At 63.4% G+C, this 51735-nt stretch carries 47 protein-coding genes and 1 pseudogene; 25 read left to right on the top strand and 23 right to left on the bottom strand.

Features of this window, described 5'->3' with window-relative positions; all coding sequences use genetic code 11:
• Both ACIPZF_RS14915 and ACIPZF_RS14910 read left to right on the top strand, forming a co-directional pair.
• Window positions 1–370, top strand: a pseudogene (locus ACIPZF_RS14915) (hypothetical protein); the annotation flags it as partial.
• Window positions 371–477: 107 nt separating this feature from the next.
• On the top strand, window positions 478–1374 hold the full coding sequence (locus tag ACIPZF_RS14910) for a formate/nitrite transporter family protein (RefSeq protein WP_400800576.1): 897 nt from the start codon (window positions 478–480) through the stop codon (window positions 1372–1374).
• A gap of 3 nt (window positions 1375–1377) precedes the next feature.
• Here the strand turns inward: ACIPZF_RS14910 and ACIPZF_RS14905 are convergent, their stop codons facing one another.
• Window positions 1378–2472, bottom strand: a complete 1095-nt coding sequence (locus ACIPZF_RS14905; RefSeq protein ID WP_400800573.1) for an MBL fold metallo-hydrolase — start codon at window positions 2470–2472, stop codon at window positions 1378–1380.
• 129 nt (window positions 2473–2601) lie between these two features.
• On the opposite strand from ACIPZF_RS14905, the gene ACIPZF_RS14900 reads away from it, so the two are divergent.
• Both ACIPZF_RS14900 and ACIPZF_RS14895 read left to right on the top strand, forming a co-directional pair.
• Window positions 2602–3675: a diguanylate cyclase gene (locus tag ACIPZF_RS14900; RefSeq protein ID WP_400800603.1), complete on the top strand. Its 1074-nt coding sequence runs from the start codon at window positions 2602–2604 to the stop codon at window positions 3673–3675.
• 56 nt (window positions 3676–3731) lie between these two features.
• On the top strand, window positions 3732–6317 hold the full coding sequence (locus ACIPZF_RS14895; protein ID WP_400800570.1) for an EAL domain-containing protein: 2586 nt from the start codon (window positions 3732–3734) through the stop codon (window positions 6315–6317).
• Between the two features lie 21 nt (window positions 6318–6338).
• Here ACIPZF_RS14895 and ACIPZF_RS14890 read toward each other — a convergent pair whose 3' ends face one another.
• Window positions 6339–6659 carry a DUF2025 family protein gene (locus tag ACIPZF_RS14890; RefSeq protein WP_400800567.1) on the bottom strand — a complete coding sequence of 107 codons (321 nt, stop codon included), beginning with the start codon at window positions 6657–6659 and terminating at the stop codon, window positions 6339–6341.
• 114 nt (window positions 6660–6773) lie between these two features.
• Window positions 6774–7676: a LysR substrate-binding domain-containing protein gene (locus ACIPZF_RS14885; protein ID WP_400800565.1), complete on the bottom strand. Its 903-nt coding sequence runs from the start codon at window positions 7674–7676 to the stop codon at window positions 6774–6776.
• Window positions 7677–7788: 112 nt separating this feature from the next.
• Here ACIPZF_RS14885 and ACIPZF_RS14880 point away from each other — a divergent pair, with 112 nt between their 5' ends.
• On the top strand, window positions 7789–8547 hold the full coding sequence (locus ACIPZF_RS14880) for an SDR family NAD(P)-dependent oxidoreductase (RefSeq protein ID WP_400800562.1): 759 nt from the start codon (window positions 7789–7791) through the stop codon (window positions 8545–8547).
• Window positions 8548–8565: 18 nt separating this feature from the next.
• On the opposite strand, the gene ACIPZF_RS14875 is transcribed toward ACIPZF_RS14880, so the two are convergent.
• The 7 genes from ACIPZF_RS14875 to ACIPZF_RS14845 form a co-directional block, all read right to left on the bottom strand.
• Window positions 8566–9435 carry an efflux RND transporter periplasmic adaptor subunit gene (locus tag ACIPZF_RS14875; RefSeq protein ID WP_400800560.1) on the bottom strand — a complete coding sequence of 290 codons (870 nt, stop codon included), beginning with the start codon at window positions 9433–9435 and terminating at the stop codon, window positions 8566–8568.
• An 11-nt stretch (window positions 9436–9446) separates the two neighbouring features.
• Window positions 9447–9653, bottom strand: a complete 207-nt coding sequence (locus ACIPZF_RS14870) for a DUF1656 domain-containing protein (protein ID WP_400800557.1) — start codon at window positions 9651–9653, stop codon at window positions 9447–9449.
• Window positions 9640–11628: an FUSC family protein gene (locus tag ACIPZF_RS14865; protein ID WP_400800554.1), complete on the bottom strand. Its 1989-nt coding sequence runs from the start codon at window positions 11626–11628 to the stop codon at window positions 9640–9642. The genes ACIPZF_RS14870 and ACIPZF_RS14865 overlap by 14 nt, the downstream gene beginning before the upstream one ends.
• Before the next feature lie 199 nt (window positions 11629–11827).
• On the bottom strand, window positions 11828–11944 hold the full coding sequence (ccoM, locus tag ACIPZF_RS14860) for a cytochrome c oxidase subunit CcoM (RefSeq protein ID WP_008097462.1): 117 nt from the start codon (window positions 11942–11944) through the stop codon (window positions 11828–11830).
• Between the two features lie 135 nt (window positions 11945–12079).
• Window positions 12080–12241 (bottom strand): hypothetical protein, encoded by a 162-nt coding sequence (locus ACIPZF_RS14855; RefSeq protein ID WP_012313081.1) that lies wholly within the window; start codon window positions 12239–12241, stop codon window positions 12080–12082.
• A 67-nt stretch (window positions 12242–12308) separates the two neighbouring features.
• Window positions 12309–12641: an aspartate-semialdehyde dehydrogenase gene (locus ACIPZF_RS14850; RefSeq protein ID WP_400800551.1), complete on the bottom strand. Its 333-nt coding sequence runs from the start codon at window positions 12639–12641 to the stop codon at window positions 12309–12311.
• 107 nt (window positions 12642–12748) lie between these two features.
• A complete protein-coding gene (locus ACIPZF_RS14845) occupies window positions 12749–13444 on the bottom strand; it encodes a M949_RS01915 family surface polysaccharide biosynthesis protein (RefSeq protein WP_400800549.1) in 696 nt (231 codons plus the stop codon).
• Window positions 13445–13576: 132 nt separating this feature from the next.
• On the opposite strand from ACIPZF_RS14845, the gene rapA reads away from it, so the two are divergent.
• Window positions 13577–16423: an RNA polymerase-associated protein RapA gene (gene rapA / locus ACIPZF_RS14840; protein ID WP_400800546.1), complete on the top strand. Its 2847-nt coding sequence runs from the start codon at window positions 13577–13579 to the stop codon at window positions 16421–16423.
• 193 nt (window positions 16424–16616) lie between these two features.
• A complete protein-coding gene (locus tag ACIPZF_RS14835; RefSeq protein ID WP_400800544.1) occupies window positions 16617–18881 on the top strand; it encodes a putative bifunctional diguanylate cyclase/phosphodiesterase in 2265 nt (754 codons plus the stop codon).
• Here the strand turns inward: ACIPZF_RS14835 and ACIPZF_RS14830 are convergent.
• Complete coding sequence (locus tag ACIPZF_RS14830; RefSeq protein ID WP_400800541.1) at window positions 18781–19668, bottom strand: NAD(P)-dependent oxidoreductase; 888 nt, start codon at window positions 19666–19668, stop codon at window positions 18781–18783. The genes ACIPZF_RS14835 and ACIPZF_RS14830 overlap by 101 nt on opposite strands.
• Before the next feature lie 166 nt (window positions 19669–19834).
• The gene (locus ACIPZF_RS14825; protein WP_400800538.1) at window positions 19835–20146 is read right to left on the bottom strand and encodes a DUF2288 domain-containing protein; all 312 of its coding nucleotides are present in this window, start codon (window positions 20144–20146) and stop codon (window positions 19835–19837) included.
• 358 nt (window positions 20147–20504) lie between these two features.
• On the opposite strand from ACIPZF_RS14825, the gene ACIPZF_RS14820 reads away from it, so the two are divergent.
• The 7 genes from ACIPZF_RS14820 to ACIPZF_RS14790 all read left to right on the top strand — a co-directional run bounded on the left by ACIPZF_RS14820 (window position 20505) and on the right by ACIPZF_RS14790 (window position 28054).
• Window positions 20505–21620 (top strand): branched-chain amino acid ABC transporter substrate-binding protein, encoded by a 1116-nt coding sequence (locus ACIPZF_RS14820; RefSeq protein ID WP_400800535.1) that lies wholly within the window; start codon window positions 20505–20507, stop codon window positions 21618–21620.
• A gap of 186 nt (window positions 21621–21806) precedes the next feature.
• On the top strand, window positions 21807–22730 hold the full coding sequence (livH, locus tag ACIPZF_RS14815; RefSeq protein WP_003254876.1) for a high-affinity branched-chain amino acid ABC transporter permease LivH: 924 nt from the start codon (window positions 21807–21809) through the stop codon (window positions 22728–22730).
• Window positions 22727–23983: a high-affinity branched-chain amino acid ABC transporter permease LivM gene (locus ACIPZF_RS14810; protein WP_400800532.1), complete on the top strand. Its 1257-nt coding sequence runs from the start codon at window positions 22727–22729 to the stop codon at window positions 23981–23983. Before livH ends, ACIPZF_RS14810 begins: the two co-directional genes overlap by 4 nt.
• Entirely contained in the window at window positions 23980–24747 is a 768-nt protein-coding gene (gene livG, locus ACIPZF_RS14805) for a high-affinity branched-chain amino acid ABC transporter ATP-binding protein LivG (protein WP_003254878.1), read from the top strand. Before ACIPZF_RS14810 ends, livG begins: the two co-directional genes overlap by 4 nt.
• Window positions 24748–25449: an ABC transporter ATP-binding protein gene (locus tag ACIPZF_RS14800; protein ID WP_012313071.1), complete on the top strand. Its 702-nt coding sequence runs from the start codon at window positions 24748–24750 to the stop codon at window positions 25447–25449.
• Window positions 25450–25668: 219 nt separating this feature from the next.
• A complete protein-coding gene (locus tag ACIPZF_RS14795; RefSeq protein WP_400800530.1) occupies window positions 25669–26343 on the top strand; it encodes a COG3650 family protein in 675 nt (224 codons plus the stop codon).
• Between the two features lie 103 nt (window positions 26344–26446).
• Window positions 26447–28054, top strand: coding sequence for an NAD(P)/FAD-dependent oxidoreductase (locus ACIPZF_RS14790; protein ID WP_400800527.1), 1608 nt, complete (start codon window positions 26447–26449; stop codon window positions 28052–28054).
• Window positions 28055–28118: 64 nt separating this feature from the next.
• Here ACIPZF_RS14790 and ACIPZF_RS14785 read toward each other — a convergent pair whose 3' ends face one another.
• From ACIPZF_RS14785 to dinG, 6 genes are all read right to left on the bottom strand, one after another.
• Entirely contained in the window at window positions 28119–28583 is a 465-nt protein-coding gene (locus ACIPZF_RS14785) for a glycine zipper 2TM domain-containing protein (RefSeq protein WP_400800525.1), read from the bottom strand.
• Between the two features lie 195 nt (window positions 28584–28778).
• Window positions 28779–29426 carry a pyridoxamine 5'-phosphate oxidase gene (pdxH, locus tag ACIPZF_RS14780; protein ID WP_400800523.1) on the bottom strand — a complete coding sequence of 216 codons (648 nt, stop codon included), beginning with the start codon at window positions 29424–29426 and terminating at the stop codon, window positions 28779–28781.
• A 19-nt stretch (window positions 29427–29445) separates the two neighbouring features.
• Complete coding sequence (locus ACIPZF_RS14775) at window positions 29446–30435, bottom strand: OmpA family protein (RefSeq protein ID WP_400800521.1); 990 nt, start codon at window positions 30433–30435, stop codon at window positions 29446–29448.
• A gap of 99 nt (window positions 30436–30534) precedes the next feature.
• Window positions 30535–31680 (bottom strand): serine hydrolase domain-containing protein, encoded by a 1146-nt coding sequence (locus ACIPZF_RS14770; RefSeq protein ID WP_400800519.1) that lies wholly within the window; start codon window positions 31678–31680, stop codon window positions 30535–30537.
• 100 nt (window positions 31681–31780) lie between these two features.
• Window positions 31781–34054 (bottom strand): beta-galactosidase, encoded by a 2274-nt coding sequence (locus ACIPZF_RS14765; protein WP_400800517.1) that lies wholly within the window; start codon window positions 34052–34054, stop codon window positions 31781–31783.
• An 81-nt stretch (window positions 34055–34135) separates the two neighbouring features.
• Window positions 34136–36280, bottom strand: a complete 2145-nt coding sequence (gene dinG / locus ACIPZF_RS14760) for an ATP-dependent DNA helicase DinG (protein WP_400800514.1) — start codon at window positions 36278–36280, stop codon at window positions 34136–34138.
• A 98-nt stretch (window positions 36281–36378) separates the two neighbouring features.
• Here dinG and ACIPZF_RS14755 point away from each other — a divergent pair, with 98 nt between their 5' ends.
• Window positions 36379–36843: a CopD family protein gene (locus tag ACIPZF_RS14755; RefSeq protein ID WP_400800511.1), complete on the top strand. Its 465-nt coding sequence runs from the start codon at window positions 36379–36381 to the stop codon at window positions 36841–36843.
• Between the two features lie 16 nt (window positions 36844–36859).
• Here the strand turns inward: ACIPZF_RS14755 and ACIPZF_RS14750 are convergent, their stop codons facing one another.
• The 3 genes from ACIPZF_RS14750 to ACIPZF_RS14740 form a co-directional block, all read right to left on the bottom strand.
• On the bottom strand, window positions 36860–37135 hold the full coding sequence (locus tag ACIPZF_RS14750) for a DUF1145 domain-containing protein (RefSeq protein ID WP_400800509.1): 276 nt from the start codon (window positions 37133–37135) through the stop codon (window positions 36860–36862).
• A gap of 19 nt (window positions 37136–37154) precedes the next feature.
• Window positions 37155–37874: an OmpA family protein gene (locus ACIPZF_RS14745; protein ID WP_400800508.1), complete on the bottom strand. Its 720-nt coding sequence runs from the start codon at window positions 37872–37874 to the stop codon at window positions 37155–37157.
• 87 nt (window positions 37875–37961) lie between these two features.
• The gene (locus ACIPZF_RS14740; RefSeq protein ID WP_400800505.1) at window positions 37962–38654 is read right to left on the bottom strand and encodes an OmpA family protein; all 693 of its coding nucleotides are present in this window, start codon (window positions 38652–38654) and stop codon (window positions 37962–37964) included.
• 158 nt (window positions 38655–38812) lie between these two features.
• Between ACIPZF_RS14740 and ACIPZF_RS14735 the strand changes: the two genes are divergently transcribed.
• From ACIPZF_RS14735 to pdeM, 10 genes are all read left to right on the top strand, one after another.
• Complete coding sequence (locus ACIPZF_RS14735; RefSeq protein ID WP_400800503.1) at window positions 38813–39307, top strand: DUF6231 family protein; 495 nt, start codon at window positions 38813–38815, stop codon at window positions 39305–39307.
• A 2-nt stretch (window positions 39308–39309) separates the two neighbouring features.
• On the top strand, window positions 39310–39786 hold the full coding sequence (locus ACIPZF_RS14730) for a YchJ family protein (protein ID WP_400800500.1): 477 nt from the start codon (window positions 39310–39312) through the stop codon (window positions 39784–39786).
• A 2-nt stretch (window positions 39787–39788) separates the two neighbouring features.
• A complete protein-coding gene (locus tag ACIPZF_RS14725; RefSeq protein WP_400800498.1) occupies window positions 39789–40265 on the top strand; it encodes an LEA type 2 family protein in 477 nt (158 codons plus the stop codon).
• Between the two features lie 7 nt (window positions 40266–40272).
• Entirely contained in the window at window positions 40273–40470 is a 198-nt protein-coding gene (locus tag ACIPZF_RS14720; protein ID WP_400800495.1) for an SEC-C metal-binding domain-containing protein, read from the top strand.
• Window positions 40471–40694: 224 nt separating this feature from the next.
• Window positions 40695–43136, top strand: a complete 2442-nt coding sequence (locus tag ACIPZF_RS14715; protein WP_400800493.1) for a penicillin acylase family protein — start codon at window positions 40695–40697, stop codon at window positions 43134–43136.
• 413 nt (window positions 43137–43549) lie between these two features.
• Entirely contained in the window at window positions 43550–44566 is a 1017-nt protein-coding gene (locus tag ACIPZF_RS14710) for a ligase-associated DNA damage response exonuclease (protein ID WP_400800490.1), read from the top strand.
• Window positions 44563–46221 (top strand): ATP-dependent DNA ligase, encoded by a 1659-nt coding sequence (locus ACIPZF_RS14705; protein WP_400800487.1) that lies wholly within the window; start codon window positions 44563–44565, stop codon window positions 46219–46221. Before ACIPZF_RS14710 ends, ACIPZF_RS14705 begins: the two co-directional genes overlap by 4 nt.
• A gap of 95 nt (window positions 46222–46316) precedes the next feature.
• Window positions 46317–47432, top strand: coding sequence for a succinylglutamate desuccinylase/aspartoacylase family protein (locus tag ACIPZF_RS14700; RefSeq protein WP_400800484.1), 1116 nt, complete (start codon window positions 46317–46319; stop codon window positions 47430–47432).
• 68 nt (window positions 47433–47500) lie between these two features.
• On the top strand, window positions 47501–49951 hold the full coding sequence (locus ACIPZF_RS14695; RefSeq protein ID WP_400800482.1) for a ligase-associated DNA damage response DEXH box helicase: 2451 nt from the start codon (window positions 47501–47503) through the stop codon (window positions 49949–49951).
• Entirely contained in the window at window positions 49948–50607 is a 660-nt protein-coding gene (gene pdeM, locus ACIPZF_RS14690) for a ligase-associated DNA damage response endonuclease PdeM (protein WP_400800479.1), read from the top strand. Before ACIPZF_RS14695 ends, pdeM begins: the two co-directional genes overlap by 4 nt.
• Here the strand turns inward: pdeM and ACIPZF_RS14685 are convergent, their stop codons facing one another.
• Both ACIPZF_RS14685 and dcd read right to left on the bottom strand, forming a co-directional pair.
• Window positions 50608–50835, bottom strand: a complete 228-nt coding sequence (locus tag ACIPZF_RS14685) for a hypothetical protein (RefSeq protein WP_400800476.1) — start codon at window positions 50833–50835, stop codon at window positions 50608–50610.
• Between the two features lie 98 nt (window positions 50836–50933).
• A complete protein-coding gene (gene dcd / locus ACIPZF_RS14680; RefSeq protein ID WP_012313046.1) occupies window positions 50934–51500 on the bottom strand; it encodes a dCTP deaminase in 567 nt (188 codons plus the stop codon).
• Window positions 51501–51735 lie beyond the last annotated feature (235 nt).

Below are 51735 nucleotides of genomic sequence, written 5' to 3'. Positions count from 1 at the left end.
CATGATCAAACTCTTCAGTTCAATACTGCTTGGGTTTTTAAGAAACCCTAAACTTGGCTCAGCAATCTCAAATGACTATGTGATTTCTCGCATGGTCACTTGTGATGCTGATAATCTTTTTGACTATCAGTCCATACTCACAAGCACCCACACGAATTGCTTGATTCAATTTGTTAAAGAGCGTTTGGTTAAGAGCTTTTCGTCTCAACCGAGGCGCGCATTCTACGCTTTCCTCAGAGCCTGTCAAGCGTTTATTTTGAAGTTTTTTGAACCAGCTTTCTTTCAAAAGCCTTTAACCTCAAACACTTACCGACTGTCTCGTCGCGTTCAACGCTGCGAGGAGGCGAATAATACGCGCTTTGAAATTTGAGTCAACACCTTGATCTAAAAAACTTTCAACCTGGATTTTGCAGCCGCTCGGCAACTAAATGCATGAACTGTCGCTCTGTAAAGAAACGAACCGTGGAGGCACCGGTCATGAGCGATGCACAGAGCGAGAAGACCCCCGGCCTGTCGGCGGATGAGGAAAAGGAAGTCAGCCATAACCAGCCACCGCGCGCGGCAGTATTGCATGAGATCATCCGCTACCAGGGCGATCAGGAGCTGGAGCGCACCCTTGCGGCACTGTGGTGGTCAGCTTTGGCAGCAGGCCTCACCATGGGCCTTTCATTAATGGCCATGGGGCTCTTCTATGCCCGCCTGCCTGAAGGCGACAGTGCCCAGGTGGTTGCCAGTATCGGCTACAGCGCGGGTTTCCTTGCCGTGATCCTGGCGCGCCAGCAACTGTTCACCGAGAACACGCTGACGGCCGTGCTACCCGTCATGACCACACCCACTCTGGCCAACCTGGGGCGCCTGTTGCGCCTGTGGAGCGTGGTGCTGCTGGGTAATTTGGCCGGCACCTTGCTGGTGGCCTGGGTCATGCTCGAACTGCCGATCTTCGACAGCAAGACCGATGTCGCCTTTCTCGAGGTCGGCCGCAAGGTGATGAAAAACGACATCAGCCAGATGTTCGCCAAAGGTATCGTCTCGGGCTGGATGATCGCCACCATGGTGTGGATGATCCCCTCCATGGAGCACGCCAAGATCTGGATCATCCTGATGATCACCTACCTGATGGCCCTCGGCGACTTCACTCATATAGTCGTCGGTTCGGTAGAGGTTTCCTACCTGGTCTGGGCCGGCGACGAAACCTGGCGCAGCTTCTGGCTGGAGTTCGCCCTGCCTACTCTGGCCGGCAACATCATCGGCGGCAGCTTCATCTTCGCCTTGATCAGCCATGCCCAAGTGCGCAGCGACAGCGGCAAGCCACCTTCGCAGCTATTAAAGGAAGACAAACAGCCCTCCCCTCGCCCACGAGATGAAAAGCGCTGAAGGTCAGCGCGCCGCCACCGCACGCTCAGTCGCGCTACCCCGCCCACGGGCTGGACGTGGCTGCCACCAGTTCTGCCCCTCATGGGGCGAATCGAGGCTGACCCGCTCGCCCATCTGCGGTGTGCTGAGCCGAACTTGCGCGGCAGCCGCCAAAGCCACGATGCGCTCAAACGGTTCTTGCCAACCGTGGATGGACAGGTCGAAGGTGCCATTATGAATCGGCAGCATCCAGCGCCCTCGCAAATCGAGGTGCGCTTGCAGACTCTGCTCAGGCTGCATGTGCACGTTGGGCCAGGCCAGGTTGTAGGCACCGGTTTCGATCAAGGTCAGATCGAACGGCCCATAACGCTCACCGATCTGACGAAAGCCATCGAAGTAGCCTGTGTCTCCGCTGAAGAACACCCGCAGCTGCTCATCCATGATCACCCACGAAGCCCATAACGTGCGGTTGCTGTCGAACAACCCGCGCCCGGAAAAGTGCTGGGCCGGCGTGGCCACGAAACGCACACCGTCGACTTGGCTCTCCTGCCACCAGTCCAGTTGGGTGACCTTATCCGCTGGCACCCCCCACTCGATCAGCAGGTCGCCCACCCCAAGCGGTGCCAGAAAACGCTCCGTGCGCGACGCCAGGTAGCGGATGGCGTGTTCGTCGAGGTGGTCGAAGTGATCGTGCGAGAGGATGACCGCGGCCAGCGGGGGCAACTCATCCAGCGCCAGCGGCGGCGCATGGAAGCGCTGCGGCCCGGCCCATTGCACTGGCGAGGCGCGCTCGGAAAACACCGGGTCGGTAATGAAGAAGCGCCCGCGCAGTTTGAGCAGTACCGTGGAGTGGCCGAGGCGCCAGAGGCTGTGGTCGGGGGCATCGAGGACCTGCTGGCGTGTCATCGGCTGCAGGCTGATGGCCGCAGCTGGCCGTGTTTCGGGGGGTTTGCGCAAAAACAGATATTTCAGGCCGATGCGCAGCTTTTTGAGCACGCCATCCTGGGGCAAGCTGGCCTGGTTGTGAAAACGTCCGTCCCGCTGTGGCGCCGGCTCGCCGGCGGGGTTAGCCATGGGCATCATGAGCAGCAGCACTCCAAGCAAGAGGAAAGCCTTCATGTTACCCCACAGTGATCGCGCCAACCGTGAATTGGCTTGTAAGGTCATTTTTCGTCGATGACAGTCTGTTGAACAATATTCACGTTATTTATGCGATAAACGGCGCACCAGCAGAAGACGACGACCATGATGGACAACCGCAGCGGCAAGGGACTTTCTTTCGTCAAACGCATCTACCTGCCGCGCATCATCGGCTTAGGGATTGGCCTTTTGAGCGTAGCCGCAGCCGTCGCACCGCTGTCGCCACCTATCTGGATCTGGTGTGCACTGCTGTTCAACGGCCTGCTCTGGCCGCATCTGGCTTACCAGTGGGCGAAGCGTTCGACGGCGCCCTTTCAGGCGGAGCAACGCAACCTGCTGCTGGATTCGCTGATGGGCGGTTTCTGGACCGCGGCCATGCACTTCAACCCCCTCCCCACCGTCACCGTGCTGTCGATGATGACCATGAACAACGTGGCCGCCGGGGGCAGGCGGATGGTCGCCCAAGGGCTGGTGGCGCAACTGGTCGGTATGCTGCTGGCCAGCCTGTTGCTGGGCACCGGCTTGCAATTGGATGCCACGCCGCTGCAGATCTACGCCTGCCTGCCAATGCTGACCCTGTATCCCCTGGCCCTGGGCTGGGTGTGCTACCGCCTGGCAATCAAGCTTGCCGAGCACAAGCGCCGCCTCAGCGCCCTGAGCCAGACCGACAGCCTGACTGGCCTGCTCAACCACGGGGCCTGGAAGGACATGCTGTTGCTGAAGTTCCAGGCATGCCTGCAGCAACAGGCGCCGGCGGTGATTGCCCTGATCGATATCGACCATTTCAAGACCATCAATGACACCTTTGGCCATGTGGTCGGCGACTGCGTACTTCGCCAGTTGAGCGCCGAGCTCCAACGCAATTTGCGAGAAGGCGACCAAGCGGGCCGCTACGGCGGCGACGAGTTCTGCGTGATCCTGCCAGGCACCAGCGAGGAACAGGCGTGCCAGGCCATGGAGCGCCTGCGCGAGCGCGTTGCCAGCTACCGCAACCCGCAGCTGCCACACCTGCGGATCAGCCTGAGTATCGGCTTGTCCGCCTTCCACCCGGGCCTGGAGTCCCCCGAACACTGGCTGGACCAGGCCGACAAGGCGCTCTACAGCGCCAAGCGGCAGGGTCGCGATCAGATCAATTTCGCCCATGGCGAGGTCACGGCGCTCAAGCTGGCCTATCCTGACTGAATCTCCTCGCTGATTGTCCGGCGGGGGGCGGCAGCTCATGAAGGAGTCGCTTGTGTATGGCCAGGAACGCCAGCCTAACGCCCGCCAGCCCCACCCCTCGCTTACCCATCCGGCCGTTGATCAGCGGTTTTTGTGCCGTGTTCGGCCTGGCTTGCCTGGTTACCTTGGGTGCGCTGTTCAATATTGCCGCTTCGCTGGATCAACAGGAACGGCAGCGCAGCGCCTTCCATGCCAACCAGGCGCTGCAGCAACGCTTGCAGGCTGCGCGCCAGTTCCTCTCCAGCTACGCGGTGTGGGACGCGGCCTATGAGCACCTGGCAGGCAAGGTCGACTGGCAATGGGCCTACCAGGAAAAGAATGTCGGCGAGTCGCTGTACAGCGCCAGTGGCTACGAAGGCGTATTCGTCGTCGACGACCAGCGCACCACCTATGCCTTGTTCAAGGGCAACCCCACCGAATCTGATGCCGGCAGTTTCATCGACGCCCCCTTACCGACGATCATCGCCCAAGCCCGAGGCGCTGCCAGCGCACGCGAACAGGTCACACGCTTCGTTCTGTTCAACGGCTGGCCGGCCGTACTCAGCGCCGCCGCCGTGCGCCCCGACCGGGATGTAACCGCCGGGGAGGTCAGCCAGGCGCCGGTCATGCTGTTCGTCGATCAACTTACCGAAGACAAACTTGCCCATCTTGGCGCAGGAGCCGGCCTTGCGCAGATGCACATTGAAAAGGACGCGGTGGGCGAGCACGGGCAAGAGCAGATCGCCCTGGGCGACACCGGTTATCACCTGGCATGGAGCAGCCCGCTCCCAGGCCGGCAACTGCTATGGGCCGTGCTGCCGCCCTTGCTCTGCGCGCTGCTGGTACTGGGCCTGGTGATGCTGTACTTGATTCGTCATGCCCTGCGCAGTTCCCGCGCCATCGACCTGAGCCTGCAACACCTGCAGCAGAGCAACCATGCCCTGGAGGCCAGTGAACAACGCTTTCGCGCCGTGGCCGAGGCAGCCTCCGACTGGATCTGGGAAACCGACCGCCAACAGCGGCTGACCTACCTTTCGCAACGTTTCGTCCGGGTCACCGGCGATCAGGTCGAAGACTGGCTTGGGCAACCGATCAACCAGCTCCTCAGTTGCGACACCACGCCCCTTTCACCCTGGCTGGATGCTCAGGCCGAGGCTGATTCGGAACAACCGGCCAACCTGCGCTGTGCCTACCGTGATCACAACGGCCAGAACCGCTATTGCAGGGTTTCGGCACGAGCGATTGTCTTTGACGGCAAGCTCGCCGGTTTTCGCGGCACCGCCAGCGACATCACCGATGAGGTCGCCGCCCATGCGCGCATCCAGCACCTGTCACTGCACGACCCCCTGACCGGGCTTGCCAACCGCAACAAACTCGCCCGCCACCTGGAGCAAGCCCTGCTACGCGGCAGTGACTCGCCGCCATTGACGTTGCTGTTGCTCGACCTGGACAACTTCAAGCCGATCAACGACTCCCTTGGCCACGCCGCTGGCGATGCCGTGCTGCAGGAGGTCGCCGCGCGCCTGCGCGATACCACCCGCGACGGTGATCTGGTGGCCCGACTGGGCGGCGATGAATTCGTCCTGGTGCTTGAAGGCATGGACAACCGCAGCGAAATCGACCGCTTGAGCAAGCGTCTGATCGAACTGCTGCAGCAGCCCATCCTTTTCGAAGACCAGCCGCTGCATGTGGGTGCGAGCCTGGGTATCGCCCAGACTCGCACTCAGGGCTTCGATGCCGGCGAGCTGATCCGCTGCGCCGATATCGCCCTTTATCAAGCCAAGGCCGACGGCAAGAACACCTGGCGTTACTTCGCCGCCGAGATGAATCAGCAGATCCAGTATCGCCGCCAACTGGAGAACGACCTTCGCCGAGCGCTGAGGAACAATGAGTTCGTGCTGTATTACCAGCCCCGCTATCGCATGGACGATTTGCGCATCGTCTCGGTAGAAGCGCTGGTGCGTTGGCAACACCCACAGGAAGGCCTGCTCGGCCCGGACACCTTCATCCCCCTGGCCGAACAGAGCGACCTGATCGTTACGCTGGGCCGCTGGGTGCTGCGCGAAGTCTGCCGCAGCGCCCTGGGCTGGCCTGAGCAGTTGCTGGTATCGGTGAACCTGTCACCGGCTCAGTTCCTGCGCAGCGATGTGGTGGCCGATGTAGGTGAAATCCTGTTGGAAAGCGGCTTCCCTGCCCAGCGCCTGGAACTGGAGATTACCGAAAACGTCATGCTCAACGACATCGAAGGCGCCCTGGGCACAATGCAAGCGCTCAAGGAGCTGGGCGTGCGCCTTAACATGGATGATTTCGGCACCGGCTATTCATCGCTGGGTTACCTGCGCACCTATCCGTTCGACAGTATCAAGATCGACAAACGCTTCATCGCCGGGCTCGGCAACCCCAGCAGCAGTGACCGCGCGGTGGTGCAGGCGATCATCAACCTGGGCGAGGCCATGGGGCTGACCGTGACGGCGGAAGGGGTCGAGACCGAGCAACAGCTCAAGACGCTGGAGGTCGACAATTGCCATGAAGTCCAGGGCTATTTCCTGAGTCGCCCGTTGGACAAACAGGCCTTCGAACAACTATTGCAGGACAGGCCAGATCGCTCTGCCGATGCGCTCTAAGCCTGTCGCGTGGCCCTGGGTTCAGCGCAAAGACCGCTCGGCAACGATCTCCGGCAAATCACCACGCCGCAGGTAGATGCGTAAAGCCTCGGCAATATTCAGCCGATCATCCACATGCTGCTCCAGCAGCAGCGCCAGGCGCTCACGGCACAAAGCCATGTGCGCGCCCTGATCGGGCCGCCAGACGAATTCGCTGCACGGGGTGATGCTTTCGTCAGCCACGTCCATGCCGAACGCGTCCTCGGAAAACCGCACGATGTGGACCCCGCGCTTGCCATGAAAACCGACGAACCCTTTGAGCTGATCGGCGGCGTTGCAGATGTCCTGTGATGTGATGGCCATGACGTAACCTCGCAAATGAATGGAAGTGACGCACGCCAGGCGGGCAACGGTCGCCTCTGGTGGGCAACGCGTCGGGCCAGGGTAGCGTAAATGCCCTTCGATTTGCCACCAACCCTAAGCGTCGACCTGCGACGCGAGCACGCCGCTCAGCCAGTTCATGAATGCCTGGACCCGGCGTGGCACATGACGTTGGCGGGCGTACAGCAAGGACACCGGCATCGCCGCAGCGGGCCAGCTCGGTAGTACCTCCACCAGCTCGCCCCGCTCCAGGTGCTCGGCCACACCGACTGCTGGCACTTGAATCAACCCCAGGCCCGCCAGGCAGGCGGCTGAGTAGGCCTCGGCGTTATTCACCGTCACAGCGCCTTCCATGGCCTGGAAGCACAGCTGCCCATCGCGATGATATTCAAACCCCGCGCTGCGTGCGCCCAGGTTGCGCACATAATGGACCAAACGGTGCCTGGCCAGGTCTTCGAGGGTTTGCGGCACGCCGTAGCGGGCCAGGTAAGCGGGGCTGGCGCAATTGCGCATGCTCAATTGCCCAACCGGCCGGGCCACCACGTCCAAGTCGCTGAGTGCGCCGATGCGCATCACGCAGTCGAAACCTTCACGCAACAACTCGACCTGGCGGTCAGTACAGCTGATCTCCACCTCCAGCTTGGGGAAGCGCTGAAGAAACTCCGGCAAGGCCGGGATGATCACGCGCCGGGCCATCATCGTCGGCATATCCACGCGCAGGCAACCGGCCAACTCGGCATCGTCGGCGCGGAACAAGCTCTCGATTTCGTCCATGCCCGACAGCAAATCCTTGCTGCGTTCGTACAGCAAAGTGCCGTCCTGGGTCGCGTGCACGCGCCGCGTGGTGCGGTTGAACAGGCGCGTGCCAAGCAGCTGCTCCAATGCCCTTACCTGCTCCGACACGGTCGAACGCGGCAAGCCAAGGCTGTCGGCGGCAATCGTGAAGCTACTGACCTCACTCACCCGAACGAAGGTGCGCAGCAGTTCCAGCTTGTTCATCCCTTACCCCCGACTGTTCGGCTCAAGCGAACAGTATTTCCATTTTTGCTGGATTTAACAGCATTACGACGATCAATAACCTGTGCCCATCACCACCCATGAGGGATTCAACATGACTCGCAAAATTGCCTTGATCACTGGCGCCAGCCGCGGCTTGGGCCGTAACGCCGCCGAACACCTGGCCGCCCGCGGTATCGACGTTATTGGCACTTACCACTCCAAAGCCGACGAAGCACAGGCCGTGGCCGAAAGCCTGGAACGAGCTGGCGCCAAAGCCGCCATGCTGCAGCTGGACGTCAGCGACAGCAGCAGTTTTGCCAGCTTTGCCGAGCGCCTGAGCGAAACCCTGCGGCAACACTTCGGCAGGGAGCGTTTCGATTTCCTGGTGAACAATGCCGGCATCGGCCTCAACGTGCCCTTCAGCGAAACCAGCGAAGCGCAGTTCGACCAGCTGATGAATATTCAACTCAAGGGTCCGTTCTTCCTGACCCAGCGGATGCTGCCGCTGCTGGTCGATGGCGGGCGCATCGTCAATATCTCTTCCGGGCTGGCGCGTTTCGCCCTGCCCGGGTATGCCGCCTATGCAGCCATGAAAGGCGCGATGGAGGTGCTGACCCGCTATCAGGCCAAGGAACTCGGTGCACGCGGCATTCGGGTGAATATCCTGGCACCGGGGGCGATCGAGACTGATTTCGGTGGCGGCGTTGTTCGCGACAACCAGCAGGTCAATGACTTCATTGCTGGCAACACGGCCTTGGGCCGGGTGGGGTTGCCGGATGATATCGGCGCGGCGATTGCCCTGCTGCTGGAGGACGGCAATGGCTGGATTACCGGTCAGCGTCTGGAAGTGTCCGGCGGGATGTTCCTCTGAAATCCAGCGGCCGCGGCTTCACTGTTCAGGTGCATCCTCATGCACCTGAACACTGGCTGTCATTCCCGCACTCAGGTTCATGCCCTCTGGCACGTGGTCCAGCCGAATCCGCACGGGTATCCGTTGCGCCAGGCGCACCCAGTTGAAGGTAGGTTCGACCACAGGCAACAGCTGGCTGTCCGGGTTGCTGTTGCTGTCGGTGATGCCCCGGCTGATGCTTTCCACATGGCCTTGCATCGCCTCCCCCGCCCCCATCAGCCAGACCGTCACCGAATCGCCCACGCGGATGCGCGGCAGCTTGGTCTCCTCGAAGTAGGCCTGGATATAGAACGTCGAATCATCCACCAGGGCCATCACCGATTCGCCAGCGTTCACATAGTTGCCCTGGGCCAGGCGCAAGTTGGTGATATGCCCGCTACGCGGCGCGCGCACTTCGCTGCGTGCCAGATTGATCTTCGCCACCTGCAACTGGGCTTGAGCTTCATGCAACTCACCCCGGGCGACAGCGGCATTGATCTGGGCGTTTTCGCGCAGCTCGGCACTGATCGCCTCGGGCCCCAATGCCGTGCGCCGCGCCGCTTCCCGCTCGCGCAAGTGCAACTGCTGGGTACGTGTTTCGGCCACGGCACTGGCTTGATCGAACGCCGCCTGGAAGCGTTCGCGATCGATGCTCATCAGCAGGTCGCCGGCCTTGACCTGCTGGTTGTCCTGCACCTTGAGTTCGCGCACCCAGCCCGCCACGTCAGGCGCGATCACCACCACATCGGCACGCACCCGTGCATCACGCGTCCAAGGCGTGAGCATGTAGTACTGCCAGAGTTTGTAGCCGGCCAGAACGGCAATGGCGACGACGCACAGGGTCACCAGGGTACGCACGACTGCACGCATTCAATCACTCCTTACAAAGGCCCCAGCAGGCGGACTACCAGGTACAGCACACAAACGAACAACGCCGCGTCGAACAAGGCTTCGTGCCAGATCCAGCGCCCCAACGGCGTGGCCTGGACCACGAAGCGCAACAGGCCGGTGAGCACCAGCGCCATCAACACGTAGATCAGAAAAGGGCTGAGCAGCACGCCGCCCAATGCCCACTCACGCAACCCCATGGGCTTCCTCCTGCCAGCGGCACCACCTGTTCCAGCTCTTCTGCAACTGCAGCACCGCCCCTTGGGCCAGGCGCAGTGGATCACTCGGCGGCTGGCGCTGGAGGGCGGCGATGAATTGCTCGCTGGCGGCATCCAGGTGTTGTCCACGCCCGGCCGCCGGCCCCTTGGCCAAAACCGATTCCACTTGCTGCAGGTATTCACGTTCGGCAGCGGCCAATGGCGCCTGGGCGACGGCCAGGCACATGCGCAAATGCACCAGTTCATCACCGATATCCAGCCCGTGCAGGCCATCGTCCCAACGTTTACGCTCCGCCTCGGGCAGCTCGCTGGCCTGTCGCGCCAGTTGCATCAGACGGTCGGCCATGCGCCCGCCAAACCAGCTGTCGGCACCGCGCAGATCGCGCCGGGTCAGGCGTACCAGGTCGCTCTGGGTCGCGGCCCGCAGGCGCCGGCCGAGCCAGCGCGGGTGGCGGAACACCAACAGGCGGAACGCCATGACCGCGGCGCCCACGCCCACCAGCATGGCCAGGGCACTGTTGAGCATCGTCGCCACACCGAACTGCATGGCATTGAGCGGTGACACCAGGACGATGAAATGCAGGCAATAGGAGGTGGCCGTGGCCCCTGTGCGCGGGTGAGCCATGCCCAGAGCGCCGAAGAACAGGGGCACGCCCATGCCCAGGCAGAGCATGGCAAAACTGCTCCACTGCGGCAGGAGGATCTGCCCGACCAGCAAGGCCACGGGGATCGCCAGGCAGATACCGCGCAAAAAGCTCAGGCCGATCTGCGCGCCATTTTCACGGCTGGCGAACAGGCTGCAGACCACACAGGTCAAGACCAGGCCACCGGGTGCGGACGGCCAGGCGGTGGCCAGCCAGAAGCCACTCATCACCAAAAACGCCAATGCGCTGCGCGAGCCGAACAGCAACGCCAGCGACCAGTCGCGGTGGGCTGCCAGGCCTTGTCCGCCATCCTTGGGCGCCCTGCCCGCCTCCACATCATCCAGCGCCTGGGTGGCAGCCATGGCGTAATCCAGCAGCAAGGCCATGCGGGCCAGGCAGAAGTGTTCGTCCGAGCTGATCTGCTCATCTTGCGCGGCGCCCCAGATGCGCTGGCGCAACAGCAGCAGGCTCGGCTGATCGGGCTTGGCCAACTGGGCGCGAACTTCTTCCAGCCAAGGGGCAAGGCGCAAGGCCTCACGCTCATCGAGCTGCTGCCATTGACGGCGCACCGAGCGCGAAATGCGCAACAGCACCATCAGCTTCTGGCTCAGGCCGCGAATGGCCCTGGCCCGTTGCCGCCCGCGCGCCCCCTCGAACCAGGCGTGTTCACGCTGGGTATCGATGGCGACGATGCGCCCGAGGATCTCCAACAGGCCTTTACGGGCTTCGTCCTCGCCGCCGAGCATGGCACTGGCCGCCTGCAAGCCGTTCTGCCAGGCCTGACGCGCCTGGCCGGCGAGTTGCTGCTCGACCCGCATCGGCCAGAGCAAGGCGCTGGTGGCGGTGGCGCAGAAGATCCCCAGGCAGATTTCGGTGCAGCGCGCCACCGCCTGGTCGAATACCTGCAGCGGGTGGGCGATGGCGGGCAAGGCGATGATGGCTGCGGTATATCCGGCCAGCACGAAGGCATAGGCCCAGGCACTGCGCAGTTGCGTCGAGGCCGCCGTGCACAGGGCCAGCCACAACGCCAGGGTGATGAGGAACAGCCAGGGGGTTTGAGCGAACAGGCCGATGAACAGCACCGACATGCAGGTCCCGACCAGTGTTCCGGCCAGCCGCGCGAGCCCCTTTTGCACCACCATGCCCGACAGCGGCTGGGCGACGATGAACGCGGTCATCAATGCCCAGGCGGGCTGCTCCAGCCCCCAGCGCATGGCCAGCCACAACGCCAACCCACCACCTAGCAGGGTCTTGATGGCGAATTTCAGGGCGAGGCTGCTGGGCGCGAACAGGGCCTGGAGGGTGATCGGCACGAATCGGACCTTGCGGGGGATGGTCAGTTAAACGATAGACAATGGACGGCAGGATAATGCGTCAATGAATAATTAGCTAGCTAATCATCTTTATTGTTCGGCCTCTTCGCAGGCGGGCCAGCCAACACAAAACCATCAGACAAAAAAATGGGCGACCGAAGTCGCCCTAAATGCCTTGCGTGCCCATGAACCTGGAAGGTCAGCGCGGCTTGCGCTTGTTCGAGTCCTTCCAGATGAAAATGCCCAGACCGGCAAAGAATGCGAACATCAATCCGACCGTTACCACGCCAGCGATAACTACATTGTCGAAGAACATGTTGGCCTCCCGTTTCGTTTGCCGTTGTCCGATGGATGCAAGGTAACGAAGTCGAGGGCGGGGGAAATTGATCGAGGTCAATGGTGCCCGAGGCCGGGCACGCGGGGCGGGCGCAGGGTTGACCTGCGTCAAGTTTCAGCGCTTCTTGGGTTTGCTCTTGGGCTTCTTTTTCTTTGCCTTGCCCAGCGGCATGGCTTGCTCGAACGCCTGGCGCACTTCGTTCAGGCGCTTTTCCTTGAGGTCGTGGACGCGCTTGGCGCGTTCGGCATCGAAGTCGATGAGGTTGTCTTGGCTCATGGGTGGGCTCGACGGTCAACGGAGACCTGCATGATGAAGCCATGCGCCAGCGCTGACCAGCCCTGCCTCACACTTCGATATCGACCAGCAGGCCCTGGCGCGGGTGCTCGCCCATCAACGGCGCCACCGGCACGGTGTTGTCGGCGTTCACTTCATCACCGGGCACGGCGCTGTAGCGCTCTTCATCGCCCTTGTTGTTGCGCCGTTGCTGCTGGCGGCGCTGCTCATCACGCAGCAGCAGGGCCTGCTCCTGCGGATCGCGCTGCTGCTTGAGGTCGATGGCGCTTTCATTTGAAGACGGCTGCGCAGAGACCACCGGTTTGATGTCGGGCGTCGGTTTGACCGGGTCCTGCTGCGAGGTCACGGGGGCGGCACTGAGCGGAATGATCGGCGGCAACATGGAAATTCTCCTGTGCCCACTGTATCGGCCGTCCTTTAGCCAGCTTGAGCGTCGAAGGCAAGAATGCGCGGCCACCCCTGGCCGCGCCTTGCCAGTATAGACAGCGGCTATTCGGCTTCGTCGTCCGGGTCGTCATTACTCGGCGTGCTGGCCTCGCTCCAGGGGCGCTTGTAAACCTGCTGCCACACCGCATCCAGATGCTCGCGCAGCACCGGCGGCGCGTTCTTCAGCGAGGCGCTGTCTTCACGTTCGCCACCGATCGGCTCTTCGCCGGCCGGAGTTATCAGCGATTGGCCGGTAATGGTGTAGCTGGCCTGGCCCTCGCGCAGCTCGATGGCGATGTCGTGCGGGTCGATACCGCCGCCACAGAAGGCATGGCTGGCCACCGTCACTTCGGCGATTCCGTCCTTGTTCAGGTCGCCGACATCGCTGACATCGGTATAGAAGTCGACATCCAGGTCCAGGCCCGGGCAGGTGGTCTCCTGCTCGATCTGCCAGCGCGGCTTGAAGCCGTCACGCTCGTTCGCACGCCCATAGAGCGTGGCCTTGAGCACCACCTTGTCGACTTCCTGCTCGGACTCGGCATCCACCGCCTGGCCATCGCTGCGGCTGAGCACCAGCAAGCCTTCGCCGTCGCGGTCACGAAAGTGCACGCTCTTGATCGGTGTCTGCACGCCCAATACCTCGAGCTGCTCGACCGGAATCGGCGGAAGGTTTTCAAAGTTTTTCTGTTCACAGGCGGCCAGCAGCACGAGGCTGCTCGCGGCCAGGGAGGCATTCAACCAGCGGTGCTTGAGCGGCATGGCGTCCGTAGCCCTCGTCGGCAAGACGGTGATCTGCGATGAAACAGCTAGACTCTTTGGACTTCTTCTCTATGGTCTGCCCGGCCTATCCGTTAACATAGCCGGCTTTTTCATCGCGGGAGTTCAGGCAGTATGGCGCAGCAGTATCAACCGGGGCAACGCTGGATCAGTGACAGCGAAGCGGAGCTCGGCCTGGGAACCATCCTGGCCCAGGATGGCCGCTTGCTGACCGTGCTCTACCCGGCCACTGGCGACACCCGCCAGTATTCCCTGCGCAATGCGCCGCTGACCCGCGTGCGCTTCGCCCCAGGTGACCAGATCACCCACTTCGAAGGCTGGAAGCTGACGGTCCGCGAGGTCGAAGACGTCGACGGGCTGATGGTCTATCACGGCCTGGATGGCCAGAACCAGCCGCGCACCCTGCCTGAAACCCAGCTGTCGAACTTCATCCAGTTCCGCCTGGCCAGCGACCGCCTGTTCGCCGGCCAGATCGACCCGCTGGCCTGGTTCAGCCTGCGCTACAACACCCTGCAGCACACCAGCAAGCAGGTCCAGTCGTCGTTGTGGGGCCTGGGTGGCTGCCGCGCGCAACCCATCGCCCACCAGCTGCACATTGCCCGCGAAGTGGCCGACCGCAGCGCACCGCGGGTACTGCTGGCCGACGAAGTGGGCCTGGGCAAGACCATCGAAGCGGGCCTTGTCATCCACCGCCAGTTGCTGACCGGGCGCGCCAACCGCGTGCTGATCCTGGTCCCGGAAAACCTCCAGCACCAGTGGCTGGTGGAAATGCGCCGGCGCTTCAACCTGCAGGTAGCGCTGTTCGACGCCGAACGCTTCATCGAAAGCGATGCCAGCAACCCGTTCGAGGATGCCCAGTTGGCGCTGGTCGCCCTGGAGTGGCTGGTGGATGATGAAAAGGCCCAGGACGCGCTGTTCGCCGCCGGCTGGGACCTGATGGTGGTCGACGAGGCGCATCACCTGGTCTGGCACGAAGACCAGGTCAGCGCCGAATACGGCCTGGTCGAGCAACTGGCCCAGGTCATCCCAGGTGTGCTGCTGCTCACCGCCACCCCCGAGCAGCTTGGCCAGGACAGCCACTTCGCCCGCCTGCGTTTGCTCGACCCCAATCGTTTCCACGACCTGGCCGCCTTCCGCGCCGAGAGCGAAAACTATCGCCCGGTGGCCGAAGCGGTGCAGGAACTGCTCGACGAAGGTCGTCTGTCGCCCGAAGCCCACGCCACCATACAGGGCTTCCTGGGTGCCGAAGGCGAGGCCCTGCTGGCTGCGGTCAGCGACGGTGACACCCAGGCCAGCGCGCGCCTGATCCGTGAACTGCTCGACCGCCACGGCACCGGCCGCGTGCTGTTCCGTAACACCCGCGCGGCGATCCAGGGCTTCCCCGAGCGCCAGCTGCATCCTTACCCGCTGGCCTTGCCGGAACAGTACCGCGAGCTGCCGGCTGGCGAACATGCCGAGCTGTACCCTGAAGTCGCCTTCCAGGCGCAAGGCGAGGTCAGCGACGATGAGCGCTGGTGGCGCTTCGACCCACGGGTCGACTGGCTGATCGATACCCTGAAGATGCTCAAGCGCACGAAGGTCCTGGTGATCTGCGCCCACGCCGAAACCGCCATGGACCTGGAAGACGCCCTGCGCGTGCGCTCGGGCATCCCTGCGTCGGTGTTCCATGAAGGCATGAGCATCCTCGAGCGCGACCGCGCAGCCGCCTACTTCGCCGACGAAGAGTTCGGCGCCCAGGTGCTGATCTGCTCCGAGATCGGCAGCGAAGGCCGTAACTTCCAGTTTGCCCATCACCTGGTGATGTTCGACCTGCCGGCTCACCCTGATCTGCTGGAACAGCGCATCGGCCGCCTTGACCGGATCGGTCAGAAGCACATTATTCAGCTGCACATCCCGTACCTGCAGGACGGCCCGCAAGAGCGCCTGTTCCAGTGGTACCACGAAGGCCTCAACGCCTTCCTCAATACCTGCCCGACCGGCAACGCCCTGCAGCATCAGTTCGGCCCACGCCTGCTGCCGATGCTCGAAGGCGGTGACAGCAAGGCCTGGGACGCATTGGTCGACGAGGCCAAAGGCGAGCGCGAGCGCCTCGAGGCCGAGCTGCACAGCGGTCGCGACCGCCTGCTGGAGCTCAATTCCGGTGGTGCCGGCGAGGGCCAGGCGCTGGTCGAGGCCATTCTCGAACAGGACGACCAGTTCGCCCTGCCGATCTACATGGAAACCCTGTTCGACGCCTTTGGCATCGACAGCGAAGACCATTCGGAAAACGCCCTGATCCTCAAGCCGAGCGAGAAGATGCTCGACGCCAGCTTCCCGCTGGGCGACGACGAAGGCGTGACCATCACCTACGACCGTGCCCAGGCGCTGTCGCGCGAGGACATGCAGTTCCTCACCTGGGAACACCCGATGGTGCAGGGCGGCATGGACCTGGTGCTGTCCGGCTCGATGGGCAACACCGCTGTCGCGCTGATCAAGAACAAGGCCCTCAAGCCTGGCACCGTGTTGCTCGAACTGCTGTTCGTCAGCGAAGTCGTGGCGCCACGCAGCCTGCAACTGGGCCGTTACCTGCCGCCAGCGGCGCTGCGTTGCCTGCTCGATACCAACGGCAACGACCTGGCTTCGCGCGTGGCGTTCGAGACGCTCAACGACCAGCTCGAAAGCGTGCCGCGTGCCAGCGCCAACAAGTTCGTCCAGGCCCAGCGTGACGTGCTGGCCCAGCGCATCAGTGGCGGTGAGGCGAAAATCATGCCGGCCCACGTCGAGCGTGTGGCCGAGGCGCAGCGTCGCCTCGCCGCCGAGGCCGACGAAGAACTGGCACGCCTGACTGCGCTCAAGGCCGTCAACCCGAGCGTGCGTGACAGCGAAATCGACGCCCTGCGCAAGCAGCGTGAAGATGGCCTGGCGATGCTTGAAAAAGCAGCCCTGCGCCTGGAGGCGATCCGCGTACTGGTTGCGGGCTGACGTTCGTGCAGTGATCGAGGGAGGCCACCGGCCTCCCTTTTTTATGCCTCACCGCTATTGATGAGATAACCAAATCGTTGCAATCAAAGCGCCATTATTCAGGAAGGTTTAAACACCCGTTTCTATACTGCTTTCTGAACAGTCTCCTGGGGATCGATCGGAGACCGGTGCCTACTCGACCATGGGGCAAGCAATGGAATGGCTGGGACTGCAACTGTTCTCCGAATTGCCGGCCAGCGGGCAGATCATCATCGATTGCCGGCATGAGCCGCTATTGATTCTGATCGCGTTCGCCGTGGCCAGCGCCGCCTGCTTCGCCACCCTCGACATGGCCGAACGTCAATCCCATAGCGAACACCCCGCCGCGCGCCGGCAGTGGCGCATGCTCGGTGCCTGCTGCCTGGCGGGCGGCATCTGGGCCATGCACTTCATCAGCATGCTGGCATTCCAGGCACCGGTCGAGATGCACTACGACGTCTCGCTGACCGGCCTGTCACTGCTGATTGCCCTGTTCGTGGCGTGGATGGCGATGAGCAGCCTCGATCGCGAGCAGATGGGCCCGCAGCATTACCTGCAGAGCGCCCTGCTGATCGGCCTGGGTATCGTGATGATGCACTTCGTCGGCATGGCGGCGCTGAAGACGGGCGCCCAGCAGTACTACCAGACCGGCCTGCTGCTGGCGAGCGCCGCCATCGCCCTGCTGGCCAGCCTGGCCGCGCTGCTGTTGGCGCGCTACTTCCGCAACGGCAGCGGCCGGCTGCACCAGGCCATGAAATACGGCGCAAGCCTGTTGATGGCCAGCGGCATCGTCGCCACGCATTTCACCGCCATGGCCGCCATGACCTTGGTGATCCCGGCCGATACGGCACTGAGCCTGCCTTCAGGCGACAACAGCCTGCAACTGGGGCTGACCGTCGCCTTCATCACCTTGCTGGTCAGCGGCAGCAGCATCAGCGCCGCGTTGGCCGACAAGAAGCTGCAAAGCAAGGAAGACGACCTGCGCCGCTATGGCGTATTGCTGAGCCAACTCGACCAGGCGCGTGCCTCGCTGCAGCAGGCGGCCCACTACGACGCGCTGACCAACCTGGTCAACCGTCGCGGCTTCAACCAGGTGTTCGCCGAACGCCTGGCTGAGCTGGACCCCGCCGAGCATCGGTTGGCGGTGATGTTCCTCGATATCGACCACTTCAAGCGCATCAACGACAGCCTCGGGCATGACGCCGGCGACCAACTGCTCAAGGTCATCGCCAGCCATATCAAGGCGGCCACGCGCAGCCAGGACCTGGTGGCGCGCTTTGGCGGCGACGAGTTCTGCGTGGTCACCAGCCTGCAAGGCCCGGACGAGGCGCGCCATTTGGCCCAGCGGATCATGCAGCGCATGAAGGACCCGATCGACCTCAATGGCCGGCGTATGGTCATGACCACCAGCATCGGCATCAGCATCTACCCCGACGATGGCCTGAACGCCGAAGAACTGCTCAAGCACGCCGACCTTGCGCTCTACCAATCCAAGGGCAGTGGGCGCAACAGCCTGCATTTCTTCAGCAGTGGCCTGAAAAGCCGCGCCACCCTCGAACTGCAGCTGGAAGAAGAACTGCGCATCGCCTTGCTCGAAGAACGGGGCTTGCGCGTGCACTACCAGCCGATTTTCGACCTGCACAGTGGCCAGGTGGCCAAACTCGAGGCGCTGGTGCGCTGGCAGCATCCGCAGCATGGCCTGCTAAGCCCGGACCGCTTCATCGGCATCGCCGAGGCTAACGGCCTGATCGTCGATCTCGACCTGTGGGTTCTGCGCCATGCCTGCGAGGACCTGGCACAACTGCATCGCCATGGGTTTGCCAGCCTCAAGCTCACGGTCAATTGCTCAGCGGTGACCCTGGGCCATGAAGCACTGCCCACCGAAGTGGAAATGGCCTTGGCACAGGCGGGCCTTGCGCCAAGGCATCTGGAACTGGAAGTGACCGAGAACGCCCTGATGGGCGACATTCAGCGCACCGTCAGCCTGCTCAAACGCATTCGCAGCCAGGGCGTCAGCCTGTCGATCGATGACTTCGGCACCGGGTATTCATCGCTGGCCTATCTCAAACGCCTGCCGCTCGATGTGCTGAAGATCGACCGCAGTTTTCTGCAGGACGTGCCAGGCAGCCTGAAGGACCGCGAGATCGTTCAGGCCATCATCGCCATGGCCCATACCCTGCACCTGCAAGTGGTCAGCGAAGGCGTGGAAACCGTCGAGCAACACGAATTCCTGGCCGCCCATGGCTGCGACTACCTGCAGGGTTATCTGCTCAGCCGCCCGGTGCCGCTGGCGGAGCTGCGGCCGATCCTGGATCGGCTCGACCGCCAGGAAGCCGCGTTCAGCGCTTGTTACGATACAGCTCTACCAGGGTCGCCGGATCTTTTTGCAGATAGCCCTGGCTACCGTGCAAGCGCATCAGTTGCGCGGCGAGGCCACTGAGCGGCGTCGCCGTGCCCTGTTCGCGGGAGAACTTGACCGCCCCGTCGAGGTCCTTGAGCAGCGTACGCACGTGCCACTTGATCGGTTCGAAACGGCTCTCGGCCATCTGCGGCGCGAGGATCTGCAACGGCTTGGAGTCGGCAAAACCACCGGCCAGGGCTTCGGCGATCAGTGTCGCATCCACCCCTGATTGTTCGGCCAGCGCCACGACTTCGGCGATCACCAGCGCATTACAGGCAACGATCATCTGGTTGCAGGCCTTGGTCACCTGCCCCGCTCCCACCCCGCCCATGTGCGTGACCCGCTGGCCCAGGGTGAGCAGGACCGGGCGCGCACGCTGCAGGTTGGCCGCCTCGCCGCCGACCATGATCGCCAAGGTGCCGGCCTCGGCGCCCGGTGTGCCGCCGGACACCGGCGCATCCAGCCAGGCCATGCCACACAGCGCGGCCAGCTCGGCGGCCATTTCGCGGGTAGCGGTCGGTTCCAGGCTGGAGAAGTCGATCAGCAACTGGCCGCTGCGCCCACCCTGGGCGATACCTTGCTCACCGAACACCACTTCGCGCACCACGGCCGTGTCGGCCAGGCACAGCAGCACCATTTCGCTGCCGCGGCACAACTCGGCTGGGCTAGCGGCCAGCCGTGCGCCAGCGGCGACCAGGTCAGCGCACTTTTCCGGGCTGCGGTTCCACACCGTCAGCGGGTAACCCGCGGCCAGCAGGCGCCGGCACATCGGCAGGCCCATCAGGCCAATGCCGGCGAATCCAAGCGAAGGTAGTGCAGTGCTCATCAACGACTCCAGGTTAACTCGATCTTTGATAAAGAGCCGCTCTGCGGCCCCATTACGCATCCCGTAAACTGTTACCGCCACGCCGAATTGTTACCTACCTCCACCCACCTGAACGTCTTCGAGCACCAGAATGGGGCGGCTGCGCATTTTTGCGCACCAAAATCAATCAGGCCTGCTTGTCACTTTTCACCTGAATCACGATGAACGGTGAAACCACCACCGCCCAGATCTCTGGATCGCGGGTTTGCAGGTCGAGCGCTTGCTCTGTGGTAACTGCGCCGACGGTGCCATCACTGCGCCACTTGGCGAAGATCTCGCTACGATTCTCGGCCATTGCAGCCGCTACCTCGATCAGGTCCAGGCTGGGGTCGACCCAAATCAGGTCACCCTTGGCCCAGAAACGCTCCAACGCTTTCCATTCGATAGTTGCCGTCTCGCCGAGCAATTTGGCATAGAGGGTGCTTGTTTGATCAGTCATGGGTTTTTACCCGCAAAAATCCGCTATTCAAAAGCCCGGTATTTTTGCAGAAAAACCTGGTTTCAAATAAGTAATTTGATCGATCGGCCCAGAATGCGTGGGGTGGGGCCGAGATGCAGGCGAATTGATGGCGCTTTTCTGTATCTTTGTGTCGATCATGCGACAACCCTGGAAATAGACACTTTTCGCCCGCTTTTCAAGCGCTCGGACAGCGCTCTACACTGTACCGGTACAGTTCCGGGACATGTTCCGGGGGAAGGTGGGCATGCAGCATGGCATGGCCGTGCCGCATATCCCGCCCGGTCTGTAGCCCTGGCCGCCAGGACTATAAGAATTACAACAGAATGAGTGGAGCACTATGATCAAGATTTCCAAGCTGTTCGCCGCAATGGTTCTGGCCGGGGTAGCCAGCCATTCGTTTGCCGCCGATACCATCAAGATCGGCATCGCCGGTCCGAAGACGGGTCCTGTGACCCAGTACGGCGACATGCAGTTCATCGGCGCCAAACAGGCCATCAAGGACATCAACGCCAAGGGCGGCGTCGATGGCAAAATGCTTGAAGCCAAGGAATACGACGACGCCTGCGACCCTAAACAGGCCGTGGCAGTCGCCAACAAAGTGGTCAACGACGGCGTCAAATACGTCATCGGCCACCTGTGCTCCAGCTCTACCCAGCCTGCGTCCGACATCTACGAAGACGAAGGCGTGATCATGATCACCCCGGCTGCCACCAGCCCGGAAATCACCGCCCGTGGCTACAAGCTGATCTTCCGCACCATCGGCCTGGACAGCGCTCAAGGCCCAGCCGCCGGCAATTACATCGCCGACCACGTCAAGCCGAAGGTCGTTGCCGTTCTGCACGACAAGCAGCAGTACGGTGAAGGCATCGCCACTGCGGTCAAGCAGACCCTGGAAGGCAAAGGCACCAAGGTTGCCGTGTTCGAAGGCCTGAACGCCGGTGACAAGGACTTCTCCTCGATCATCCAGAAGCTCAAGCAGAACAACGTCGACTTCGTCTACTACGGCGGCTACCACCCGGAGCTGGGCCTGATCCTGCGCCAGGCTCAGGAAAAAGGCCTGAAGGCCAAGTTCATGGGCCCGGAAGGCGTGGGTAACGACTCCATTTCGCAGATCGCCCAGAACGCCTCCGAAGGCCTGCTGGTCACCCTGCCGAAATCGTTCGACGCCGACCCTGCGAACAAGGCCATCGTCGACGCCATCAAAGCTGACGGCAAAGACCCAAGCGGCCCATTCGTGTTCCCGGCCTACTCGGCCGTCCAGCTGATTGCTGAAGGCATCAAGGCTGCCAAGTCCGAAGACACTGAAAAAGTGGCGGCCGAGCTTCACAAAGGCACCTTCAAGACCCCGACCGGCGACCTGTCCTACGACGAGAAGGGCGACCTGAAAGACTTCAAGTTCGTGGTCTACGAATGGCACTTCGGCAAGCCGAAGACCGAAGTCTCCCCTCAGTAACTGCGTGACTAAATAGCTGACCGTAGAAGCCCACTGTGCGAGCAGTGGGCTTTGTTTTACGAGGTTCACGGACCTGACTCCCGCGATCCGGGGGCCAGTCCACCTGAAAATCTTAAAACCGTCACCCGCGGTTTCCTGGCCTACCCCCGCCAGCGAAATGCAAATCAGGTTTTTAGGAGCGCTGTAATGCCTGAGATCTACCATTTCTTCCAACAACTGGTTAATGGATTGACCATCGGCAGCACCTACGCATTGATCGCCATCGGTTACACGATGGTGTACGGCATCATTGGCATGATCAACTTCGCCCACGGCGAGGTGTACATGATCGGCTCCTACGTGGCCTTCATCGCCCTCGCGGGCCTGGCCATGATGGGTATCCATTCGCTGCCGATCCTGATGACCGTTGCCTTCGTCGCGACGATCTTCGTCACCAGCGCCTATGGCTACAGCATTGAACGGGTTGCCTACCGCCCATTGCGCAACAGCAACCGTCTGATCCCGCTGATTTCCGCCATCGGCATGTCGATTTTCCTGCAGAACACCGTGCTGCTGTCACAGGATTCCAAGGACAAATCCATCCCCAACCTGATCCCCGGGAGCTTCTCCTTCGGGCCAGGCGGTGCCGAGGAAGTTCTGATCAGCTACATGCAGGTTCTGGTGTTCGTGGTCACCCTGGTGGCCATGACCCTGCTCACCCTGTTCATCTCCCGTTCCCGCCTGGGGCGCGCCTGCCGCGCCTGCGCCGAGGACATCAAGATGGCCAACCTGCTGGGCATCAACACCAACAACATCATCGCCCTGACCTTCGTCATCGGCGCCGCGCTGGCGGCGGTGGCGGCTGTGCTGCTGAGCATGCAGTACGGCGTGATCAACCCCAACGCCGGTTTTCTGGTGGGCTTGAAGGCCTTCACCGCGGCGGTACTGGGCGGCATCGGCAGCATCCCGGGCGCCATGCTCGGCGGGCTGGTGCTGGGCGTGGCCGAAGCCTTCGGCGCCGACATCTTCGGCGACCAGTACAAGGACGTGGTGGCATTCGGCTTGTTGGTTCTTGTCCTGCTGTTCCGGCCGACCGGCATCCTTGGCCGCCCGGAGGTTGAAAAAGTATGAACAGAAATCTCAAACAGGCGTTCTTCAGCGCCTTGCTGGTCTGGGCCGTGGCCTTCCCGGTACTGGGCCTGAAACTGAGCATCGATGGCATCAGCCTGATCGTGCACAGCCAGGGCTCGTTCACCATCAGCATCATCGCCGTGTGCTCGCTGCTGATGTTCCTGCGCGTGCTGTTCGACAAGCAGTGGAGCTCGGTGATGGGCCGCCGCTCTGACCGCAAGCTGATTTCGCCGGCGGTGAGCAACTTCCTGACCCTGCCCAAGACCCAGCGCTGGATCATCATTGGGCTGATCGTGGCGGCGCTGATCTGGCCGTTCTTCGGCTCGCGCGGGGCGGTCGACATCGCCACGCTGATCCTGATCTACGTGCTGCTGGGCCTGGGCCTGAACATCGTGGTCGGTCTGGCGGGCCTGCTCGACCTGGGTTACGTGGGCTTCTATGCCGTGGGCGCGTACAGCTACGCCATGCTCTCGCACTACCTGGGCTGGAGTTTCTGGGTGTGCCTGCCGATCGCCGGCCTGATGGCCGCCACCTTCGGCTTCCTGCTCGGCTTCCCGGTGCTGCGCCTGCGCGGTGACTACCTGGCGATCGTGACCCTGGGCTTTGGCGAGATCATCCGCCTGTTCCTGCGCAACCTCACCGACTGGACCGGCGGCCCCAACGGCATCAGCAACATTCCCAAGCCAGAGTTCTTCGGCCTGACCTTCGAGCGCCGCGCAGCCGAGGGGATGCAGACCTTCCATGAGTTCTTCGGGCTGCAATACAACTCGATCAACAAGGTCATCTTCCTCTACCTGGTGGCCCTGCTGCTGGCGCTGCTGGCGCTGTTCGTCATCAACCGCCTGCTGCGCATGCCGATCGGGCGTGCCTGGGAAGCGCTGCGTGAAGACGAGATCGCCTGCCGTGCGCTGGGCCTGAACCCTACCGTGATCAAGCTTTCGGCGTTCACCCTGGGTGCCTGCTTCGCCGGTTTCGCCGGCAGCTTCTTCGCCGCACGCCAGGGCCTGGTCACGCCTGAGTCGTTCACCTTCATCGAGTCGGCGATCATCCTCGCCATCGTCGTGCTCGGCGGCATGGGCTCACAACTGGGCGTGATTCTTGCGGCCATCGTGATGATCCTGCTGCCCGAGCTGATGCGTGAGTTCAGCGAATACCGGATGCTGATGTTCGGTGCGCTGATGGTGTTGATGATGATCTGGCGTCCGCAAGGCCTGCTGCCTATGCAACGTCCACACATGGAGCTGCATCGATGAGCCGTGAAATTCTGCAAGTCAGCGGCCTGAGCATGCGCTTCGGCGGCTTGTTGGCGGTCAACGGCGTGGCCCTGACCGTCAAGGAAAAACAAGTGGTGGCATTGATTGGCCCGAACGGCGCCGGCAAGACCACGGTGTTCAACTGCCTGACCGGCTTCTACAAGCCCAGCGGCGGCACCATCCTGCTCGACGGCCAGCCGATCCAGGGCCTGGCCGGCCACCAGATCGCCCGCAAGGGCGTGGTGCGGACCTTCCAGAACGTGCGCCTGTTTAAAGAGATGACCGCGCTGGAAAACCTGCTGATTGCCCAGCACCGTCACCTCAACACCAACTTCTTCGCCGGCCTGTTCAAGACCCCGAGCTTCCGCCGCAGCGAGAAGGAGGCCATGGAGCGCGCTCAGTACTGGCTGGAAAAGGTCAACCTGACCGAATTCGCCAACCGCACCGCCGGCACCCTCGCCTACGGCCAGCAACGGCGTCTGGAAATCGCCCGCTGCATGATGACCCAGCCACGCATCATCATGCTCGACGAGCCGGCAGCCGGCCTGAACCCCAAGGAAACCGAAGACCTCAAGGCGCTGATCGCCTACCTGCGCGAGTCGCACAACGTCACCGTGCTGCTGATCGAACACGACATGAAGCTGGTGATGAGCATTTCCGACCACATCGTCGTGATCAACCAGGGCACGCCCCTGGCCCACGGCACACCGGAGGAAATCCGCGACAACCCTGACGTGATCAAAGCCTACCTGGGGGAAGCGTAAATGCTGAAGTTTGAAAACGTTTCCACGTTCTACGGCAAGATCCAGGCGCTGCACAGCGTCAACGTCGAGATCAACCAGGGCGAGATCGTCACCCTGATCGGCGCCAACGGTGCCGGCAAGTCGACCTTGCTGATGACCCTGTGCGGCTCGCCACAGGCGCACAGCGGCAGCATCAAGTACCTGGGTGAAGAACTGGTCGGCCAGCCGTCCTCGCACATCATGCGCAAGAGCATCGCCGTGGTCCCCGAAGGCCGCCGCGTGTTCGCCCGCCTGACCGTCGAGGAAAACCTGGCCATGGGCGGTTTCTTCACCGACAAGGGCGACTACCAGGAGCAACTGGACAAGGTCCTGCAGCTGTTCCCGCGGCTGAAAGAGCGTTACGTTCAGCGCGGCGGCACCATGTCCGGCGGCGAGCAGCAGATGCTGGCCATCGGCCGGGCGCTGATGAGCAAGCCCAAGCTGCTGCTGCTCGACGAGCCGTCGCTGGGTTTGGCGCCGATCATCATCCAGCAGATCTTCGACATCATCGAACAGCTGCGCCGCGATGGCGTGACGGTGTTCCTGGTGGAGCAGAACGCCAACCAGGCGCTTAAGGTCGCTGACCGGGCTTATGTGCTGGAGAATGGCCGGGTGGTGATGCAGGGGACGGGTGAGGCTTTGCTCACCGACCCAAAAGTGCGGGACGCCTATTTGGGTGGTTGATGGATCAAGGGGCTTCGGCCCCTTTTTCTTGCCTCATGTGATGGTGTTTCCCTTGCGGGCCACTCGCGGCTAAAGCCACTCCTACAGGACACGACGTCCCTCTGTGGGAGCGGCTTTAGCCGCGAGTGGCCCGCACTGGCAACACATCAAGCCTTGTTAACCTCGCTCAGCCTAAGTACCGTTGCCCGTTATTTGAAAAAGATTCCCGGAGCCCGCCCCATGCGTCTCACCCCTTCCCTGCTGCTCACTGCCCTGCTGCCCCTGTTCACTGGCTGCCAGATGCTGGCAGATGCCCCCCGTGACCCGAACATCGGCACCACGCGCATGCAGGGCGAACTGAGCGCCAACGGCGGACGCCTGTTGTTCAAGCCCTGCAGCGAAGCACGTCGTTTCGTGATCAACGACGTCGCTGGCACCGGTATCCTGCAGGAGTCCGCCAGCCTGGCCAAGGACGCCAACGCCAAGTTGTTCGCCGACGTGCGCGGCCGCCTCACCGGCGCCAAGCAAGCCGACAATGACGGCCAGCTGGAGGTCAGCCGCCTGTACCGCCTCGAGCCTTCCACCCGCGCTTGCGACGACCCCAACTTCAAGCAGCTGACCCTGCGCGCCAATGGCCATGAACCGGACTGGGACATCAAGGCCAGCGGCAAAGGCATGGTGCTCAACCGCGTCGGCAAAGACCCGCTGCCCCTGCCGTTCCTCGAAGAAGAAGTACCCGGCGGCGGCCTGACCCTGACCAGCGAAGCCAACGGTCAGCACGTTGAACTGTGGGTCGCCCCGCAACGCTGCGTCGATGGCGCCACTGGCGCGGTGCGCCACCTGCGCGCCGAACTGCGCATCGACGGCCAGACCCTGCGCGGCTGCGGTTACTACGGTGGCGCACGCGACAACTGATCGCCGGGCGCTTTTATCCTGCCAGTCGGGGCGGCTAACAGCTTATACTTGGCGGTTTGTGTAAAGCCGCCGGCCGCCCATGGCCGGGATACTGGACCCTGCCATGCTACGAATCACCGAACTGAAGCTGCCCCTGGACCATCCCGACGAAGCGCTGCGTGAAGCCATCGTCCAGCGCCTGGGCATCCGCGACGAGCAACTGCTCAGCTTCAACCTGTTCAAACGCAGCTACGACGCACGCAAGAAAAACAGCGAGCTGTTGTTCATCTACACCATCGACCTCGAAGCCAGCAACGAAGCGGAACTGCTGAGCAAGTTCGCCGACGATCACAACGTCACTGTCGCGCCGGACGTCACCTACAAGTACGTCGGCCACGCCCCGGCCGACCTGCAGGCGCGGCCGATCGTGGTCGGCTTTGGCCCTTGCGGCATCTTCGCCGGCCTGTTGCTGGCGCAAATGGGCTTCAAGCCGATCATCCTCGAGCGTGGCAAGGAAGTGCGCCAGCGCACCAAGGATACCTGGGGCCTGTGGCGCAAGAGCGTGCTCAACCCCGAGTCCAACGTGCAGTTCGGCGAAGGCGGCGCCGGCACGTTCTCCGACGGCAAGCTGTACAGCCAGATCAAGGACCCGCAACACCACGGCCGCAAGGTGCTGGAAGAGTTCGTCAAGGCCGGTGCGCCGGACGAAATCCTCTACATCAACAAGCCACACATCGGTACCTTCCGCCTGACCGGCATGGTCGAGCAGATGCGCCAGGACATGATCGCCCTCGGTGCCGAAGTACGCTTCCAGGAGAAGGTGACCGACCTGCTGATCGAAGACGGCCAGCTGAGCGGCGTCATACTGGAAAGCGGGGAGCAACTGCACTCGCGCCATGTGGTCCTGGCTCTGGGACACAGCGCCCGTGACACCTTCCGCATGCTGCACGGCAAGGGCGTATTCATGGAGGCCAAGCCGTTTTCCGTCGGTTTCCGCATCGAGCACCCGCAAACGCTGATCGACAAGGCGCGCCTGGGCAAGTACGCCGGCCACCCGAAACTCGGCGCCGCCGACTACAAACTGGTGTACCACGCCAAGAACGGCCGTTCGGTGTACAGCTTCTGCATGTGCCCGGGCGGTACCGTGGTCGCCGCCACCAGCGAGCCTGGCCGCGTCGTCACCAACGGCATGAGCCAGTACTCGCGTAACGAGCGCAATGCCAATTCCGGCATCGTGGTCGGCATCGACCCTGAGCGCGATTACCCAGGCGGCCCGCTGGCGGGCATCGAGTTGCAGGAGCGCCTCGAAGCGCACGCGTACGTGATGGGCGGCAGCAATTATCAAGCGCCGGCGCAACTGGTCGGCGATTTCGTGGCGGGTAAACCGTCTACGGCGCTGGGCAGTGTCGAACCGTCGTACAAGCCGGGCGTCACCCTGGGTGACCTGGCACCGAGCCTGCCAGACTTCGCCATCGAAGCGATCCGCGAGGCGCTGCCGGCGTTCGACCGCCAGATCAAAGGCTACAACCTGCATGACGCGGTTTTGACCGGCATTGAGACGCGTACTTCTTCGCCGCTGCGCATTACCCGCGGCGCGGATTACCAGAGCCTGAATGTGAAGGGGCTATTCCCTGCAGGCGAAGGTGCCGGATATGCCGGTGGCATCCTGTCGGCCGGTGTCGATGGCATTCGCATCGCCGAAGCCGTGGCGCGGGATATGCTCGGGCTGTAAGCCGCGACAGATAAACAAAACCCCGAACTGGCGAGGCCAGTTCGGGGTTTTGTTTATGCAGCAATCAGTGCGAAACGCGGCTGGTGCCGTCAACGGTCATGATGCGAACACGCTCACCCACGCGGAAGATTTCGTTTTCCTGCACAGCCTGCACGTAAGCGCGCATGCTGCCATCGTCTTCACGCACAGTAATCTCGACACCTTGAGTGCGGGTGATGCCTTCCTCAGCTGCCGAGCCTGCCAGGCCACCGGCCACGGCACCGATCACGGCTGCGACGATGCTGCCGCGGCCACCCCCGATGGCGCTGCCGGCCACACCACCAACGATTGCGCCGGCACCACCGCCGATTGGGGTCTTGGTGCCTTCGATCTTGACCGGGCGCAGGGATTCGATGGTCCCCATGCGCACGGTCTGCACGCGACGGGCTTCATCACGGGAGTAGCTGTCGCCGGTCAGGCTGGAGGCACAGCCGCCCAGCAACAACGACAGGGTGGTAAAGGTCGCCACCAGCAAAGCGGATTTACGCATGGGTAAAGTCTCCATAAGTCAGATGTCCATTAGACGCTGCACCTCGACGGCTGTCACGGTGATCAAGTAATAAAATTATTACCGTTCAGCTACGGTACAGCCTCCGAGCCGGGCTTGGAAAATTAGACATAGGATAGTCACAGATTGCTGCATCGGCGTGCAGACTGGGTAGGGGCTGGGGACAGCCCCTGAAATTCAAGGCGCCAGGCGCTCGCGTGCCCAATGCCCATCGACCAGCCGATAGTTCAGCCGATCATGCAGTCGGCTTGCCCGACCTTGCCAGAACTCGATGCGCTCGGGCAGCAGGCGATAACCACCCCAATGCTCCGGGCAGTGCGGCTGAGTGTCGGAGAAACGAGCCTCGGTAGCCTTTACCAAACCTTCCAATTCCTCGCGGCCGGCAATCACCCGGCTTTGCGGTGAGGCCCAGGCGCCCAGGCGACTGCCCAGCGGACGCACCTGGTAATAATCATCGGACTCCTTGGCCGTAACCTTTTCCACCCGTCCCTCGATCCGTACCTGGCGCTCCAGGGCAGGCCAGAAGAAGGTCATGGCAGCGAAAGGATTGGCCTGAAGTTGCTGGCCCTTGGCGCTGTCGTAATTGGTGAAGAAGGTGAAGCCGCGCGCGTCGAGCCCCTTGAGCAGCAGCACGCGGCAATGCGGGCGGCCCTCGCCGTCGACCGTGGCAACGGTCATGGCATTGGCCTCCACCGGTGGCTGCTCGGTCTTCACCGCATCGGCGAACCACTGGTGGAACAGAGCGAACGGCTCGCCCGGGGCCTGGGCTTCAGCCAGGCCATCACGGGTGTAGTCGCGGCGCATATCGGCCAGGGATTGGGTCATGGCTGCGTTTCCTTGACGATCAGTTGGTCTTCGCAGGGCTGTTGGCGGCTACTTTCTTGTCAGCGGTAGCTTTCTTGGCCGCAGGCTTGGCCGGCGCGGCTTTCTTCTTGGCAGCGGTCTTGGCCGGTGCCTTGGCTTTGGCGACAGGCTTCTTGGCAGCCGGTTTGGCAGCGGCCTTCGCGGCTGGCTTGCTTTCGGCAGCCTTGGCAGCAGGCGCCTTGGCATCCTGGACGGCGACCATAGAAGCCGGGGCGGATGGCGGCACGGCCTTCTGGTACTTGGCCATCAGCGCCAGCATGGTGTTCTGCGGAGTCAGCAGCATTTCTACGCGACGGTTAAGGGAACGGCCTTCGGCGCTGTCGTTGGCGGCGCGCGGCATTTCCGAGCCCATGCCTTTGAGCGACAGGCGGTCACGCTGCAGGCCGCTCAGGCGGAAGATCGCCGATACCGAAGCCGCGCGCTCCGTGCTCAGCTTCTGGTTGGTGGCGGCAGCACCACTGGTGTCGGCATGGCCCAGCACCAGCACGGCAGTCTTGGGGTCGCCTTCGACGGCCTTGGCCACGCGGGTGATCGGGCCGAGGGTCATCGGCAGCAGCATGTTTGGACGGTCCGGATTATAGGAGCTGTCCGCCGGGATGGTCACGACCAAGACGTTGTCACGGCGCTCCAGCTCAAGCTTGCTGTCCTTGATGGCTTGACGCAGCTTCGGCTCATATTGGTCGAGCCAGGCCTGGGTAGCTTTTTCATCGATCTTTGGCACGACTGGGCCCTTGGCCTGCTTGTCATCGCCGCCGAATGGCCACCACCAGCGGCTGGCGCTCTCGGACTTGGCGTCGGCCTTGGCGACGTTCTCGGTGACGGCCTGCTTCACTTCCTGCTCGGCGACCTTGTCCGAACCAAAGGGCCACCAGCTGCTGCTGCCCTCCTTCGAAGCATCCTGAGGATGGCTGGCGCAGCCGGTCACGGCGGTCAGGCACAGGGCCAGAGCTAAGGTTTTATGTGAAGACATCAGCGATACACCATGAAATTGAAAGAGATTTTGCCAACACATGTGAGGCGTTGGCATTGAGGATAGTCAAAGGGGTCGCGCAATACCCGCATTACCCGATCAAAGGCACGTGCCAAGCACGCGCACCAGCTGTTGAGCCCTTGGGTCCATCAGCACGTAAGGGCCAAGGGTGTTGACCACGAAACCGAAAGCCACATCGTGCTCGGGGTCGGCGAAGCCGACAGAGCCGCCCGCGCCAGGGTGCCCGAAGGCTCGGGCGCCAAGGCCGAAGGTGGCGTTGGCCACGGTGGGTTGGTCGAGCATGCAACCCAGGCCGAAACGGGTCTGAGTCAGCAAGGTACGGTCCTGACCGACGCTGTGTTCGCGCGTCAGTTCATCGAGCAGTTCGGATTCGAGCAGGCTGCCGTCGAGCAAGCCGGCGTAGAAGCCCGCCAGGCTGCGGGCGTTGCCGTGGCCGTTGGCCGCCGGCTGCTGCATGCGCCGCCACTCCGGCTTGTTTGTGCTGGTGAGGATCGCCGGCGGATTGGTGAACGCGCGGGTCGACAATGCCTCGGGTTCACGCATGGTTACCTGCAGCAGTCGCTGAGCCGCGGCATCGCCGGCGTTGCCCTTGCCGCGGGCGATATGCGCCACGCGGTGGAATTCTTCGTCGGCCAGGCCGATATGGAAGTCCAGCCCCAACGGCCGCGCGGTGCGGGCCACGATCGACTCGCCAGGGCCACGGCCATCGGCGCGGCGGATCAATTCGCCCAGCAGCCATCCATAGGTGATGGCGGCGTAGCCGTGTTCGCTGCCAGGGGTCCACCAAGGCGCTTCGGCGGCCAGGGCATCGACCATGGTCTGCCAGTCATACAAGGCTTCAGCGGGCAACAGCTCGCGGATGGCCGGCAAACCGGCGCGGTGGCTGAGCAGCTGGCGCAGGGTGACGCTCTCTTTGCCTGCCTGGGCGAACTCTGGCCAGTAGCGCGCGACCGGGGCATCCAGGGCCAGCTTGCCCTCACCCACCAGCTGCAGCGCGGTAACTGCGGTGAAGGTCTTGGTACAGGAGAACAGGTTGGCGATGGTGTCGCTGTGCCAGGCTTCTTGACCGTCCTTGTCGGCGCTGCCCGCCCACAGGTCGATCACAGTCTCGCCGCCCACCTGGATGCACAGCGCCGCACCACGTTCCTGGGTATCATCGAACAATGCGGCGAACGCTTCGCGAACCGCCTCGAACTTCAGCTCATAGTGACCCTGGATCTGCACCCACTGTTCTCCGTACGACCATGCTGACAAAGGCGTGCATTGTTTCAGTAGTTGGCGGTTTTGCCTACAGGCCAAGGCCGGATGGTCGTAGGAAAATGCTCTATTTTTTAGCTCTCTCTTCCGCCGTAGAGCCCGGTTTAGATACCTCTTCGGGTAACGGGCTGCTCAACTGACCAATGGCCTGCAGGTTACTCTTACGCACGGCTTCGACAAACCCCGGATACGCAACATCCGTAATGGCCACCAGCCCCAAGTGCCCATTCTCGCCATCGAGCAAACGACCGCTGGCGGGCTGGTCGAGGTACTGGAACCAATGCGCACCTACGATCATCGGTTGCGCCAGCGCTGCCTTGAGGAAGTTGCCATAGGCCGGCCCGCGGTCTTCTTCTCGCGCCACTTCCACAGGCCCTGGCCAGAACGGGCCACGGTCGCGGGAGCCGAACTGGAATTCAGACACCAGCACCGGCTTGTCCAGCTCGGCCAGGCGGGCGAAGTCGTAGCCATCCTCAGGTTTCAGGGTATAGAAGTTGAAACTCAACACATCGCAGAACTCAGCGCATGCCTTGACCGCTTCGGGCGTGCTCGCCGCATAGCGACCGCCCAGCAGCAGGTGGTTGGGCGCATGCCACTTCAGCGAATCGGCGATGGTCTTGAAATAGGTTTCGGCGAACACCTGTTGGAAATACTGGTAATCGCGCTCGATCTCCGGGTGTTCAGGGTTTGGCAGTGGCGCCTCGAAACCTGGGTCTTCCATCAACTCCCAAGCTTGCAGGTCAATGCCCCAAGCTTTGGACAGGCCCTGCTGGTTTCGATACTTGTCACGCAGTTGCTTGAGGAACGCGCGCTTGGCGGGTACATCGGTGGTCAGGCGCAAAGTGCCGTAGGCCAAGCCATAACGGGCCTTGGGGTCGTTACCAGGCGCTGCCCAGGCCAGTTCGTTGTCTGCAAAATAACCGATCAGCCACGGGTCATCACGATGATCGCGTGCAGCGATGGCCACCGCGCGTTCGGTGGCCATGGCGAATCGTGGGTCGAACGGGTCGGGCATGCGCCCCCACCAGTCCATGCCGGTGCTGATGCTGGCGTAATCGCCAACAATGGACAGCGGCAATGTATAAGGCATGCGCTTGGCCTCGGCCAGGGCCGGGTCGCTCCAGTTACCCAGCGTGTTGAAGCCCCAGGCCTGCAAACGATCGAGCGTGTGCCCCTGCCAACGCGCGGTATCCAACATCAGCGGCGGGCACGCAGGCGCAGGCTGGCCTTCAGCGGCGGGCGGACAGGCTTTGCCATGGCCGCGCTGAATGTTGGCCGCATAGAAATCGAACCAACGCCCCTGCTTGAAGTTGCGCCCTTGCGAGGAGGCATTGCCATCGTCGTTGTTGCCTTCGCCATAGAAGGCCGCCATCGCGTCACCCTGGCCAGGTAGTGCAGTGAACATGCCTTCGCGGCCGGCGACATAGGTACGCCCGCCATCAGCGGCCACGGCATTGACGCCCAATGAATAGAACGGATGACCTTCCGGGGTTACCAGGTACCAGCGACCATCGCGCTTCTCGGTACGAAAAAAGCCCTTGGCCTCGAACGCCGGTCCTGCCAGTGAGCCTCCGTAACTGTCCAGCTGCAGCTTCGCGCGCTCAGCCAGCCAGGCCCTGAGCTGTTGCTGTTCGCGGTTGTCGGCGGCCTTGAGCTGCTCGTCGCTGACGATCTTCTCTGGCCAGCGGCCACGGGCCGACTGGCCGTAGCCGTCGATCAGCTGGTGATAGGCGGCCTGGTAGGCGAGGTCGTCATCCTGAATACCGACTTTTTCAATCAGCAGGTTCTGCGCCACCTTGGGACTCGGAATGGTCAGGCTGAGCGAAACCACCTGCTTGAGGTCGACCTCGCCGACGCTACTGGTCAACAGCACGCGCTGCCCTTCGTACATCCACGGCATCGGTGGGCCGGCGCGCATGCCCTGGCTCAGTGGCGAGCTGGCTTTGAGCGGCACCATCACCGTCTGCGCAGGCCCTGCCGGCAGATCTATGCGGCTGGTCAGGGTGCGACCATCATTGCCCTGCACCGTGATATCGACGGTCAGAGCCCAATCCATGGCACTTTGCAGGCGCAGGGTGAGGAACCGCCCGGCGGACCAGTCCCAGGCACCACTTTGCGGGCTCAGGCGCAAAGTCGGCCGCTCGACCGGATTGAACACTACCCGCCTCAATACCTCGCCTTCAGTGGTCTGTTCGGCGTTGTACTGCGGCATGCCGCTGCCTTCGGTCGCTACATTGACGACCGAGGCAGGGCGCACGAAGCTGAACAGCGTCTGCTGCCCGGCCATGAGCGGGGTGCTCAACAACAGGGTGAGAACAGCGGGCAAGGTGCGGCGGATCATAGGGCTCAGGCTCTCCTTCCAGGCCCTCATGAGCCCGCGACAGAGTGATGGACAACGGGCCGGCGCGTCATGCTCCGGCCGTCAGGAAATCTCCCGCCGGAAGGGCGGCAGCGCATTGAGAATAGCCTTGCCGTAGCGTTGGGTGACCAGACGCCGATCCAGCAAGGTGATGACGCCGCGATCCTGCTCGGTGCGCAGCAGGCGACCGCAGGCCTGGATCAACTTCAGCGATGCATCGGGCACGGCGATTTCCATGAATGGGTTACCCCCGCGAGCTTCGATCCACTCGGCCAGGGCCGCCTCGACCGGGTCGTCCGGCACCGAGAAGGGAATCTTGGCGATGACCACGTGCTCGCAATAGGCACCCGGCAAGTCGACACCCTCGGCGAAACTGGCCAGGCCGAACAGGACGCTGTGCTGGCCGTCGTCGACCCGCGCCTTGTGCTTGTTGAGGGTTTCCTGCTTGGACAGGTTGCCCTGGATCAGCACCAGCTTGCGCCAATCGCGGTCCAGGCCGTCGAACACTTCCTGCATCTGCTTGCGCGAAGAGAACAGCACCAGCGCTCCGCGCGCGTCTTCGACGATGTTCGGCAGCTCACGGATGATCGCCGCAGTATGCGCTGCCGCATCGCGCGGGTCGGCCTTGAGATCCGGGACCCGCAACAGGCCCGCATCGCCATGCACGAACGGGCTGGGCACAACGCACGTCACCGCGTCACGGGGCAGGCCCGAGCGCATGCGGAAGCGGTCGAACTTGCCCAGCGCAGTCAGCGTCGCCGACGTCACCAGGGCGCCATGGGCCACGCTCCACAGGCTGCGGCGCAGCATCTCGGCAGCCAGGATCGGGCTGGCATTGACCTCGATATCGAACAGCGCGCCGCTTTCGGCCAGGGTCAACCAGCGGGCCATGGGCGGGCTGTCTTGCGGGTCTTCGGCGGTAAAGGCGGTCCACAGCTCCCAGTTGCCCTGGGCGCGGGTTACCAGGCTACCGAACAACGGGTACCACTCTTCGGCCTGGTGGCTGGCGATGCCGATGTTGACCTCGCCGTCCATGCCTTCTTTAAGCAGATCGGCCAGGCGGGTGAACAAATCATTGAGGCGGGCGAAGCCTTTTTTCAGCTCGATGCCGACTTCGCGGATCTGCTCGGGCACCACGCCGCCTTCGAAGCGATAGCGCGGGCGCTCGCGGCCCTCCACATCTTCGCTGGGACGGAAGTCGGCGACCTGCTCGCACAAGGTGAACATGAACTGTTGCTGGGTGCGGATTTCCCGCGCCAGCTCCGGCACCTGTTCGATCAGCTTGCCCAGGTCGCCAGGCAACGGGTGCTGGGCCAGCAGCTTGGTCAGGTTCTTGGCGGTCTGCTCCAGCCAGTCGGCGGTGGAGCGCAGACGTGAATAGTGGGCGAAGTGGCCGATGGCCTTGTCCGGCAGGTGATGGCCTTCGTCGAACACGTACATCGTGTCACGCGGGTCGGGCAACACGGCGCCGCCGCCCAGGGCCAGGTCGGCCAGCACCATGTCGTGGTTGGTGACGATCACATCGACCTTGCCCATGCCTTCACGGGCCTTGTAGAACACGCACTGCTGGAAGTTCGGGCAGTGACGGCCGGTGCATTGGCTGTGGTCGGTGGTCAGGCGCGCCCAGTCCTGGTCTTCCAGGGTTTCCGGCCAGCTGTCGCGGTCGCCATCCCAGCGGTTGCCGGCGAGCTTCTCGATCATGCTGTTGAACAGCTTCTGGCTGCGCTCGTCGACCTCGATGTGAAAGCCCTCTTCCTCGAACAGCTGAGCAGTGGCCGATTGCGCATGGCCCTCCTGCAGCAGGACGTCGAGCTTGGACAGGCACAGATAGCGGCCGCGGCCCTTGGCCAAGGCGAAACTGAAGTTCAGGCCGCTGTTGCGCATGAGGTCGGGCAGGTCCTTGAAGACGATCTGCTCCTGCAGGGCCACGGTTGCGGTGGCGATCACCAGGCGCTTGCCGGCGGCCTTGGCAGCCGGAATCGCGGCCAGGCTGTAGGCGACCGTCTTGCCGGTACCGGTACCTGCTTCCACCGCCACCACGGCGGGCTCGCCAGCACGGCGGCCCTCGTCGTCACAGGCGATGTCGCCAAGCACCTTGGCCACTTCGGCGATCATCAGGCGCTGGCCATAGCGGGGCTTGAGGCTCTTGGCTTCGAGAAAACGCGAGTAGGCGCCCTGGATAGTGGCTTTGAGTTCGTTGCTGATCATGGTCTGCAGGCGCCCGGAGGGCTGGATATATTTTCAGTGTTTTGCATGGGGCGGCTATCATACCCCGCTATTGCCCTTTGTGCCGCATGGAGATCCGGATGCTCGCCTTTACCCTGCCCTACACACTGCATGTTCTGGCCGCCCTGGTATGGGTCGGCGGCATGTTCTTCGCCTGGCTGGTGCTGCGCCCGGCAACGGTTGCAGCCCTCGAGGGGCCTGCCCGGCTGCGGCTATGGCTGGAAGTTTTCCGACGCTTCTTCGTCTGGGTCTGGCTGGCCGTGGCGATCCTGGCGATAAGCGGTATCGGCATGTTGCACATGCGCTTCAGCGGTTTCGAGACAGCGCCCAGGTATGTACAGGTGATGATGGGCGGTGGGATCGCCATGTTCGCGCTGTTCATGCGCATTCAGGCGCTGTTGCTGCCGGAGCTCAAAGCCGCGGTGCAGGCCGAGGACTGGCCGGCCGGCGCAGCAGCACTGGGGCGGATCCGGCGCATGGTGGGGGTCAATCTGCTGCTGGGCCTGGCCGTGGTGGCGGTAGCCAGTTCGCGGCTACCTGTCTGAGCAAGCAATACTCGGGTCAGCCGTTGCGCGGCAGCTGCGGCTGCCGCGGGATGGACATCACGTGGAAAATCCCCGTCAGCAGGATCTGCAACCGATCGAACCAGCGGTGACTGCGCCCGCGCAGGCTGGCGTTGAAAAAAAGCACCTCCAGAATGTGCAGCCCCAGCACCGTCACCCCGACCGCATTGATCAACAGGTTGAACGGCACCGGTTGCGGCAGCAGCTGGTTGAACAGCACCACACCCCAGAATGCGATGGTGAGGATCTTGCCCAGGCCCAGGATGAATTTCATCTGCCGCTCCTAATTCGCATTAGTTGAGGTGCAGGTCCACCCGCCGATTGTGCGCGCGACCTTCCTCGGTGTCGTTTTCAGCGACCGGCTCACTGGCCCCTCGGCCCTCGCTGGTGACCTTCTGCGGCGCCATGCCCTGGCTGATCAGGTATTCCGCGACACTGGCCGCACGCCGTTCGGAAAGCGCCTGGTTATAGCTGTCCGAGCCGACGTTGTCGGTGTGGCCAACCACCTTGATCCGCGACACGCCCAGCTCGTTCAGCCTGGGCAGCAGGCTCTGCAAGCGCTGCTGGCTGCCCGGGGTCAGGTCAGCGGAGTTGAAGGCGAACATCACCTGGCCCTGATCGTCGAGGGAGATTACCTCGGTCGTGGCCGGTGGCTCAGGCGCGGGCTGACTGGGTGGGTATTGCGGCAGCGGGCAGCCCATGTGGTTGACTGCCGTACCGGCCGGCGTGTCGGGGCAGCGGTCGCGGCGATCGAACACGCCGTCGTCATCCTCGTCACCGTCCTGGGCATAACAGATCAGGCCACCAGCGATCGCTCCCAGGGCGCCGCCACCGGCAGCCCAGCTGGAACTTTCGATGGCGCCCAGGCCACCGCCCGCCAAACCACCCAGCAGGCTGCAGATCGGCCAGGTCCTTTGATTGAGGGGCGCACTGCCGTCACTGTGGGTGGCGCAGCCAGCAAGCAGGCTGGAAACCACCAGCAGCGGCAGCGCTGCCTTTGACATAACACTCATGGTGAATGCTCCTGTGTCGTTGGCCGCATCCGGCCTACAGGAGTAAAGACGCGCCCGCGCCACTTCTCAAGGCACGGGCGCATACCGTCAGCGCTGGATCTTGATCTCGGTGCGACGGTTCATCGAACGCCCATCGGCCGTGGCATTGTCCGCCACCGGCTGAGTTTCCCCTGCACCGACCACCGACACGAAGCTGGCGCGCGGCACGCCGCTCTCGACCAGATAATCGGTCACCGAGTGCGCACGGCGTTCGGACAGTTTCTGGTTATAGCTGTCGGAGCCTACGCTGTCGGTGTGGCCGCTGACGCTCAGGCGGGCACTGGGTGCTTCCTGCCTCAAGCGGGTGGCGATGGTGTTCAGGCGCTCCTTGTCGGCGGCAGTCAGGCGCGCAGAGTCGAATTCGAAGTGCACGTCACGGATGACGATGACTTCCTCTTTCTGCACCACCACTTCCTCGACCACCGGCGCCGGTTCCGGTGGGCAACCATTGGCATCGACCTGCACGCCACGCGGCGTGCCTGGGCACTTGTCACGGCTGTCGGGCACGCCATCGCCGTCTTCGTCGCCATCACCATGGGCCCAGCAATAGCCGGCGGCCAGGCCACCACCAAGCAAGGCGCCCCAACCAGCCCAGCTGGAGCTTTCGATGGCGCCCAGGGCGGCACCGCCCACACCCCCGACGGCAGCACACTTCGGCCAGTCGGTTTTTTGCAAACCTGCACAACCAGTCAACACACTGGTGAGCAGTACCAGGGGTAACGCTGTGCGTACTATGCTCATCTCAAAGCTTCTCCTAGGGGGAATCGGCTAAGACCGATCATTGGGAGTAAAGACCGCGCATCTGATCCCTGCCAGCAATAAGCCACGACGGTGTTACATGCCGCTTTGCCCCCGGCCGTCAGCCCGTTAGTCTTGCAAGACCTGAACGAGGATTGGCAATGACCGACGGTTTTTCCCAACGCACACCACAGCAGGCCCTGGCGGCGCTGCTGGAGCGTTTCACCCCGCAACGCCTGCTGCTGGTGGGCACTCGCTTCCCTGCCCTGGATGCCTTTGCCCAGGCCCACCCAAACGTGAGCATCGAAACCTGCGCACCTGGCGCATTGCCCGCTGACGTGGCCGCTCAGCGCTTCGACCTGGCCGTACTTGTGGATTGCCTCGAACACCTGCCCAAACGCGCGGGACTGCAATTGCTGGGCGGCATCCGCAACCTCAACGCCAGCCGGGTTGCGGTGCTGGCCGACCTGCGCGCCTGCGGCTGGCAAGACACCGACTTCTTTGCCCTGGCCCTGTCGGCCAGTGAGAAATTCCGTCGTGACGAGCAGGTCCTGAATTTGTTCACCTATGATCTACATGACTACAAGCAGGTCCCGGACTGGCTCAACGCCCGCTTCTGGGCCAACCCTGAAAACTTTGGCAAGTACTGGTGGTGATGATGAGTGTTTCGGTTTGCCCCTGCGGCAGTGGCAACTTGCTGGATGCCTGCTGCGGGCACTACCACGCTGGCACCCCGGCTCCGGATGCCCAGGCGCTGATGCGTTCGCGCTACAGCGCCTATGTACTTGGCCTGATCGATTACCTGATCGCCACCACCCTGCCAGCCCAGCAGGCCGGGCTCGATCGCGCCGCCATGGCGGCCTGGAGCGCCCAGAGCACCTGGCTGGGCCTGGAAGTGGAAAACGCCGAGGTGCTCGGTGGCCAGCCCGAGCATGCCTTCGTCACCTTCACCGCGCGCTGGCATGACCAGGAGGGCGACCACCAGCACCGTGAGCGTTCGGCCTTCGTGCAGCATGCTGGGCGCTGGTTCTTCATTGACCCGACCGTTGAGCTCAAGGCTGGCCGCAACGACCCCTGCCCTTGCGACAGCGGGCAGAAGTTCAAGAAATGCTGCGCCAGTTACGTCGGTAACTGAGCATGATCGCCCTGGCCCGCCTGCTTCTGCTCGGCACCCTGCTGGCGCTGCAGGCAGGCTGCGCGATCTGGGGGGACGACGATTGGCGCGAGCCGGAAGTGCATCTGGTCAAGGTCGAAACGGTCAAGGCGCGACTGCTGGAGCAGGAGTTCGTGCTGCACCTGCGCATCGACAACCCTAACGACAGCCGCCTGTTCATTCGCAATGTCGGCTATGCGGTCTGGCTCAACGATCTGCTGTTGGTGGAGGATGAAGCCAGTGTCTGGCGCAGTGTCGGTGGCCATGCCCGGCGCACCTTCAAGATCACCGCCCGTACCAACCTGTGGAAACAGCTCAAGCCGTTGGCCAAGTTGCTCAAAAGCGAGCAACCGCTGCATTACCGCCTTCAGGGAGAGCTGGCGACCGGGCTGCTTCTCCACCGGGACCTGCACTTATCGCGCAGTGGTGAGATAATGCCCGGCGATTTCATACCGGAGTAACCCTGCAATGACTCAACAACCCCATGTTCATGGCCCAGACTGCAACCACGGTGACGATCACCACCACGACCACGGCCATGTGCACGGCCCGCATTGCAACCACGGCCACCAGGAGCCGGTTCGCAACGCCCTGAAGGACGTTGGCCGCAACGATCCATGCCCGTGTGGTAGCGAGAAGAAGTTCAAGAAGTGCCACGGGGCTTGACACGACTTGAGTCCTGCGGTGCCGCGTAGATCGCATCGCGGCTGAAGCCGCTCCCACATTGGATTGTTCGTTCGCCACGCCATGTAGGAGCGGCGGTGCGGCGATCCGCTTCATCCGCGATGCGCCGCGCCGGCGGCGCTCGATCTCACAGGCGCCGAATACGTAACGGCATGCTACCTTAACGCCACTCAAAACCCCCGCCACGCCCTGCAGGAGCCCTTGTCATGGCCGCCCCCGTCCTTCCTCCCTTCCGCCCACGGTTCGCCACCGCTGCCACGCTGCTCGGCATGCTCGGGCTTGCCGGTTGCCAGATGGGCGGCTATCAGGACAGCGTGCCACCCACCACTGGGGTACAGCCGCTCAAAGGCCTGGCGCAAAACGTTTCGATCCGGCGCAACGCGATGGGCGCGCCGCTGATCGAAAGCAGCAACTTCCATGACGCCCTGTTCAGCCTGGGCTATGTGCACGCCGGTGACCGCATCGAACAGATGCTCGCCATGCGCCTGCTCGCCCAGGGCCGCCTGGCCGAGCTGGCCGGTAGCGAAGCGCTGGACATCGACCGCCTGATGCGCGCCGCCAACCTCAAGCAGAATGCCACCCAGCTGTACGCCGACGCGTCGCCTCGGCTCAAGCGCTTCTTCGAAGTCTATGCCCGCGGGGTCAACGCCTACCTGTTCCGCTACCGCGACAAGCTGCCGGCCAACCTCGCCAGCAGTGGCTATCGTCCGGAATACTGGAAACCCGAAGACTCGGCGCTGATCTTCAGCCTGTATGCCTTCAGCCAGTCGGTGAACCTGCAGGAAGAACTCAGCGCTTTGACGCTGGCGCAAAAAGTTGGCAGCGACAAACTGCCGTGGCTACTGCCTGGCGCGCCGGATGAACCCCTGGCCGACGCCGAGGTGGAAAAACTCAAAGGCCTCAACCTGAACAGCCAGCTGCCGGGTCTGTCTGCCCTTGCAGCCGCCAGCCAGAAGCTGGCCGACCTGGGTCTGCTCGGCAGCCCTGGCTCGGCCAACCTGGCCCTGGGCTCGCAACGCAGCCGCAGCGGCAAGAGCCTCCTGGCCAGCGACAGCCGCGCCGCCTGGGCCCTGAGCCCGGTGCAGATCCACACCGGCAAATATCAGGTGGCAGGCCTGTCGCTACCGGGCCTGCCCATCGTCCTGGCCGGATACAACGGCAAGCTGGCCTGGAGCAGCAGCGCGGTGATGGCCGACAACCAGGACCTGTACCTGGAGCAATTGCGCCATCAGGGCAGCCAGGTCAGTTACCTGGCCGACGGCAAGTGGCTGCCGGCACGTGCACGCAGCGAAACCTTCTTCGTCCGCGGCCAACGCCCGCAGCGTGAAGTGATGTATGACACCCGCCACGGCACCTTGCTCGCCCAACCCGGCACTGCCAGCCTGGGCCTGGCGCTGCACCTGCCGCAGCTCAAGGGCGACCGCAGCCTCGATGCGCTGTTCGACCTGACCCGTGCGAAAAACGTCGAGCGCGCGTTCGACAGCACACGCGAGATCGGTGCCGCCGCGCTCAACTTCGTGTTTGCCGAACCTGAGCACATCGGCTGGCAGGTCAGCGGTCGCTACCCGAACCGCCGCGAAGGCCAAGGCTTGCTGCCGTCGCCGGGCTGGGACGGCCGCTATGACTGGGACGGCTACGCCGACCCGATGCTGCACCCCTACGACCAGGACCCACCAGCCGGCTGGATCGGCCACGCCAACCAGCGCAGCCTGCCGCGCGGCTACGGCATGCAGCTGTCCAATACCTGGTACTACCCCGAGCGCGCCGAACGCCTGGCCCAGCTGGCCGGCAACGGCCGCCACGACAGCCGCAGCCTGATGGCCCTGCAGAACGACCAGGTAACGCTGCTGGCCGACAAGCTCAAGCAGATGTTCGACGCGCCGGGCATGGCCCAGCCGCTCAAGCAGGCCATTGACGCCCTGCCTGCCGCCCAGCGCGACAAGGCCCGTGACGCTCTGGCCCGGCTCAAGGCCTTCGATGGCCGCTTGAGCCCGGTCTCGGCGGATGCGGCGCTGTATGAACTGTTCCTCCAGGAAGTCACCCGCCAGACCTTCCTCGACGACCTCGGACCAGAATCCAGCCCAGCCTGGCAGGCATTCGTCAGCAATGCGCGCCTCTCCTACTCGGCCCAGGCCGACCACCTGCTCGGCCGCGAGGACAGCCCGTTCTGGGATGACCGCGACACGCCGCAGAAGGAAGACAAACCCGCCATCCTCGCCCGCAGCCTGGCCGCTGCCGTGGATACCGGTATCTCGCAACTGGGCGCCGACCGGCGCGCCTGGCAATGGGGCAAGCTGCACCAATACCGCTGGCCTGCACCGGCCTATCATGGCTTGGGCGATGCCCTCAGCCGTTCGCCGTCGGCCGCTGGCGGTGATTTCACGACCCTGGCGCTGACGCCCTATGCCTGGGGCAGCGATTTCGACACCCGCCTGCCGGCTTCGGCACGCATGGTCGTCGACTTCGGCCAGGCCGAACCACTGCAGGTGCTGACCAGCAGCGGCCAGTCCGGCAACCCGGCCAGCGGGCATTACAGCGACGGGCTGGATGCCTGGTTCAAAGGGCGGTTCATGAGCCTGCCGATTCAGCCGCAGAATTTTGGGCGGGCTTATGGGAGCCAGCGGTTGACGTTGGTGCCGGGGAAATAGCGGAGGCCGGAGCGCTTGTCATGAGGTTTTCAGCGCTCTTGAGATCGAGCGCCGCCCGCGCGGCGCTTCGCGGCTAAAGCCGCTCCCACATTTGTTGCAACGTGCCATGGTCTGATAGGCCATAGTTGCCTGGATTGTGGCACGACGCAATTTTCCGGCTGTCTCTACCGCCGCCCCGCAAGTCTTGAGTCATGCACCAAGGCGAACAACCATGACCTTACAGACATAGGCACGTTGCAACAAATGTGGGAGCGGCTTTAGCCGCGATGCGCCGCGCGGGCGGCGCTCGATCTTCAGAGCGCCCTAACCCTCACGCCATGCACCTCTCACCACCACCACAATCCAAATCTCTCCGAACTTCCCTCCCCCACCACCGCTCCTAACTGGTAACCCCCAACACCAGTGCCCACCCCATGGACCTCGTCATCGCCCGCCCCGAAGGCCTGTACTGTCCGCCCGGTGATTTCTACATCGACCCCTGGCGGCCAGTGGCGCGCGCCGTGATCACCCATGGCCACGGCGACCATGCCCGTCGCGGCAATGCGCATTACCTGACCGCCGCCCCCGGCGCCGGCATCCTGCGCAGCCGCCTGGGCCAGGACATCGATCTGCAGACCCTGAGTTACGGCGAGCGCATCCACCATCACGGCGTCACCCTAAGCCTGCACCCTGCCGGCCATGTACTGGGCTCGGCACAGGTGCGGCTGGAATACCAAGGCGAGGTCTGGGTCGCGTCGGGCGACTACAAGGTCGAGCCAGACGGGACCTGCGCCCCCTTCGAACCCGTGCGCTGCCACACCTTCATTACCGAATCGACCTTCGGCCTGCCGATTTACCGCTGGCCGAGCCAGGCCGAGGTTTTTGCCGGGGTGAATGCCTGGTGGCGGGCCAACCGCGATCAGGGCAAGGCCAGCGTGTTGTTTTGCTATTCCTTCGGCAAGGCTCAGCGAATTCTGCACGGACTGGACAGCAGCATCGGGCCGATCCTGGTGCATGGCGCGGTCGAGCCGCTCAACCAGGTCTACCGCGAGGCCGGCGTGCACCTGCCGCCAACCCGCTATGCCGGTGATATCCCACGTAACGATCCACTCATGCGCCAGGCTATCGTCCTGGCCCCACCCTCTGCCGCGGGCAGCAGCTGGATGCGCCGCTTCGGCGAGTACAGCGATGCCTTCGCCAGTGGCTGGATGCTGCTGCGCGGTACGCGGCGGCGGCGTGGGGTGGACCGTGGCTTCGTGCTTTCCGACCACGCCGATTGGCCGGGCCTGCTCTGGGCCATTGAGCAGACTGGTGCCGAGCGGGTGATGGTCACCCACGGCTCGGTCAGCGTGCTGGTGCGTTTCCTCAACGAACAAGGCCTCGATGCCCGTGCATTCGTGACCGAGTACGGCGAAGAAGACGACGCCCCCGCGACGGATGCAGAGGCATGAAAGATTTCGCCCAGCTCTACCTGCGCCTGGATGCCACGACGTCAAGCAATGCCAAGCTCGAAGCCCTGCGCGATTACTTTGCCGAGGCCCCTGCCGAGGACGCCGCCTGGGCGGTGTATTTCCTGTCGGGGGGCCGGCCTCGTCAGCTGGTGCCGACCCGCGTGCTGCGTGAACTGGCAACGACGTTGGCCGGCCTGCCCGAGTGGCTGTTCGAAGAAAGCTACCAGGCCGTGGGCGACTTGGCAGAGACTATTTCCCTGCTGCTGCCGGAAAATTCGCACGGCAGCGAGGAAGGCCTGGCCCATTGGGTCGAAGCCCATCTGCTGCCGCTTCGCGGGTTGCCCGCCGAAGAGGTCCAGCGGCGCCTTCCGCCACTCTGGGCGCAACTGGATCGCCCCAGCCTGATGCTATGCCTGAAGCTGATCACCGGCAGCTTTCGCGTCGGCGTTTCCAAGCTGCTGGTGACCCGGGCCCTGGCCCAGCTGGCCGACCTGGATGCCAAGCGCGTGGCCCAGCGCCTGGTCGGCTACACCGACATCAGCCATCGCCCCACCGCCAGCAGCTATCACAAGCTGATCGCCGCTGAATCGGCTGATGAGCACAGCCAACGAGGTGGTCAGCCTTATCCGTTCTTCCTGGCGCATGCCCTGCAAGTGCCTACCGAGCAGTTCGACGCCCTGCTCGGCCCGCCCAGCGCCTGGCAGATCGAATGGAAGTGGGACGGCATTCGCGCCCAAGTGGTCAAGCGCGATGGCCAGGTATGGGTCTGGTCACGCGGTGAGGAACTGGTGACCGATCGCTTTCCAGAGCTGCACGGCCTGGCTCAGAGCCTGCCGGACGGCGTGGTGCTCGACGGCGAGATCCTGGTCTGGAAACCGGGTGCCAGCGCCGATGCCCCGGCCGTGCAACCGTTCGCCCTGCTGCAGCAGCGCATTGGCCGCAAGACCCTGGGCAAGAAGCTGCTGGCCGACGCCCCGGTGGTGCTCCAGGCCTACGACTTGCTGGAATGGCAAGGCGAGGACTGGCGCAACCGTCCCCAGCATGAGCGCCGCCAGCAATTGCAGCGCATCGTCGACGCGCACCCTTTGGCTCCGCTGCTGCTTTCGCCGCTGCTCGAAGGGCAGGATTGGCAAGACCTCGCCGCGCAGCGCGAACAGTCGCGCAGCCTGGGCGTCGAAGGCTTGATGCTCAAGCAGCGCGACGCCTTGTACGGCGTGGGCCGGACCAAAGACATGGGGGTGTGGTGGAAATGGAAGATCGACCCGTTCAGCGTGGATGCCGTGCTGATATACGCCCAACGCGGCCACGGCCGCCGCGCCAGCCTCTACAGTGACTACACCTTCGCCGTCTGGAACGCTCCGCCCGGCAGCCCCGAACGTGCACTGGTACCTTTCGCCAAGGCCTATTCGGGCCTGAGCGACGAAGAAATGCGCAAGGTGGATGCGATCATCCGCAAGACCACCGTGGAAACCTTCGGCCCGGTGCGCAGTGTGACCCCAACCCTGGTGTTCGAACTGGGCTTCGAAGGCATCGCGCTATCGAAACGGCACAAGAGCGGCATCGCCGTGCGCTTCCCGCGCATGTTGCGCTGGCGCCTGGACAAGCCGGTCGATGAGGCCGATGACCTCGCTACCTTGCAGGCCCTGCTGGCCTGAACGAGGCGATGTGGTTAGGCATGCCGGGCAAAATTATGCTTAGCTTTGTGCCGACCCGTGTCGCAGACCGTTTTCGCCACGCAGCCAGGACCACCATGCACCATTCGACCCACGACCTGCTTTCCCCCGTGCCCGGCGTCACGCGCCAACTGCACAGCTTCCATTTTGGCCCACGCGGTGGCGCCAAGGTGTACATCCAGGCCTCGCTGCATGCCGATGAACTGCCTGGCATGCTGGTGGCCTGGCACCTCAAGCGCCGCCTGGCCGAGCTGGAGCAGCAGGGTCGCCTGCGCCGCGAGATCATCCTGGTGCCGGTGGCCAACCCGGTGGGCCTGGAGCAGGTGCTGCTGGATGCACCGTTGGGCCGGTTCGCGCTGCAGAGCGGCGAGAATTTCAACCGCAATTTCGTCGACCTGTCCGATAGCATCGGCGACCAGATCGAAGGCCACCTGAGCCAGGACCCTGCGCACAACCTGGCCTTGGTCCGTGAATACCTGCGCCGCGGCCTGGACGCCCACCCGGCGAATACGCCGCTGCAGTCGCAGCGTCTGATTTTGCAGCGACTGGCCTGCGACGCCGATCTGGTACTGGACCTGCACTGCGACTTCGAGGCCGTTGAACACCTCTACACCACCCCAGAAGCCTGGCCGCAAGTCGAGCCGCTGGCCCGCTACCTGGGCGCCCAGGCCAGCCTGCTGGCCACCGACTCCGGCGGGCAGTCGTTCGACGAATGTTTCAGCCTGGTCTGGTGGCAATTGCAGCAGCGCTTCGCCAAGCGCTACCCGATTCCGCTGGGCTGCGTCGCGGTGACCGTCGAGCTGCGTGGCCAGGCCGATGTCAGCCATGACCTGGCGAGCAAGGACTGCCAGGCGATCCTCGACTACCTGACCCATGCTGACGTCATCGCCGGCACACCCACGCCCTTGCCGGCATTGCCCCGCCCCGCCACGCCGCTGGCTGCGGTCGAACCGCTCATGGCCCCCCTGGGTGGCTTGCTGGTGTATCACGCCCGCCCCGGCCAGTACCTGGAGGCCGGCCAACTGATCGCCGAAATCATCGACCCGCTGAGCGATCGGGTAACTTCAGTGCGCAACAGCCAGCCGGGGCTGCTGTATGCCCGCAGCGTGCGGCGCATGGCCACCTCGGGCATGGTCATCGCCCATGTCGCCGGTGAGCAGGTGTGCCGCAGCGGTTACCTGCTGGGCAACTGACCCGGTAAAACCAATGCGCATCGCAGGTGGTCATTAGAAGCACAGCCTTCCAAGGACACCGCCCACGCATGCCTGCCGCCAAAGACCTTGCCAATGCCTGGTTCGCCGCCCGCGGCTGGAAGCCCTTCGCCTTCCAGCGGCAAGTCTGGGCGGCCATTGGCCGCGGCGAGTCCGGGTTGCTGCATGCCAGCACCGGGGCCGGCAAGACTTATGCGGTATGGCTCGCCGCCCTGCGCGCCTTCGCCAAGCCCACACCAGCGCGTCAGCCCGCGCCGCTGCAGGTGCTGTGGATCACGCCCATGCGCGCACTGGCAGCGGACACCGCCCGTGCCCTGCAAATGCCGCTGGACGACCTCGGCCTGAACTGGAGCGTCGGCGTGCGCAGCGGTGACACCGGCAGTGCCGAGCGTGCCCGACAAGCCAGGCGCCTGCCCAGCACCTTGATCACCACCCCCGAGAGCCTGACCCTGCTGCTGACTCGCGCCCAAGCCAGTGATGACTTCGCACAGCTGCGCCTGGTGGTGGTGGATGAATGGCACGAACTGCTCGGCAACAAGCGCGGTGTGCAACTGCAACTGGCCCTCGCCCGCCTTCGCCGTTGGCAACCCAACCTGGTGACCTGGGGGCTCTCCGCCACGCTCGGCAACCTGGCGCACGCGCTCGAGGTGCTGTTGCCGCAGGGCGGCCAGTTGCTGCAAGGGCGCCAAGACAAGCGGCTAATGGTCGACACCCTGCTGCCGGAGGCCATCGACCGCTTCCCCTGGGCCGGGCACATGGGCCTGAAAATGCTCGACTCGGTCGCCCGCGAACTCGACAGCAGCGCCAGCAGCCTGGTGTTCACCAATACCCGCGCCCAGGCCGAGCTGTGGTACCAGGCCTTGCTCGACGCCCGCCCCGACTGGGCAGGCCAGATCGCCCTGCATCACGCCTCGCTGGCCCGCGCTACCCGCGACTGGGTGGAACTGAGCCTCAAACAGGGCGCGCTCAAAGCCGTAATCTGCACCTCCAGCCTGGACCTGGGTGTGGACTTCCTGCCGGTGGAACGGGTCATGCAGATCGGTTCGGCCAAGGGTATTGCCCGCCTCATGCAGCGCGCCGGGCGTTCGGGACATGCGCCGGGTCGCCAGTCACGGATCACCCTGGTGCCGACCCATAGCCTGGAGCTGGTCGAGGCTGCAGCGGCGCGCAGCGCCCTGGCTGCCGGGCACATAGAGGCGCGACGCTCGCCTCGGTTGTGCATGGATGTGCTGGTGCAGCACCTGGTCTCCATGGCGCTGGGCAGTGGTTTTCGCCCCGCCGAGTTGCTCGACGAAGTACGCAGCACCTGGGCATTCCGCGAGCTGCGTGACAGCCAATGGCAGTGGGCGCTGGATTTCGTCAGCCATGGCGGCAGTTCACTCAGCGCCTACCCCGACTACCAGCGCGTCGAAGCCCATCCCGACGGCGTCTGGCGCGTCGCCAGCGAGCGCCTGGCGCGACGGCACCGCATGGGCATCGGCACCATCGTCAGCGACGCCAGCCTGCAGCTCAAGTATTGGAGCAAGGGCGGCGGCGGCAAGCACCTGGGCAGTGTCGAAGAGGCGTTCATTGCCCGCCTGCGTCCCGGCGACACCTTGGTATTCGCCGGACGCGTGCTGGAGCTGGTGCGGGTCGAGAACATGACCGCCTACGTGCGCCGCAGCACCTCTCGCAAAGCCGCCATCGCTCGCTGGAATGGTGGTCGCATGCCGCTGTCCAGCGAGCTGGCCGATGCCCTGGTGGAAAAGCTCGATGCGGCGGCCCATGGGCATTTCGACGAACCGGAAATGCGCGCGGTGCGCCCATTGCTGATGCTACAAAGTCAGTGGTCGGCCTTGCCCACCACCCAGACGCTGCTGGCCGAAACCCTCGCCACACGCCAGGGTTCACACCTGTTTCTTTACCCGTTCGCCGGACGCATGGCCAACCTCGGCCTGGCCAACCTGATCGCCTGGCGGGTCAGCCGCGAGCAGCCGCTGTCGGTGTCCATCGCGGTCAGCGACTACGGCTTCGAGCTGCTCAGCCCCAGCCAGGTGGACTGGGCAACCTACCTGCCCGCGGCACTTTCCAGCGAGCACTTGCTGGAGGATGTACTGGCGAGCCTGAACGCCAGTGAGATGGCCCTGCGGCGCTTTCGCGAAATCGCCCAGATTTCCGGGTTGGTATTTGGCGGATACCCTGCCGCACAAAAAAGCACGCGGCAGATCCAGGCGTCCAGCGGGCTGTTCTTCGAGGTTTTTCGTAAACACGATGCCGGCAACCTGTTGCTGGGCCAGGCACGGGATGAGGTGCTGCGCGAGGAACTGGAGATCGAACGGCTACAGCGCCAATTGACCCGAATGGGTCAGCTGCGCCTCGATCTGCGTGAGCTGCAACGGCCGGGGCCGCTGGCATTCACCCTGTTGGTGGAGGGCATGCGGGAAACCCTGAGCACCGAGAAGCTGGCCGATCGTATCGCACGGATGGTCGCCGACCTTGAGAAGGCAGCGAGCAGAACATGAGCAGCCATTTGACCATCGAGCATTGCGGGCAGACGTTATGGTTGATGCCGGACCGCGCGCTTTACTGGCCCGCCCGCCGTGCCCTGGTGGTTGCCGACGTGCATATCGGCAAAGCCGCCAGCTACCGCGCGCTGCACCAACCGGTGCCACGGGGTACCACCGACGCCACCTTGCAGCGCCTGGATGCATTGCTGGCGGCCTGTGACTGTGAACAGCTGATCATTCTCGGCGACTTCCTGCATGCCCGCAGCGCACGGGCGCCCGCAACGATGGCGCGATTACAGGCCTGGAGGGACCGGCACGAGCGTTTACGCATTGTGCTGGTGCGTGGCAACCACGATCGCCATGCAGGCGATCCACCGGCACGACTGGGTATCGAGGTGAAAGATGAACCTTGGATACTGCCGCCTTTCGCCTTGCAGCATGAACCTGACATCCACCCCGAATTTCCGGTGTTGTCAGGCCATGTTCACCCCGCCTTCGTTTTACGTGGGCGCGCTCGGCAACGGCTTAGGCTGCCCTGCTTCGTCATGGCGCCGCAGGTCAGCCTGTTACCGGCGTTCGGTGAATTCACCGGTGGGTGGAATGTCGAGCCCAGGCCAGGCGACTGCATCTATCTCGCTGGGGCAGACCAGGTCTGGGCGTTGCAGCGCTGATCAGGCTACGGGCGCAGGCGGTGGTTCGTCGGGGAGGGTCGGCTCACCCGGCTCCATCGGCGGGGTGTCGCCAGGCTGGGCCGGTTGCGGGGTGTCCGGGTCAGGCTGACCGGGTACGCCGCCAGCGTGCAACGGCGCTGGATGGGCCAGCAAGGACCACGCCAGCAGGCCGATCTGGTTGGGCTGCAGAACAGCCAGCTTTGCACTGATTGCGGGATCGAGTTTCATGGGCGACTCCTGACAAGGGCCACCGCGCGTCATGCAGGGTGGCACTGTTCAAACTATTGGAGTGCCCAAGCGAGCAGTAATTCCCCGCGCTCGTCGGCTCAGGTGCGTGGCAAGGTGACGCCGCGCTGGCCCTGGTATTTACCGCCACGGTCCTTATAGGACACTTCGCACTCTTCATCGGATTCGAGGAAGAGCATCTGCGCCACGCCTTCGTTGGCGTAGATCTTTGCCGGCAGCGTGGTGGTATTGGAGAACTCCAGCGTCACATGACCTTCCCACTCCGGCTCCAGCGGGGTGACGTTGACGATGATGCCGCAACGCGCGTAGGTGCTCTTGCCCAGGCAGATGGTCAGCACGTTGCGCGGGATACGGAAGTACTCGACGGTACGGGCCAGGGCGAAGGAGTTCGGTGGGATGATGCAGACATCGCTCTTGACGTCGACGAAGCTGCCGGCGTCGAAGTTCTTCGGGTCGACGGTGGCCGAGTTGATGTTGGTGAACACCTTGAATTCGTCGGCGCAACGCACGTCGTAACCGTAGCTGGAGACGCCGAACGAGATCACCCGGCTGTCATGTTCGCCACGCACCTGGCGTTCGACGAACGGTTCGATCATGCCGTGTTCCTGCGCCATGCGGCGAATCCACTTGTCCGATTTGATGCTCATGGCGGGGGTGTCCTGAGAGTTGCGAGGTGAAAAAACCAAAGGCGCATCTTACCGGTCCCGGCGCTCAGGTTAAAGTTCCATCCCGCATCCCGCGCCAGACGGGGCCTGCGGCCGCCGCCGATCCGAATTTCATCAAACGCCATCTTGGAGATTGGCAGCTTGCGGAAAGTGGGTTAAGGTGGCGCCACTGTGCTGCACGTGACACCGAGAATCTCTAGTTTGATGCACGATCCTG

It is taken from the genome of Pseudomonas sp. NPDC089752 (genome assembly GCF_044748725.1).
GTDB lineage: Bacteria > Pseudomonadota > Gammaproteobacteria > Pseudomonadales > Pseudomonadaceae > Aquipseudomonas.
This window is presented reverse-complemented; position numbering and strand designations above follow the sequence as displayed.

Excerpts from the sequence above, each read along its gene's own strand:
- ACIPZF_RS14910 (WP_400800576.1), top strand. The coding sequence starts at position 478 with ATGAGCGATGCACAGAGCGAGAAGACCCCCGGCCTGTCGGCGGATGAG.
- ACIPZF_RS14905 (WP_400800573.1), bottom strand. The coding sequence starts at position 2,472 with ATGAAGGCTTTCCTCTTGCTTGGAGTGCTGCTGCTCATGATGCCCATG.
- ACIPZF_RS14900 (WP_400800603.1), top strand. The coding sequence starts at position 2,602 with ATGGACAACCGCAGCGGCAAGGGACTTTCTTTCGTCAAACGCATCTAC.
- ACIPZF_RS14895 (WP_400800570.1), top strand. The coding sequence starts at position 3,732 with ATGGCCAGGAACGCCAGCCTAACGCCCGCCAGCCCCACCCCTCGCTTA.
- ACIPZF_RS14890 (WP_400800567.1), bottom strand. The coding sequence starts at position 6,659 with ATGGCCATCACATCACAGGACATCTGCAACGCCGCCGATCAGCTCAAA.
- ACIPZF_RS14885 (WP_400800565.1), bottom strand. The coding sequence starts at position 7,676 with ATGAACAAGCTGGAACTGCTGCGCACCTTCGTTCGGGTGAGTGAGGTC.
- ACIPZF_RS14880 (WP_400800562.1), top strand. The coding sequence starts at position 7,789 with ATGACTCGCAAAATTGCCTTGATCACTGGCGCCAGCCGCGGCTTGGGC.
- ACIPZF_RS14875 (WP_400800560.1), bottom strand. The coding sequence starts at position 9,435 with ATGCGTGCAGTCGTGCGTACCCTGGTGACCCTGTGCGTCGTCGCCATT.
- ACIPZF_RS14870 (WP_400800557.1), bottom strand. The coding sequence starts at position 9,653 with ATGGGGTTGCGTGAGTGGGCATTGGGCGGCGTGCTGCTCAGCCCTTTT.
- ccoM (WP_008097462.1), bottom strand. The coding sequence starts at position 11,944 with ATGTTCTTCGACAATGTAGTTATCGCTGGCGTGGTAACGGTCGGATTG.
- ACIPZF_RS14855 (WP_012313081.1), bottom strand. The coding sequence starts at position 12,241 with ATGAGCCAAGACAACCTCATCGACTTCGATGCCGAACGCGCCAAGCGC.
- ACIPZF_RS14850 (WP_400800551.1), bottom strand. The coding sequence starts at position 12,641 with ATGTTGCCGCCGATCATTCCGCTCAGTGCCGCCCCCGTGACCTCGCAG.
- ACIPZF_RS14845 (WP_400800549.1), bottom strand. The coding sequence starts at position 13,444 with ATGCCGCTCAAGCACCGCTGGTTGAATGCCTCCCTGGCCGCGAGCAGC.
- rapA (WP_400800546.1), top strand. The coding sequence starts at position 13,577 with ATGGCGCAGCAGTATCAACCGGGGCAACGCTGGATCAGTGACAGCGAA.
- ACIPZF_RS14835 (WP_400800544.1), top strand. The coding sequence starts at position 16,617 with ATGGAATGGCTGGGACTGCAACTGTTCTCCGAATTGCCGGCCAGCGGG.
- ACIPZF_RS14830 (WP_400800541.1), bottom strand. The coding sequence starts at position 19,668 with ATGAGCACTGCACTACCTTCGCTTGGATTCGCCGGCATTGGCCTGATG.
- ACIPZF_RS14825 (WP_400800538.1), bottom strand. The coding sequence starts at position 20,146 with ATGACTGATCAAACAAGCACCCTCTATGCCAAATTGCTCGGCGAGACG.
- ACIPZF_RS14820 (WP_400800535.1), top strand. The coding sequence starts at position 20,505 with ATGATCAAGATTTCCAAGCTGTTCGCCGCAATGGTTCTGGCCGGGGTA.
- livH (WP_003254876.1), top strand. The coding sequence starts at position 21,807 with ATGCCTGAGATCTACCATTTCTTCCAACAACTGGTTAATGGATTGACC.
- ACIPZF_RS14810 (WP_400800532.1), top strand. The coding sequence starts at position 22,727 with ATGAACAGAAATCTCAAACAGGCGTTCTTCAGCGCCTTGCTGGTCTGG.
- livG (WP_003254878.1), top strand. The coding sequence starts at position 23,980 with ATGAGCCGTGAAATTCTGCAAGTCAGCGGCCTGAGCATGCGCTTCGGC.
- ACIPZF_RS14800 (WP_012313071.1), top strand. The coding sequence starts at position 24,748 with ATGCTGAAGTTTGAAAACGTTTCCACGTTCTACGGCAAGATCCAGGCG.
- ACIPZF_RS14795 (WP_400800530.1), top strand. The coding sequence starts at position 25,669 with ATGCGTCTCACCCCTTCCCTGCTGCTCACTGCCCTGCTGCCCCTGTTC.
- ACIPZF_RS14790 (WP_400800527.1), top strand. The coding sequence starts at position 26,447 with ATGCTACGAATCACCGAACTGAAGCTGCCCCTGGACCATCCCGACGAA.
- ACIPZF_RS14785 (WP_400800525.1), bottom strand. The coding sequence starts at position 28,583 with ATGCGTAAATCCGCTTTGCTGGTGGCGACCTTTACCACCCTGTCGTTG.
- pdxH (WP_400800523.1), bottom strand. The coding sequence starts at position 29,426 with ATGACCCAATCCCTGGCCGATATGCGCCGCGACTACACCCGTGATGGC.
- ACIPZF_RS14775 (WP_400800521.1), bottom strand. The coding sequence starts at position 30,435 with ATGTCTTCACATAAAACCTTAGCTCTGGCCCTGTGCCTGACCGCCGTG.
- ACIPZF_RS14765 (WP_400800517.1), bottom strand. The coding sequence starts at position 34,054 with ATGATCCGCCGCACCTTGCCCGCTGTTCTCACCCTGTTGTTGAGCACC.
- dinG (WP_400800514.1), bottom strand. The coding sequence starts at position 36,280 with ATGATCAGCAACGAACTCAAAGCCACTATCCAGGGCGCCTACTCGCGT.
- ACIPZF_RS14755 (WP_400800511.1), top strand. The coding sequence starts at position 36,379 with ATGCTCGCCTTTACCCTGCCCTACACACTGCATGTTCTGGCCGCCCTG.
- ACIPZF_RS14750 (WP_400800509.1), bottom strand. The coding sequence starts at position 37,135 with ATGAAATTCATCCTGGGCCTGGGCAAGATCCTCACCATCGCATTCTGG.
- ACIPZF_RS14745 (WP_400800508.1), bottom strand. The coding sequence starts at position 37,874 with ATGAGTGTTATGTCAAAGGCAGCGCTGCCGCTGCTGGTGGTTTCCAGC.
- ACIPZF_RS14740 (WP_400800505.1), bottom strand. The coding sequence starts at position 38,654 with ATGAGCATAGTACGCACAGCGTTACCCCTGGTACTGCTCACCAGTGTG.
- ACIPZF_RS14735 (WP_400800503.1), top strand. The coding sequence starts at position 38,813 with ATGACCGACGGTTTTTCCCAACGCACACCACAGCAGGCCCTGGCGGCG.
- ACIPZF_RS14730 (WP_400800500.1), top strand. The coding sequence starts at position 39,310 with ATGAGTGTTTCGGTTTGCCCCTGCGGCAGTGGCAACTTGCTGGATGCC.
- ACIPZF_RS14725 (WP_400800498.1), top strand. The coding sequence starts at position 39,789 with ATGATCGCCCTGGCCCGCCTGCTTCTGCTCGGCACCCTGCTGGCGCTG.
- ACIPZF_RS14720 (WP_400800495.1), top strand. The coding sequence starts at position 40,273 with ATGACTCAACAACCCCATGTTCATGGCCCAGACTGCAACCACGGTGAC.
- ACIPZF_RS14715 (WP_400800493.1), top strand. The coding sequence starts at position 40,695 with ATGGCCGCCCCCGTCCTTCCTCCCTTCCGCCCACGGTTCGCCACCGCT.
- ACIPZF_RS14710 (WP_400800490.1), top strand. The coding sequence starts at position 43,550 with ATGGACCTCGTCATCGCCCGCCCCGAAGGCCTGTACTGTCCGCCCGGT.
- ACIPZF_RS14705 (WP_400800487.1), top strand. The coding sequence starts at position 44,563 with ATGAAAGATTTCGCCCAGCTCTACCTGCGCCTGGATGCCACGACGTCA.
- ACIPZF_RS14700 (WP_400800484.1), top strand. The coding sequence starts at position 46,317 with ATGCACCATTCGACCCACGACCTGCTTTCCCCCGTGCCCGGCGTCACG.
- ACIPZF_RS14695 (WP_400800482.1), top strand. The coding sequence starts at position 47,501 with ATGCCTGCCGCCAAAGACCTTGCCAATGCCTGGTTCGCCGCCCGCGGC.
- pdeM (WP_400800479.1), top strand. The coding sequence starts at position 49,948 with ATGAGCAGCCATTTGACCATCGAGCATTGCGGGCAGACGTTATGGTTG.
- ACIPZF_RS14685 (WP_400800476.1), bottom strand. The coding sequence starts at position 50,835 with ATGAAACTCGATCCCGCAATCAGTGCAAAGCTGGCTGTTCTGCAGCCC.
- dcd (WP_012313046.1), bottom strand. The coding sequence starts at position 51,500 with ATGAGCATCAAATCGGACAAGTGGATTCGCCGCATGGCGCAGGAACAC.